A 56,628-nucleotide genomic window follows, 5' to 3' on the forward strand; every position below is an offset into this window, starting at 1 on the left:
TCTGCAGGGAGCGGGGGAAATTGTTCAGGGTGATCGCCCCGGGATGGGCGATGCCCAGGGAGTACAGCGTGTCCGCCAGCCCGATCTTGCGGATGAGCGGCTCCGTGGCGGCGCCCTGGACGTCGTTGAACGTCAGGGTGTCGAGGCGGTGGCCGAACCGGTGGTCGACGATCTCGTAGTCGTCCGGGATGAGCGGGTGCAGCCGGTAGACGGTGGTGAACTCCTCCGTGAGGGAGTACGGCGCACCGTGGTGGTCGGGCAGAGTGCGGGGAATGCCGCCGAGGTCGTGCGCCTCGAACAGCCAGGTGCCCAGCTGGTCGAGCCAGGTCTTGGGCGGGCCCTGCCAGTTGGTCTTCAGGGCGATGTCGATCGCCTTGGTGGCGAGGATCGCCGGCGTCCACTCGACCGTGTGGATCTTGGCGATCAGCGCGGCCACGACGAGGCGTGCCGTGTGGTAAATGCGGTCCTCGTCCATGTGCGGATACTCGTCGCGCAGCGCCCGGCAGACGGCGTTGTGCTCACGGGCGAACAGGGTCGTCATCGCGCTGAGGCCGAGCCACCAGCTGTCGCGGAAGCCGGTGACCGGAAGGCCGTTGCCGAGCGGGAGGTGTCCCTCCTCCTCCAGCCGCAGTTCGGCACGGCCGTCGGGCTCACGCAGGGACTTCGCGACCGAGGCGGTGCCGCCGTAAATCTCCGAGCCGTCCCACCAGTGCGAGACGGCACTGGCGAAGGTCGGCGGCTGTCCGCCGCCGGGCTGGCACAGGACCTCGTTCTCGGCGAAGCGCATCACCTTCTCCGGCGGACCGCCGGGGATGTTGTGCCAGGTCATGCCGGGAGGCAGGGGCACCTCGACCGACTTCTCGCCGACGGGGTGGCGCTTGTGGTCGACCCAGTCGTGCACCTGGAACTGGATCCACGCGGCCGCGAGGATGTTCAGGGACGTCGCGGGAATGAACCCGTCGCGGTGCAGCAGCCTTTTGCTGACGGTGACCGGGTTGGGCGTGTCGAACAGGTCCGGCCGGTGGACCGGCGGCATGTTGCGGCCGAAGGTGGCGCCGACCGCGCCCATCGCCGGTGCGGAGAGGTCGTTCCAGGAGCCGTCGTAGCTGCGCCGGGTCCGCAGGTCCTCGTCGACCGGGACCGGTGCGGGCCGGGCTGCGGGCGGGGCCTCGTGAAGTTCGGTGTCGATGAGGTTGTGACGGCGCAGCGTCTGCCGGAACGCCATGAGATTGAGCAGCCCTGGCCCGGTGGGCAGCCGGTGCCACGGGACGATGCGGTTGACGGCGCGGAAGAGGGCTCGCAGCGGGTAGCCGAGCAGGGTGTTGCGCCGTGGTTCGACCGTGACGAAGCGCAGGCCCAGGCGGTGGGCGCTGCTCGCCTCGTACGCCGCCTTGCGTGCCCGGTTGAGGTTGCCCAGGGGGCGGAAGGCGCCGGTGGTGTTCCACGGGTTGAACGCCAGCTGGTCGATGCGTGAGCCGACGGCCCGTGCCGCGGCGGTGTCCAGCTCCTGGCGCGGGATCGTCAGAGTGGCGACCGGCACGGCGGGCGCATCCTCTTCCCGCCACTCGACGGCGCCGTCCTCGATGGGCGTGCGCCTGCCGTCCACGTAACGCTGTACGCACACGTCGAAGACGACGTCCGCCCGATGCAGCCGGCGCGCGAGTTCACGCCGCAGGTAGTCGGGGTCGGTGCGGGACGGGTCCGGGGCCTCGGGGGCGCCGGCGGCGGGGCGCAGCTGATAGCGCACCGGTCCGGCCTCGCCCCACAGGATCGCGCCACGGCTCCAGTACGTCTCCAGTGCAAGGCTCCGCACCGGACGCCGGGCCCCAGCCGAGACGTTGCGTCGCATACGCGTCGCCGTGGACCAGCCGACGGACAGGGGCAGCTTCACGAAGAACGCGAACGCCTTGCGGAGTCGGGTGTCAGCGCCTGCCATGGCCTTCGCGAAGAGGACGAACTCGCGCGCGTTGCGGGCATGCGAGACCGGGAAGCTCGTCATCAGCAGATCGTGGATCTCGTCGGGACCGACTTCGACGCGCAGCGCCGCACCCCGCAGGTCGGGGGCGTGGTCGGGCTGGCGGACACCGCCGGCGTTGGACAGCCGGACCGTGACCGGGTACTCGGCTCCGGGCCTGGCGAAACCCGAGCTAAGTTCGGCGGGCAGATCGTCGTGGAACCTCAGCCGGGCGTTCTCCACGCCGAGGACCGCCTTGGCGTGGAACGTCCGGTGGAGGGCTGCGGAGCCGCTGCGCTTCTTCGCCTTCAGCTGCACGCGCAGCAGGTCGGTTGCGAGTCGCTCGAAGATCAGGCGCTCGGCCTCCGGGCTGCCCCCGATGTACCGCTCGTACTGCTGGTTCTCGGGCATGGCTGAAACGCTCGCGGACACCGGAGGCGCTGTCGCGTGGAGCGGGCCATATGGGTGATGCCGAGCCGGTCAGCTGTCGGAGGTCAGGAAGATCGTGAGATCGGCCTCGAATCCGGGGTCCCCGACGCTGAACGTCCACTTGGTCGGCTGCGCCTCGTCGTCGGGGGTCATCTTCTGCACCCCCGAGCTCTGGTCGGCCGCGGCGGCGGCGAACTGCTCGGGGGTGACATCCGGGTTCAGATACCTTTCGCCGGTGTGGCGGTAGAGCGACGGTCCGGCGGGGGTCGGCACGTATTGCACGTAGTACTGCTTGCGGAAGACGACGTTGTCGGAGAATCCCACCCCGAAGGTGTCGCGCTCGCCGACGTAGAAGTCCAGTCGGAAGACGAGGGTCGCATCGCTCCTCGCCCCGGCCGGTTTGACCGAGGCGTCCATCCAGCCCTCCCAGATCAATCGGTCCGGGCCCGCCCAGCCCGAGGTGGCGTCGCCGGACTGCGCGAGCGGTTGGCGCAACTCCGTCGCGAGGTTGGGCAGTGGATCCGTGAAGTCGTCCTTGTGGAAGGGGCCGTAGCAGTTCTCCGCCTCGCTGCTCTGGTGGAACAGGTCGAAGTCGACGAAGCGGGGCTTGATGCTCACTCCGAAGTAGAACTCGCTTCTGCCGAAGATGTCATGGCCTCGCTTCACCTTCGCGTTGGTGAGATGGAGGCGGACGTGGTGGCTGCCGTGGAAGAAGCGCATGGCGATCTCGTATGCCTCGCGCGAGGTGACGAGGGAGTCCCGGCCGCCGTGGCACTTGTGGACGAAGGTGCGAGGCGCTCCGGGAAGCTGCGCGGACGCCTGTTTGACCAGGCCGTCGCTGCGGTTGTAGGCCAGGATGCCCTCGCTGAGGAGGGTGGAGAGCCGGTTGCCCAGGCTGGCGAACTTGTTGCCGTACGTTCCATAGTCGGTGCCGACGACGGTAAGGATTCTCTGATGGGGAAACCCGACGTCCTCGGCATTCGAGTGATGCGGGTCAAAGGCGGCGATCTCGTCCCCGGCGGCGAGCGGCAGACGCTTGACCAGTTCGGCCGGAAGATATTCGAACGCGATCCCGCGGTGCGGCGTGCCCAGGGTGACAATGCGGTGGATGAGCTCCCCGCCCGTTTTTCCTGATTTTCCCAGCTCTTTCAGTGCGGAACGCACCACCAGGCCGCCCATGCTGTGCGCCACGATGTCCACACCGGCGAATTCCTCTTCGGCGTGTTCCGTGCCGCGCTTGATGATCTCGATGAGTCGTACCAGCCCTTTTCCGAAGCACTCGAGCGTGCGGGGGAGGAGGTCGTAGTAGCGGTAGATCCACAACGTCCCCGATGCGCCCCGCCGACGGGCGAAGACGTCCTCCGCCAGAGCGGCGTCGACGACCACCGTGCCGCTCACCAGGCCTACGAGCCACTCGGGGACGTCGTCCGGAGCGGGCATGTCCTGCTTGTAGTAACCGACGACATTGGTGGCGTCCCGATAGGGATACAGTCCCGATTTGAGGCACCGGAGCACGAAGCCCTCGTAGAGGTAATTCTCGCCCCTGCGCCCCGGATAGACGGTGCCGTCGTTGAATCCTTGGTAGGCGTCACGCTGCTCGTCCTGTACATCCGGGCCTCCGAACCCGCGGATCAGGATCAGCGGGCGAGGACGGTCGGTCATGGAGATCACCCCTGGACACAGTCGTGCAATTCGGCCAGGCACCACTGTGCGGACGATCACGCCGGGGCCCGCGCAGTATCGTTTCGACCGGCGTGTCCCGGGCAGGCCGCCGGAAGCCCCCTCACCCCCCGCCGGCCGCCCGCCGCTCCCGCAGCAGGGGTCTTTGCGTGATCAGGGTCCGTCCGGAGCGCCAGGCTGGTTGGGAGCCGCGAGCCGCCTGGCGACCTCGCCCGCCCTGCGATCCGTGCGTCTTTTAGGGACAGTTAGCCGCTTGGGGGTGCGTCGCACCAGTACGCCTCGGCTCGTTCGGCCCGAGTTTTCTTCCCAGGGGTATCGCCCCTGTCCGGAATCGGGGTCCAATGGTGTGAGTCAGGCTCTTCCGCGCCCGTATCGGTCAGAAGAGGCACCCTATGAATCCATGGCTGATCTGGTTGATCGTCGCAGCCGTGTTGGCTGTGGCGGAGATCGTCACGCTTACCGCTGCGCTCGGAATGCTGAGTGTGTCCGCGCTGGTCACCGCTGGATCCGCCGCGGTCGGACTGCCCCTGCCCTTCCAGTTCCTCGTTTTCACCCTGGTCGCCATGGGCACCGTGGTGTTCCTGCGCCCTGTTGCGCTGCGCCACGTGCTCCGGCCCCAAGTGGAGCGATTCGGCATTGACGCTCTGGTCGGCAGGCCTGCCTATGTCCTCTCGGAGGTGACAGGCATCGGCGGCAGGGTCCGTATCGACGGCGAGGAATGGACGGCGCGCGCCTACGACGAGACGCTGGTTATTCCGCCTGGAAAGACCGTCGACGTCATGGAGATCAGCGGCGCCACCGCGCTCGTCTACCCCCGGGACTGAAACCATGGAAACTTCGGCGTTCCTCGTTGCCGGCCTGATTTTTGCGCTGATCGCGGTTTTCACCGTGATGCGGGCGGTTCGTATCGTGCCCCAGGCGCGCGCTCGCAATGTCGAGCGACTCGGGCGCTACCACCGGACCCTGAATCCCGGCCTCAGCCTCGTCATCCCGTACATCGACCGGGTTCATCCGGTGATCGATCTGCGGGAACAGGTCGTCTCCTTCAAGCCGCAGCCGGTCATCACCGAGGACAATCTGGTCGTCGAGATCGACACCGTCCTGTACTTCCAGGTCACCGACCCGCGAGCGGCTTTCTACGAGATCGCGAATTTCCTTCAGGCGGTCGAGCAGCTCACTGTGACCACCCTGCGCAACGTCGTGGGATCCATGGACCTGGAAAAGACGCTCACCTCACGGGACACCATCAACAGCCAGCTCCGTGGGGTGCTGGACGAGGCCACCGGCAAGTGGGGGCTGAGGGTCAACCGCGTGGAGATCAAGGCCATCGACCCGCCGCAGTCGATCAAGGACGCGATGCAGAAGCAGATGCGAGCCGAGAGGGACAAGCGGGCCGCGATTCTCGGGGCCGAGGGACAACGCCAATCGCAGATCCTCACCGCCGAGGGCGACAAGCAGGCCGCCGTCCTGCGCGCGGAGGGAAACCGTACCGCGGCGATCCTCCAGGCCGAGGGCCAGTCCCGGGCCATCGACGAGGTCTTCCAGGCCGTGCACCGCAACGACCCCGACCCCAAACTGCTGGCCTACCAGTACCTCCAGACGCTGCCCCAACTCGCGCAAGGTTCGGGCAACAACTTCTGGGTGATCCCCAGCGAGATCACCTCCGCACTCCAGGGCGTCTCCCGCGCCTTCACCGAGGTGCTGCCCCAGTCCCCGGCCACCCGCGAGAAACCCTCGGACGACAGCGCTGAGCGGGCCGCCGACGACGCGGCACAGGCCGCGGAAGCCGCCGCCGCGGCCCTCGCCGACGCGGCAAAGGCCGACCAAACCACCCCTGACGCCCTCTCGTCCCATGCCCCCGCTGACAGCGAGTGACAACGGCCGGACATGACGGGCAGCGGTGGGAGACCGCGGACCGTTCTGTCTCGTGGAAGCGGCGTCCGGTGGCGCTGTCCGTGCCAGCCGCGACCGCAGCGTCGCGGCCTCGAGCAAAAACTACCGGCACTCGACCAACCTCCAAGTGGTCATCGACGCCAACAGCCGCCTGGTGGTGGCAATCGGCCTGCCACTGCCCGGGAGCCGCAACGACTGCCGGGCCTTCACCGAGTCCGGCGTCGACCGGGCCTGCCGTGGAGCCCCCACCATCGCCGACGGCGGATATCAGGGCACCGGCCTGCTCATCCCGCACCGCAAACGGCGAGGCCAGACGCACCTCAGCCCACAGCAGGAAGCGGAGAACGCCGTCCACCGCCGGGCGAGAGCCCGGGTGGAACACGCCCTGTCGCGGCTGAAGATCTGGAAGATCCTGCGCGACTGCCGGCTCAAGGGCAACGGCGTTCACCAAGCCATGCTCGGCATCGCCCGACTCCACAACCTGGCCCTCACCGGGTAACTCACGTTCCATACGGGACAACCTCTAGGTCCTGTCTGATAATTGATCTTGTGGTGGGTCGTGGTGAGCTGACGGATGCGGCGTGGGAGCGGATGGCGCCGCTGTTGCCGGGTGTTGACGGGCGGGGTCGTCCGTGGCGGGATCACCGGCAGGTGATCAACGGGGTGTTGTGGCGGTTGCGGACGGGTGCTCCGTGGCGTGACCTGCCGGAACGCTTTGGGCCGTGGCAGACGGCGTATGAGCGGTTCGCCCGGTGGGAGGCGGACGGGACCTGGGCCCGCCTGCTCGAGGAGGTCCAGGTCCGCGACGACTCGGTCGGGGCGGTGGAGTGGACCGTGTCGGTCGACTCCACGATCAACCGTGCCCACCAGCACGCCGCTGGCGCCCGCAAAAAGGGGCGGCGTCGAGGGACGAACTGGAAGATCCGGAACGCGCGGCGGATTGTCAGGCGCTCGGCCGGTCCCGCGGCGGGCTGACCACGAAGGTCCACCTCGCCTGTGACGGCCGGGGCCTGCCCCTGGCCGTCTTCGTCACGCCGGGCAACGTCAACGACTCCACTGCCTTCGACGCGGTCCTGGACGCGGTGAGAGTGCCCCGGACCGGCGTCGGTCGGCCGCGCCGCAGGCCCGACGCGGTCATCGCCGACAAAGCGTATTCGTCACGGGCGATCCGCCAGACGCTGCGGCGCCGCGGCATCCGGGCGGTGATCCCGGAGAGAGCGGACCAGAAAGCCAACCGGATACGGCGCGGCCGGGCCGGCGGCAGACCACCGGCCTTCGACCGCGATCTCTACAAGGCCCGCAACGTCGTCGAACGCTGCTTCAACCGGCTCAAGCAGTTCCGCGCCATCGCGACCCGCTTCGACAAACTCGCCGCCCGCTACCGGACCGGACTCCACCTCGCGGCACTCATCCTCTGGCTCCGCGAACCCCAACAAGATCATTTGTCAGACAGGTCCTAGGGCCCGGATTCAAGGGGATCCGTATGGATGGCTGACCAGAGCCGCGCAAGGCCGTTGGTCGGAGCGCGTGTGCACCTCTCCGCGGAAGCAGGCCAGGCCGACGCCGGTGGCTGTTCATCCTGGCGAGGTGCCCTGCCCAAACTTGCCACCGGCGGGCGACTCAGCTCGGATCCACCGGCTTGATGTCTGTGGACAGTTTCTCGGGGAACGAAGAAGTACCTTGTGGCGTGCGATGAGGGGGTGTCTCGAGGACCACATCAGGCACGATCAGCAAGGCACTTACGAGATGCAATCTTCCCATGCTGCGACGGCCCGTGCGTTGATCATCCGGATGCCGAGCTTCACGTTCCTTCGCCCAGGACGGCACCAGCCCCCAGCGCAGCGACCGCAGCTCCCGCAGGACTCCTGTGCGTTCGTCGCTGTCGCGGGGTGCTCGCTCGAGGACGGCCCACACGTTGTCGGTGGGGGCGACGTTCTAGCTCGGTGCGAGCGTCTCATCGGTCAGACGGGCAGCAGCTGCCACTGCCGCTCCCGGTGGTCGCCCTCACGGCGGCGTCCGACGGCATGAACAAGGCGAGTGAGACGGTGACGGGCCGCGACGACCGTGATGCCCAGCGCCAGCTGTGCGTTGAGCGAGGTCGCCCGGGAGGAAGCTCCGTGGATCGCGTTGCTGAACAGGCTGGTGCTCTTGTCGTCGTATGCGTCCTACTCGACGACCTCCTCGAAGTCATCCACACCCGGCCGCGCATCGGCTTTGTCGGTCTTCACCGAAAGAGTCCCGCGCTGTTCTTCGCGGAACCGAAACCGACGAGCTGGGCCGGGCGCAGCGCCGGTGGGCGGGGGTGATGCGGGCGGCGGGGGCGGCCGGTGTGGCGCCGAGTGAGGTGTTCGCGCTGGCGCGTGCGGTGGTGTGCGGATGGTGGGAACAGGAGGAATTCTGGGCGCGGGATACGGTGTGGGGGCCGCGTCTGGAGCAGGTGATGGCGGCCACGCGCGGGCGCGGTGCCGGCCCGGCGGGCTGGGGCGAGCGGCAGTGGCGGCTGCTGGTCAGGGATGCGGTGGTCTTCCCCGACGTCGTCGCGGTGGCCTGGGCCCTGGTTGATCCGGGGCTGCGGGAACGGGCCGGCAGCAGGGCGGGCGGGTTGTTGCGTGACCGGGCAGGCGCGGAAGCCTTCACGGCCGCGCTGGGCGGGCGGCTGGGGCGGCCCTGGCTGGCCGAGGTGGAAGCGGCCGGTCCCGCGGGGCCGTTGACCCGGTGGGTGTCGGTGATGGCCCGTGAGCGGCGCCGGCCCGATGGGGCGCCGCCGCTGCGCGGGGCGCAGGGGGTGTGGTGGGTACGCGGCCCGCACCGGCCGCTCGAGGTGGGGGCGGGCCTGCGCCTGGCGGCCCGGTCCCCGCAGAGCGGGACGAGCGGGGTGCCGCAGACCGCCGCAGGCGGGGATGCGGGTGCGGCCGGGCATGCGATGGCGGTGGCGTGGGAGGAGCGCAGCACAGAGCCAGCGGCGCTGGCGGTGCCGCGGCGGGCCTGGCACGGCCAGGGGCTGACGCGGTGGCATGCGCAGCTGTTCGCCGAGGGCCTCGAGCATGCCCGCCGTCACGCGCAGCGGTCCGGGCATCCGGCCCTCGCGCACACCGAGCGAGGGATCGTTCAGGGCTTCGACCTGGGACGGTGGCTGGCCAAACGCCGTGCGGACGTTTCACGCCGTCCTGTTCACCGTCCGCTGCACCGTGACCGTCACCGTCGCGATGGTGTCGTTCCTCCTGATCGAACTTCCCATCCAGCACGGCGCTCCGCGATTGCTCCGCCGACCGCTTCCGGCGCTGGTGACAACCGGCCTTGGCCTGGCAGCGGTGGCGACCGCGGCGGTGGTCGCTCTCCCGGCAGGGGCGGGACTCGGTCCCTCCACGGCCACGGCACGGCAGGAGACGACGACCGCGCCCACGGACCCCTACGACTCCACCGGTCAGGCTCCACATTCCGCCACGCGCCGGCACCACAAGCCGGGAACACCCGTGTCGGCCGTGATCGCGGGCGACTCCATCGCCTGGAGCCTGCTGCACTACCTGCCCCCCACTCCAGGCGTCGCCATCCACGACGTCACCCGACAGGGTTGCGGGTTGGCGCTGGGCAGTCCCTACCGCTACTTCGGAACCCTCCACAACGTGTCGCGGCGGTGCGAGCAGTGGCCGAGCGACCTCCGCCAGGCGATCGACCGCCACGATCCTGACGTCGTTGTGATCCTCTTCGGCCGCTGGGAGACCATGGACCGCGTGCGCGACGAACAGTGGACCCATATCGGGGTGAAGGCGTTCGACCAGTAACTGCCCGCGCAACTCAACCGGGCAGTGGACATCGGCGCTGCGCGCGGTGCCCGCGTCCTGCTGGCCACGGAGCCTTGCAACCATCGCGGAGAACGCCTCGACGGCGGCCTGTGGCCGGAGGACCAACCCAGCCGTGTCGACCGTTGGAACCAGTTGCTCCGCGAGGTCGCCGCCCGCCACCGTGGCACGGTCGCCACCCTGGACCTGGCCCGTCGCCTGTGCCCGGGCGGAGCTTTCACCTGGCAGGTTGACGACGTGCAGGTCCGCAGCGACGGTGTCCACCTGACCCCGCAGGGATCACGCTGGCTGGAACCGTGGCTGGCTCTCCAACTGAAGGCCGCCGCCAACTGAACCACGTGGCGGGCATTGCTGCTCGGGTCTGTCCGGCCGCTGGGCGGAGAGGTCCTTTCTGAAAGACGGCCGCGCGCCGGCACCGTGGCTTCAGTACCCCGATGCGCGCCGCGCTCGACGAACACGCTTCGTGGACTTGCCGCCCGGCCCGGCGTGTGGTTCGCCGTCTGGTTCAGCGCGTTCCTCGGCGCCAGTCTCCAGATAGCCGGGATCATCGCTGGCGACCCGTCCGACGAAGGTCTCGACCGAGGCCGGCGCGGAACTGCGGGACAAGGCCCGCAGCGTCCCGGTGGCCATCGGCGAGGCCATGGGCCTGCCCCCCGAGCAACACACGACCTCCCAACAGCTGCTCCGCCTGCTCACCGCGAACGTCACCTGCAAGTGATCCCCAGCCGGCGGGTCAGTGCCCGGTGTCGCCGGAAGCGGGAGGGCGGTTGATCCAGCGGAGGTCTCGCCGATCGGCCAGGCCTGTACGAGGCGGGCGTGGCGCTCAACGACTGGGCGGACCGCGAGGAGGACGCCGCCGCCGAGCGCCCGCACCGCCCGCTGCCCTCCGGCAGGATCGCCCCCGCGCAGGCACTGGCGCCGCGGTCGCTCTGACCGCCGCCGCGGCGGGCAGCAGCGCCCGGCGCACCGCTTGCAGCCGGGGCGGACGGACCCCCTGTCGGAGATCAGGGTGCCGCGTTCGGCGGCGGCGGCGTCCACCACAATCCGTACCGGCTCGGCACCGTGGGCAGCCAGCGCCCGCTCGGCGAGCAGCGTCAGCGTGTCCTCGTCGTAGCCCTACGGAACCACCACCGGCCACCTGCCGACGGCGGCGTGCCTGCGCGGCGCGTCGCCAGGTCACCCAGTAGCGTCAGGAGTCGACGACCGAGTCCTCCTGCCAGCGCTCGCGCCAGGAGAGCAGCGCGGGCAGCACCGTGTCCAGGGCGCCCGCGTCGAGCCCCAGGGCCCGCGAGAGCACCGGCAAACCGGCGTGGTCCACCACCGTGCAGAACGTGGTGTCGCCGTCCGGGACGCGCCGGGCCGGCGGCTCGACCCAGGGCCGGCGCCGCTGGAGGCCGTAGGGTTACGGCACGACCGGCCCGACCGACCTGCGGCTCGACGGTGTCGGCGCTGGACCACATGCACCTCGACCCGCTCGTCCCCGTCTGGCCGCCCGGAGCGTGGTGGGGCACTCCTATGGTGAGGTCGCGGCGTCCCAAGTGGCCGGCGGGCTGTCTCTGCAGGACGGCACCCGGGTCGTGGCTATGCGCAGCGGGCTGTGGTGGCGGCTGGCCGAGCAGGGCGCGATGCCGTCGGTGATGGCGCCCGCCGAGCGCGGCGAGCGGCGCGAGGCTCGTCGAGGTCGTGGTTATCGACATGGGAGCGGTGGTTATGAAGGCCGTCGCCACGCCGGTGACGAACCGGGCCACGACCAGCATCCAGCCGTCGGTCGCGAAGCCGCCCAGCATGGAGAAGACCAGGAAATCGCCAGCCAGGTGAGGAACATCCGCCGCTTGCCCGGAATTCTAGCGTTCGGGCCGATCAGCACTCAGACTCAGGATGACCGGCAGCACGCGCCAGGCGAGGCGCCCGCTTGGCCGAGTCCCGCCCCCCAGATTTGCTTACGGCAGCACCGGTCCCGTTCTCGGATCCCCTATGAGCAGTGCGGTGCCACGCCCCAGGCCGCCACCGGCGCCGGGTCAAGGAAGCGTGTCGGGGCGCTCAGCGGCCCAAGTGGCGTATCACGGCATGCAGGTGAGGGCGGACGCTGGTGGAATCTGCTGTGTCCCTAACCTCCACTTCTTGGAGATACATCATGCTGTCCTTCCGTACGACCTTCGCGGGCGTTGCTCTTGCTGCTGCCGCGGTGATGGCCGGTCCCGGCATCGCCTCGGCCAACGACCACTCCGAGCGGGGCGAAGGGCCCGCGCCCTACGGGCAGTGCAACGACTTCACCACGCAGCTCGGAGCGGTGAATGTCAACCAGGGCCCGGTCTGCATCAACTTCGGCCCTCTCGACGAAGCAGGTGAGAACAAGGGCGGTGGCGACGACACGAACTTCGACTGCAACGCCGCCGTCACCCAGGTCGGCCTGGTCAACGTCAACGAGGGCCCGGTCTGCGTCGACTTCTGAACCGCACCCTGAAGAGCGGGCTGCCGCCAACCGTTGTTGACACACTCGTCTCTGCATGTCGACAACGGTTGGGGCAGCCGCATGTGGCCGAGGCCGATGAAGACCGGCATGCCAAGGTCCACCAGTTGCGGCCGACCATCGGCCGGAGCTGTTTGCAGCTTTTGAGCTTGGACCTTGCAGCGTCGGGCCGGGCCGGCTGCTGGGCGGGCCCGGCCGGGCGGTTGGCGGGTCAGACGTTGACGCCGAAGTCGGCGACGATGCCGGCCAGTCCGAAAGCGTAGCCTTGTCCGACAGCGCGGAACTTCCGCTCGACGCCGTTTGGGTAGACCTCGCCGAAGACCATCGTGGTTTCGGTTGAGGCGTCCTCGGACAGGTCATAGCGGCGATCTAGAGGCTGTCTCCTTGAAGTGGCGGTGAGCTGGTGTCACCGGCACGGGGGTGAAGCAGCTCGTGGGTGCACCACGAGAACGACCAGCACGCGGAAGCGCGACTCTGCGGCAGCGCCGAGTCTCGTCCGGCCAGTTACTCTCGATCAGCCGTGTGTCGACCCATCGAGCGTGGACGAGTCGGAGTGCTCGATTTGGTGTCGAGTTCGAGGACGAAAAGCCTGATCGCACCTACCTGACCCACGACGCATCCGAGTTCTGGTTGCCGATCATTGAGTTCGCCCGGGACGTCGGGAAAGAGACCCTGATCGCAACGCTGACTGGCTTGGTCTCCTCCTACGCGACGATAAAAATCCTCAGGAGGGGCGATTCGTCCGGCGAAGAGGTGACTGTTCCGTCCCCCGTTCTGCAAAGCAGCGTGGCTGAGGCCGGTGGGGGTGAGGCATATGCGTGCGTGCTCGGTCGGCGCACTCGCCATCCTGGCTGACTGTCGTCCGCTGAGGTTTGTGCCACTGCCGTGCCAGATGCAGGAGTCAGCCACGGTCAACGGGGGTGTCCTGCGGTCAAGTTTCCAGCCTTTCAGCAGGTGTCGAAGCCGCAGATCACCGGCACGATCCACCAGCCGCTGTCCTAAAGCGGGTGTCGCAGGTTCGAATCCCTGCCGGGGCGCCAGAAAAAGGCCCCTAGAAACCGCCATCATGGTCCGGGGCCCTTGACACTTCCGACATCAACGCAGGCGGTCACGCACAACTAGGCCGCTCTTCCTGAGCAGCCGATCCATGTGGCCCACAATCTCCGTCACGACTCCGCGGACGACTGCGGCCGGGCTTCATTTCAGGAGTTCCTGCACCATTTTCTGCGTTCGTCCGCTCGGTGAGTGGTCAAGGCCGTACGCGGCGGTCTGTTGTTGCGGTTCAGCGGGCGCGGGTCTGCTGTCGACCTTGTCTTCCGGGCTGACTTTGGCTACAAGGTACGGCCCGATCCAAGACTTCTTCGGCTCTTCAAGAACCCACCAGAGGGTGACGCACGGACCGCCAGCGTCACCCTTCCGTTCGTGACGTCGGCCTTCCCCAGCTCAACTGCGGTGGAGACGGATGCTGGAGTGCTGTACGGCTGGTAGATCTGCACGTATCCGAAATTTGCGGCTGCGGCCAGAGTGGTAATGAGCGCTCCGACAGCAAGCGATTTAGGCTTGGGGAGGTCGACAGTCTGACGCTGGGTGTAGAGAAAAGCGACGGACAAGAGTGACGCAATGCCCAGAAACAGCCAGACCCACACACAGCGCGTGTAACTCCAGTTCTCGGCCTGCATAGAGAGCAATGTGAAGTTGACAAGCATAGACACAACCATGGCGACTACCACCGTAATTCCGGCGTACCCCGCAAGTCTGGCACCGGTGGCAAGGTGGTGACAGTATGCAGCGAGCGCCGCCAACTCGATCAACGCCACCAACAGCAGGAGAGCTCCGTTCAGGCGGCCGGCATAGGTGAGGGCGCCATTGACATCCTCGGAACCGAGCCAGATGAATTCAGCGGCGGTGAAAAACAGGGTCGCTATCAGAACCGCGGTCAGTGCTCTTCTCAGCATCATGCCTTCCATAAGAACGGCTGTCGGGTGGCGCACGCTCCTTGTGCTCGCCCATCTGCATGAACTCCTGTGCAAGCTCCGATGTTCGACCACTCGGATTACCGGCCTCGTCCGGGCCATCCTCTGCCTCCATCTGGCAGGCCAGCTCAGACTGAGGATGGAAAAGGCTCCGTACCCATGCTTGCCGGAAATGACTACTTGATCCGCTTGACAGCGCGCGAGGTCTTGGCCCGGCCGAATCCTGTGCCAACCACAGCAGGGCTCCGCGGGTGGGCTGTTCTTTACCCTGCACGTACGGATGCGCTGGACTCGTCTCGACCCTTCGTTGGGTGCAGCATTATTGCAACGCGCCACCGGGCCCAGATCGGGCGAAACCTGGTCGCCGAATGCGATACACGCCAAGGGTGTGATCCGCGCACACAAGGGAGATTCGACTGTCTTTTTTAGTGGGTAGCCGTTGGACCATCAAACGAAGCTCTGTAGGGACCGAGACCATCGAAATCACCGGTAGTCAAGGTGAGACCTTCACTGCGAAGTATGTCAGCACTACCGACCCGAGCACGTTCTCGGGTGAAGTAGGCAGTCGGCAACATGAGGTAATCACCCTCAAGCAGCACAACGTGGGTCCAAAGTATGTCGCATTCCACAGCGGACTGCGAGAGGCGTCGAGTGGTACCTACACGGGAAGTTGGTACGACGTAGCGGGCAACAAGGGAGACTTCAGCCTGGTCAAACAGTAGGCCTGCTACCACCGCAGCCCGTCGTCGAGGACGACCTCATGGGGCCGCGCCCGTACCCGATCGCGGCCCCATTGGGCGAAACGCCGGTAGACCGTTTGCCAGCACAGACCGAACACAGAAGGCAGCTGCCTCAAGGTGCAGCCGGACGCGACGACGAACACAATCGCCGCTAAAGCCTCGCGGACGCCGACCCCCGCCCTGCGGACGCTTCGCTATCTGGCCTGGCCGTCGCACCAGTCGAGAGCAGCAGCCGGAGCGGGCTCGCATCGAACTGTATCGCGGGGCTCAGCCAGCCGTGGACTATCCGTGGACTAGGGTCCGTCTTCAAAAGATCGTTCGATGGTGGATCATGTTTTCGTGATCCGTCGCCATGAACTGACCGATTCGAGTGGGAGTTGCTGGCTCCGCTGATACCGAGTGCTGGCAGGGGCCGGTCTCGGGCGGAGGAGCGGCGGGTGATCAACGGGATAGTCTACAAGATCCGGACCGGGGTTTCCTGGCGTGACCTGCCGGAACGTTACGGCCCGTGGAAGACGGTCTACACCCGCTTCCGCCGCTATGCCATCGACGGCGTGTTCACCCGGGCCCTCCAACAAGTCCAGTCCCGGGCGGATGCCGCCGGTGACATCGATTGGCTGGTCCAGATCGACTCCACCATCGTCCGTGCCCACCAGCACGCCGCCGCCACCGGCCGAAAAGGGGGAAACACCGGACGGACGAACCGGACGATCACGCCCTCGGCCGATCCCGAGGAGGCCTGACCACCCAAATCCACCTCGCCTGCGACGGCCGCGGCCGGCCCCTGGCCGTCCTGTTGACCCCGGGGCAACGGCACGACGGCGTCTGCGCGAGGCCTCTGCTCGAACGCATCCGAGTGCCCCGATGCGCCAGCACGGCCGTTCATGCATGAGCATCTAGTCTGCCGGGCGGTGTCCAGCGGCGGAAGGACACGATCGGCCGCTGGGCGCGGGCCTAGACGCGGGTGCGTACGATGCGAAGCGCCCTGTCCCCGGCAGCTGCAATGCCGGGGACAGGGCGCCTCTTGGTGTGAGGGTCAGGCGGTGACGCGCTCGATCTCGACGGCGAGGACGCCCAGAGCCTCCTTCTCGGGGCCGTAGATGCGTCGGATGTTCGTCAGCTGCTGCTCGCGCGGGGAGTCGGGGTTGACGTTCTCCGGGCCCTCGGTGTCGAGCATCTCCTCGAACGAGGCGTAGCGGGCGACGCGGACGACGCGGACCAGGCATTCGTCCTGTCCGCAGGCGAACTTGATGTGCTGGCCGGCGGTCAGGTTGCGCAGGTTGGCGTACTGGACGCGGACCTCGATCGTTTTGCGGCCGGAGGCCACGAGGTCGAAGTAGCGGCGGTAGAGGTTCATGTGCCGGGCGCGGGGCTGGGCTGGGGCTGCGGTGTGGCGGGTCATGAGGCGGTCGATCTCCTGGGTGGTGTAGGAGCGGTAGAAGTGCTTGGGGTCGGCGAGCATGACGCCGACCAGCCAGACCATGGCGTCGACGTAGTCGTCGACGCTGCCGTCCCAGGCGGTGGCGTCGAGCATCCACGGCCTGGCGCCGGGCGGGGGTGGCACGGTGCCCTCGCGGATCAGCGTTTTCGACAGCTTGGCGCCGGTGTCGGTGAGCACCATCGGGGTGAAGATGCGCGGCGGGGCGCCGGGGCCGGGCAGGGCGGCGAAGGCTTCGTCGACGAGCTGGCAGCCGTAGGCCCAGTCGCCGCCCTTGACCATGAGTTGAGGGTGCGCGGCGGTGAGGGCAGGCGTTCTTTGACGAGGTTGCGGTAGAGGGTGGCGAGGTCGAGGTACGGCTCGGGTCGGTCGGGGGTGACCAGGACCTCGTAGGGGCCGTGGTCGGTGCACACGGCTTTGAACACGGCGCCGCCGGAGCCGTGGATGTCCAACCGGGTGCGTTCGGCGCGTTTTTCGGCCCAGCCGCAGGTGGGGCAGGGCAGCCGGACGTGGACGATGCCGTGGGAGGGGGCCAGGGCCCAGCGGATCTGCTCGAGGCGCTCGAGCGTGGCGAGGAAGCCGAGCCGGTAGGCGGGGTCGGCCTGCTGCTGGGTGTAGGTGTGGACTTCGTAGTCGATGCCGGTGGCGTCGGCGAGGCTGTCGAAGAAGCCGCGGTAGTACTTGCCGATCATGTCGGCGACGCCTTCCGCGCCCAGGGCGTGGAAGTAGGTGATCTGGTAGGCGTGGTGGGTCTCGGGGTCCAGGCGGATCTCGTGCGGGGCGTTGTCCAGGGCGCCGAAGCGCACGGTGGCGTCGATCCCGAAGTTCCTGCGCACGGCCCGGGCGAGGAGGAACGCGGCGGTCTGCACCAGTGAGGTCCCCAGGTGCGGGGCGCCGTTGATCTGGGTGCCGACGCTGAAGATGACGTTCTCCGGCTTGGTGGCCTGGATCCTGGGGCGGATCAGGTCGACCGCGCGGGCCATGCAGTTGGCGGTGACGTTGTTGGGTGAGACGAGTAACGGCGTTGTCATCGTTCTTCCCCCAGAGGGTGAGGTCAGGTGTTTGAGGTGGCGGGCGGTGCGGAGATCTGGGCGAGGATGAAGTCGACGCGCGCCGGGGCGGAGTCGACGGGTACGAAGATCGGCCGGTAGCCGGCGTCGTAGTAGCCCTGGATGATCAGCTGGTGGACCCGGGCGATCTCGCGTTCGCGGGCCCACACCGTGTCGTCGGCGGTGGTGAAGTCGTCCAGGGCGTCCAGGACGAACACGGTGTCGTAGCGGTAGGTGCGCGCGGCCTCCTCCAGCTCGGGGTAGGGGCCAAGGCCGAAGAAGGCGTCCCAGCCGTAGCCGTCGGGGATGCCCCGGTTGTAGAACCGGTCGCCGGCCTTGTGGGCGCAGTACTCGGTGATGAAGCCCTCTAGGACCTCGCGTGAGTAGTCGCGGCGGTCGCTGACCTGAAGGTGGCGGCCGAGCCGGTCACGGTGCTTGCGGTAGATCTCGCGGGCGATCTCACCGGTGGAGGCGGGCAGACGGCGCTCGTGGAGCTCGTCGAAGACCGCCTCCTTCCCCGATGAGGGGCCGCCGGTGATGACGAAGCGGCGGGGCGGATGTGGTGTGCTCACGCGGTTCTCCTCGAGGTGGTGTCGGTCAGCTGCTCGGTCAGAGCGCGGTGCCAGGCGTCGCGGATCCGCGCGCCGTCGCCGGACTCACCGAGCTGGGCGATGAAGTCCTGCAGATCGGCCATCACGGGAAGGCGGGACAGCAGCGCCAGGTCGGTCGGGGGCAGCTGGGGAAGGGGCCCGGCCAGCTTCTCCAGGTCGGCCGGCGCGACCGGAGCGGGGTCGGCGGGCAGCAGGACCGGCCCGTAGGCGGCGCGGTAGCGGGCGATGGCCATCCGCAGCGCGGCGTACCGCCACAGCACCTCATCCGCGCTCTCCAGCGGTACGGCGGTGTCCATGCTGGCCAGCCGTGCCGTTCTCAGCAGCGCGGCACGCAGCGCGTACAGGCGGGACCACAACTCGCACAGTGCTTCCTCGTGTTCGGCGACCTCCCAGGCGAACACGTCCGGCGGCAGCCGCAGCGATCCCGCGTCGGGCGACAGGCGGGGAGCGGCCGCGTGGGCGGCCGTGAAGGCCTGGGCGTCGGCCAGCAGTTGTTCGGCGAGCAGGCTGCAGATGCGGGGTTCGATGTGCTTGCGGAAGTGGTGCACCTCGTAGCCGGAGGCCGTGGCGGCCTCCGCCCGGCGAGCTGTCAGCGTCATGCCCGTCGTGGCGGGGACGGCACCGAACAGCAGCCGGGCGGCCGGGGCGAGGGGGGCGTGCGGCAGGCGGGCCAGCTGCCCGCGGAGCACCCCGTCCAGGGCGTGGGCTCGCACGGCCAGATCGTTCGAACCGTGAGCCCGCGCCACGACGCCGGGCAGGTCCAGCAGCTCACCGCCGACGACGGCAGAATCGAGCGGCAGTCCCCGGCGCAACAGGCGCCGCAGCGCGGCCGCCAGCGTCTCGGCATCGGTGGGCATGAGACCTCCCTTCAAGGGGTCTACCCACAAAATACCCACTCTGATGCCCAAAAAATACCCACATGCTTAGGAAGGCATGAAGCGGACTCTCACGCCCTCACAGATCACCGCGTCTACCTGAGCAACGGGGTATGAGGCTCACAACTGGCCGGCCTGCCTCGCCGGCTCCATTCACGGACGCGGGAGAGCCGGGATGGGCCCGCCGGGAATGGAGACCCCTGCGGCGCATGGCCTGGTCGCGGCCGCGGCACCGGGCGGTGCAGAACTGTTGCGCGGACGAGGGTGGACTCGGGCAGCGGCTGGGCGCAGGTGTGGCAGTGGCCGGCCTCGATGACCGGGCCAGCTTCTGGAGCAGCCGCCGGACGCGCGAGCCCGGCCGGGCCGGACGGTGCCTGACTGCCCGGCCCGGCGGCCGCCGGGCATGCTGCGCGTTGCGAGGGAAGGGGAGTCCGACCCTCTGCGGATACGCGTTGAGGCCCCGCACCGGTGCGGCAGTGCAGTACGGGGCCTCAGGAGCACCCGGCGGTCAGGCCCGCGAGGCGGTTTAGTGCCGCGTCTCCCACCACAGGAGCAGCAGTGTCACGGCCCCCGCTGCCGAGTTTGTACGCGGCGCCGTGCAGGAACTGACCGGGGACGTTTCGCCCCTGTTGACCCGTCCATTTGCCCAGGTGGCGGATGGTTTCGACGCATCGTTTGCCCCAGCGGGACGGGTGCTTGGGCTGGCGTTTCGCGTTACTCTCGTCCATACGGAGTTCCTCTCGTTAACGGCGTGCTGGAACACCGCGCAAGGAGCCCTCCCAACTCAGAGCCTAGGTCCTGTCTGATAATTGATCTTGTGATGGGTCGTGGTGAGCTGACGGATGCGGCGTGGGAGCGGATGGCGCCGCTGTTGCCGGGTGTTGACGGGCGGGGTCGTCCGTGGCGGGATCACCGGCAGGTGATCAACGGGGTGTTGTGGCGGTTGCGGACGGGTGCTCCGTGGCGTGACCTGCCGGAACGCTTCGGGCCGTGGCAGACGGTCTATGAGCGGTTCGCCCGGTGGGAGGCGGACGGGACCTGGGCCCGCCTGCTCGAGGAGGTCCAGGTCCGCAACGACTCGGCCGGGGCGGTGGAGTGGACCGTGTCGGTCGACTCCACGATCAACCGTGCCCACCAGCACGCCGCCGGCGCCCGCAAAAAGGGGCGGCGTCGAGGGACGAACTGGAAGATCCGGAACGCGCGGCGGGTCGTCAGGCGCTCGGCCGGTCCCGCGGCGGGCTGACCACGAAGGTCCACCTCGCCTGTGACGGCCGGGGCCTGCCCCTGGCCGTCCTCGTCACGCCGGGCAACGTCAACGACTCCACCGCCTTCGACGCGGTCCTGGACGCGGTGAGAGTGCCCCGGACCGGCGTCGGTCGGTCGCGCCGCAGGCCCGACGCGGCCATCGCCGACAAAGCGTATTCGTCACGGGCGATCCGCCAGACGCTGCGGCGCCGCGGCATCCGGGCGGTGATCCCGGAGAGAGCGGACCAGAAGGCCAACCGGATACGGCGCGGCCGGGCCGGCGGCAGACCACCGGCCTTCGACCGCGATCTCTACAGTGTGGCGATCACTGGGTTCCCCTGCTGTGGTTTTCCGAGCCGCCGAAGCCATGTTCGAAGCCCCTGAGCATGGGGTCGAGTTCCGCTGCCGCGCTGCACAGGGAGCACAGCCGGGTCCCGGGGTGCTCTGCGGCGTCCAGCGCCTGGTCCAGTGTCAGCTTCGGTGCTCCGGTGGGTGCTTCGTCGCAGTCGACGGCATGGATGACGCCCCGGCCGGGACCGCGGTTGCCGTTCAGCTTCTGCAGGACCCAGCCCGAGGGCCGGCGTTCCCCGAGGATCTGCTGCTCCGTCGACGGGGGCGGCAGCCGGGTAGTGGGGACGTCGTCGTACGAGACGCCGGGCGCCTCCCGCGCGCCGCTCGATGAGGTTGGCTCAGGCGAGCTCGACACCACACGGTGCCGGCCGAGTCGTGGTCCACCTGTTTCTCTCGTCTCAGCAGGCCGTGCGCTGGCGATCGTCGATATGTCTCCTCGGCGCCGACCAGGGCGACGGGGCCGCCGCCCTTCCGGCAAGCCGGTCATCGGCTCGACCGGCCCTGACTCGGCACGCTGGCCGTGGCCGCGGTGGGGTTGATCTCGGGCGGCGGTTGGCGGGCGAGAGCGGTGGCGGTCAGGGCGGTGACCGCCATCGCGGCGATGCCGACCAGTGCTGCGGTGGTGTAGGCGTGGTCGTTCGGGAAGAGATGACCGGTGTCGGTGCCGGTGGCCAGGACCAGGCCGCCTATCGCGCTGCCCAGGGAGTACCCGACGCTGCGGACGACGTAGTTGAAGCTCATCGCGCTCGACGTCTCGCTCTTGGGCGTGACGGCCAGGATGACGCCGGGCATGGCGGCTGAGAAGCTGCCGACGCCGAAGCCCAGCACACCCATCGCGACGAGCAGTTCGGCCAGGTTCGACCGGGCCGCGGCGAAGAGGACGAACCCGCCGCCGACGATGACGGCGCTGCCGGCCAGGAGCAGGGGTGCGTCGATCAGCGTCCGAACCCGGGGCGTGAGTTTGCCGGCGACGAACCCCAGCACCGAGAACGGGACGAGGACCAGCCCGGCGGCGAAGGTGGTCAGCCCGAAGCCGTAGCCGGCGCTGTGCGGCGTCTGCGCGTACCGCGTGATGAGCGTGAGCAGGAGGTACATGCCGCTCCCGCCGACGAACATGGCGATGTTCGCTCCGGCGACCGCCGGGTGCCGTACCGCCCGGACATCGACCAGGGGCGCCTTGCTGCGCAGCTCGGAGGCGATCCAGACGCACAGCAGGAGCACGGCGACGACGGCGAGGATCACCGCCACGGCGAGGTGACGGCTCCACAGGCTCCGCTGGCCGGCCAGGAACAGGACGAGGAACAGTCCACCCGCGAGGACGAGCGCGCCCGCCACGTTCACGTGAGCGGAGCGGCCTTCGGGAGCCGCGGGTATGGAACGCCACGCGGTCAGGAAGGCGACAGCGGTGACGAACAGACCGAAGCCGTAGGCGGCCCGTACGCCGCCGATCTCGGCGAGCAGTGCGGTGAGCGGGTAGCCGACGCCGGCGCCGATGATCGAGACCACCGAGATCAGGGCGATCGTCGCCGTGCTGCGCTCCTCGGGAAGATGGTCCCGGGCCACGCCCATCATCAGCGCCGTCAGACCGAGCCCGACGCCTTGGGCCGCCCTGCCGATGAGCAGCCCCGCGAACGGCAGCGGCAGCACGGTCAGCGCACTGCCGACGACGACGATCGCCAGCGTGGCGAGGATCGTGGCCCGTCGGTGCGGTCCGGCTCCGAGCCGGCCGAGGACGGGCGTGGCGACGGCGCCGCTCAGCAGTGCGACGGTCAGCGTCCACTGCGCGCTGTCGAGCGAGACGTGGAACGTGGTCGCCACACTGGTGATCAGCGGCGTCCCGAGGCTGGCGACCGCCGCCACGACCAGGGCGATGAACATCAGGGCGGGGACCAGGAGCCGCGCCTCGGAGCGCTCCGGGGTGCGCCCCGTCACCGCTTCGGCCCTTCGCGGTCCTGGCTTTCGAGCTCTGCCAGGTGCGTCAGCGCCGGAAGCGCCGCCACCAGGGCCTCGACCTCGTCGTCGGCGAGTTCGTCGATCAGCCGCGCGAACGCATCGACGCCCGCCTGGCGCCGCGTCTGAACGTACGACGTGCCGGCCTCGGTCAGACACACCAGCGTGACCCGCTTGTCGGACGCGTCGCCCCTGCGCTCGACCAGTCCGGACTCCTCCATCACCCGGACCAGCACGGTCATCGCGGGCTGGGTGACACCCTCGATCACGGCCAGATCGGTGATGCGTCGAGGGCCGGTCCTGTGCAGGGTGGCCAGGGTGGCGGCGGACGTGATGCTCATATCGCGCGGAAGGCGTCTCACAGCCCTGGTGGCCAGCCCGTAGAGGGCCGACCCGATCGCAGTGGAAGCGTCACGAGTGGCGTCTTGACGGCTCATGCGTGAAGCATACAATATTTATATGAATGATTTATGCATCTCGCTCCCCGAACACCGTGACCCAGCCCCGCACCCGGCGCACCAGACGGCGGTCGCCGTCGGCGCCATGGCGGACGCTGTGCGCCGCGCCCTGGCCGAAGACCGCGCCGAGGACGACATCACCACCCGCTGGTCGGTGCCGGACGGCACCCGCGCCCATGCGCGCGCCGTCGCCCGCCAAGACGGCGTGATCGCCGGCACGGCGATCCCAGGCGAGGTGTATCGGCAGCTCGGCAGCGATGTCGTCGTCACCGAGCACGTTCAGGACGGCGACCGCGTTCACACCGGGCAGGACCTGCTCACGCTGGCCGGACCCGCACGAGAGATCATCACCGGCGAGCGGACAGCTTTGAACTTCCTGCAACGCATGTCTGGCATCGCCACCGCCGCCGCGGCCTTCGCGGAGGCGGTGACCGGGCTTCCGGCACGGATCCTGGACACCCGCAAAACAGCGCCCGGGCTTCGGGCGCTCGACAAGGCCGCGGTCGCCGCCGGCGGAGTGAGCAACCACCGGCTCGACCTCGCGGCGATGGTCCTGCTCAAGGAGAACCACATCGCCGCGGCGGGCGGCGTGAGCGCCGCGATCGCGGCAGTGCACGCGTGTAACACGCGGGGCGTCGCCGTCGAGGTGGAGGTCGAGTCGGCAGCCCAGGCCATCGAGGCGCTGAGCGCGGGAGTCGAGTGGATCATGCTGGACAACATGTCCATCGAAGACATGCGGCACATTGTGACACTGCGAGGGTCGGAAGGGCCCCGACTCGAGGCGTCTGGATCCATCACGCTGGACACGGTCAGGGCCGTCGCAGAGACCGGAGTCGACGCGATATCCGTCGGTGCCATCACCCACAGCGCGCCGGCGTTCGACCTCAGTCTGCTGCTGACGCCGACGGCACCAGCGGGTGGCGGACACCCGGCGAGGTTCGGATGAGGCAGTGTCTCCTCCTGCGCGGACGGGCTGGAATGCCCGCCATGGCCGACCCCCTCGACCGGGAGGCCTTCGTTTCCGTCTCCGGCACGTTCCCCCGCCGCCGAAGGCGCCCGGGGCGCTGAGGAAGACTTCGCCGGGACGCGAACCGGCAGCCGCGGGTGGCAGAGACGAACCAGACCGGATCAGCACGTCCTCACACATGCCCGGTGCTCCGTCGCCGGGATCGAGCAATCTGAGCGTCAATTGGAAGGGCGCTTGCGGCCCGCGATCTTCTTACCCGCGTCGATGCCCTGACCGGCGGCCGGGACGTTCGCTGTGTCTTGACGCTCTGTCCGTCCAGCACACACGCACTCGGCTCGGCATCCCGGCCTTCGGCTTCCTCACCTGCGTGAGGCGGGACGCTCGCCTCACGCGGCGTCTGCCAACAGGACGGAATCCAGCTTCGTCACCTGCACCACCCGTGCGACCAGCGGCCGGAGCGGGCCTATCACGCACAGGGACCCGCCCGCAGCCAGGGCCAGCGCACGAACGCCGAGCAGCACGCCCAGGCCCGAGCAGTCGCACACCGGAAGTCGACCCGCCCCCGTCCCAGTGCTGAGACAAGGCGCTGTGCACCCCGACGGGGATGCACAGAAGGCGAAAGAGGAAGACAACGAACAGTCCACTCCTCGCAGAGCTTTGCACAACGCCGCCTGTCTGGCGGCTAGCTCGCGAGAAGACCGTCCGAACCATGGACCGATACGGCGCGGACCGTCTGGGTCACGACCAGCTGGCAGGGCTACGGGCACGCATCGCGCGGTGCCGGGCGGGGGCGAGCAGTCCGTCAGACGGCGGCGGTGGTGGTACCGCCGAGGTGTCGTGCAGGGGGAGGCGCGGGCCGTAATGCGTTTGCCGACCGGCTCCTGCTCGACGAACAGTTCATCGGTGATGGCCTTGACGATCTCCAGCCCGTGTTGGCCGATACGGTCGGGATCGGCGGCTCGGGCCGCGGGCACGGTGGGGTCGCTGTCCCACACGACGACGTCCACGGCGCGGGTGTTGATGCGCAGTTCCACCAGGACCGGGCCGGGGACGTGCTTGCAGGCATTGGTGACCAGCTCACTGATCACCAGCTGGGTCAGGTCCCTCGTACGGGCGGATACCGACAGGAGGTAGTCGGCTTCGGCCTGGTCGAGGAAGGCGAGGGCGTGCTGGCGGGCGTCGGCGATGCAGCCGTCGTCTCGGCCGAGGGTGTATCCGGCGCGGATCAGGTGCTCGTCCGGCTCGGTACGGCCGTCACCGTCGTCATGGGATGCCTCGGGCGTCGCCCTCATTGACCGTTCACAAGCGCGCCACTACCCCCGAGCCCGTCATACATGTCACAGGCATGTTATTCAACGTGATCAGCTGCCTCATGGGGTCTTGGCGGTGGGGCAGAATCGTCCGTGCACGCCCTGTCCCAGGGCTGGCACAAGCGCAGGCGAGGAGACGGTGAGCGACATCGAGAACGCGGACCGGCCAGACCGGTTCTCCGCCGTACACCGCATGGTCGGCGGCGTGCGGGTCGTGACCGTGCAGGGCAAGATCGACAACGACGTCCAAGAACTGCTCAGCAAAGCGCTGCTGTCCGGAGACGACGCGGCGCCGCCGTCGCGGATCGTAGTAGACCTCGGCGGCGTGACCTTCATGGACTCCAGCGGCATCAACGTCTTCATCACCGCCCACCAGGCCGTAAGCGGCACGCAAGGGTGGGTGCGGATCGCCGCCGCCCAGAACCCCGTCCTGCGCGTCCTGCAGCTGGTCGGCCTCGACGCCATCATCACCTGCCACCCCACCCTCGAGCAGGCCCTGAACCCCTGAGCCCTACTGCGGGCGCGGGGTGTCCTCCTGGCCCGAGTACCACTGCACGGCCTCATACGTGAAAGACGCCATCGCTGTCGGTCAGCGCGGTCGCCGTTTCGGGTCCTCGACCTTCCCGAGCTCATCGGGGCGCGAGAGGGGTCCACTCCTCGTAGTTGCGCCCTATCGAGGGATCCGAGCAGCACTCGACGGCCCTCGTGCGGGGCGAGGTATACAAACCCGGATTTTGTTGACATCGCAACGGGTTTGCGTTTGCGTGGGGCTGTCGACTCCGTGGGCACTTCCTCGGGGGAAGAACGAGGTGGTCCCATGGACGCATCCCTTCTGACTGTCTCCCAGCACACCACTGCTCAGGGAGTGCACGTCCTGACGCCGCACGGCGAGATCGACCACAGCAGCGTGGCATTTGCGGGCTGGGCGTTCGACAGCGGCGCGGGCGACCGATGCGCGCCGTGCACGGTCGTCGACTTCGAGCACGTCACGTTCATGGACTCCAGCGGCCTCCACTTCCTCCTCTACGCCTACCTTGCCGCACAGGAGAGTGACGGCTGGATCCGCCTGGCGAACGTTCCCCCAGCCGTGCAGCGCCTACTGCGCATCGTCGGCCTCGATGAGCTCCTGCCGACCTATGCCACGCTCCAAGCCGCCCTCCCGCCTGAAATCGTTGCGCCGTGAAAGCAGAAGCGGGGCGGGCGGCCATGCGGACAGGGTGGCCGCCCATGCGCGCTGTCACAAGCTGAGGTAGAAGCGCACGGTCGTGCCGTCTTCGCCGGTGTGTACGCGCACCAGGTCGGCCACGTAGTGGACCAGCATCAGGCCCCGGCCGCCGAGCTGGTCGCGCCCTGGCGGGCGGCGGCCGGCCAGCGGATCGGCCAGCCGGCCCGCATCGCGGACTCACACACCAGCTGCCCCTGCTCGGCCCAGATGGCGAGTGTCCCGCGGCCTCCGCCGTGGACCACGCTGTTGGTCGCCAGCTCCGCGACCGCCAGCTCCACATCCATCAGCCGCTCCCCGGCCATTCCCAGCCGCATCGCCTGAGCGAGGGCGAACCGGCGAACCGCCCGGAAGGTCCTCACCACCGTAGGAGAAGGCCGCAGCGTCCGGTGCGGGCGCAAGCGCCTGGTTGTACCGATCGACGACCGCCTGCCAGTTGTAGACGTCGCTGACCGACTCGTGTCCGTCCCCGCTGATGAGGGTCGGGTGGGTGACCTTCGCATCGGCGATCACCTGCGGATCAGCCGCACCTCGTCGTAGGGGCTCAGGATCGTCACCGCCCGGTCCTCGAACGCGGCGTTGATCAGCGCCTCGTGCTGCGCGCACGCCGGGTACTCCACCGCGCTGCGCCCGGCCCAGATCGGCTCGCCGATGATCCGCACACGCCCCTTCGGGTGGGCGTCGGCGAATCCGCGCAGCACCTTGGGGATGATCCGCCCCGGGTTGCGGCCGGCCTCGGCCATGTCCAGGAACAAGATGCCTTCCGCGTCCCGCCCAGGCCTGCATCAGCTCCAGGTTGGGGCGGGCGCCGCGACGGCCATCGGCTCGCCGTTGGTCAGGCCCTCGCGCAGGAAGGCCACCGTCTGCCGCGTGTACTCCTGCTCGGTGCGGTAGAAGAGGGCAGGATGCACGAACGCCTCGTGTGGGTGGTGGTCACCGTGCTCATCACAGAGCCACCTCGACCCGGTCCACCCGCGGCAGCTGCGGCGGGGGATTCTCGACCACGACCCTCCCGTCGTGCAGGTTCATGGCGGTGACCGCCAGCGCGGTCACCCCCGCCACGTCGACGAACGCCACATCCGCAAGCTCCACGTACGACACGTCCGCGTGCCGCCGGGCCAGCTCGGAGCGGGTGACTCCCCGAATCCAAGGGGACCTCGTCCGGTGCGGGGCCGTCAGAAAGGCGTGGGTGCCAGTGGATTGGTCCGGCCGCTGCGCCCGGTACGTGTGTGCTCGATCTGCCGGAATTCCCGGGTGGCGGTGGTCCCGGCCGATGTACGGCGTCCTTCACGCCTTCCGCTCGCGTCGCACCAGTCGCAGAGACTCCCGTTCGGTGCACGGTCACCGTGACCGTGCACCGAACGCACGCACCCAGTCGGTGCCTTCCCCGAACGCCAGGGCCATGAGTGACGCTGCCTCCGCCTCTGCCGTTTCCCAAGCATGACCACGTGAAAGTCAGTCACCGTTCTGTCTCTCACCGTAGCGGTCGCGGGGGTGAGACTCGGCACAGCCGCCCCCGCCTCCGCCGGCGGCATCGGTGATTTCCTCTCCCCCGCCTTCGGCGTCAGCTGTGCCAACCTCAACAACGGGGCCCATGCCAACGGCACCACCACGCAGGGCACCGGCGCGGCCAACGGCAACCTCGCCGGACTGCCCCTTGGCGGCGCCCTCAACCAGTGCGGCGGAGCCGACCTGTCCCTCAGCACGGAGAAGTTCGCGCAACTCCCGCTCTGCGCTATCGCGCCATGCGTGGTGGGAACGTGAGCAGTCGGCCAGTCCCGTACTTGGCCCAGAGCAAGGCGGCAGGCCCCAGCAGGGCGGTGAGGTCCTGCGGCGGGGGACTAGAGGAGCGCTTCTAGGGCGCTGGCGTGCAGGGGGCCGTAGCGGTCGTCGGAGTGCTGGAGGATCCGTGCGGCAAGGATCTCCGCGTCCTCGGTATCGGCCCGGAAGGTGCCCAGGGTCCGGCCGTCGGGCCGGGAGACGGTGATCAGCGCGGCCGTCGGGCGCACCGTGCCGCCGGAGGAGCGTTCGTTCAGGCCGTACAGGGCCAGGGCCAGGGCGAGGTCGTCGGCGGGCTGGCCCTGGCCCTGGGCACCTTCCGCATCGGTCCAGCGACCGTAGGGGGAGGCGTCATTAGTAGTCATGGGTCGCATCCTCGCGCGGGCCGGACGCGGTGGCATCCATCGTGGAGCATCCGGAGGCGCTGGCCCACTCCGACGGTCACCACCGCACCGGCGGAACGGCTTCCTTCACCGTGGTCGCCCTGCGCGGTGAGGGCATGCGCGGCTGGACGATGCAGGGCCCCCGCACGTCCTGACGCCGCACGGCGAGATCGACCACAGCAGCGTGCCATTTGCGGGCTAGGCGTTCGACAGCGGCGCAAGCGATCGATGCGCGCCGTACACGGTCATCGACGTCAGCACGTCACGTTCATGGACACCAGCGGCATCCACTTCCTCGTCACGCCCACCGCGCCGCACAGGAGAGCGCCGGCTGGCTCCGCCTGGCGAACGTTCCCCCAGCCGTGCAGCGCCTCCTGCACATCGTCGGCCTCGACGACCTCTTGCCGACCTATGTCACGCTCCAAGCCGCCCCTGAAAAGTCGTTTCGGCATGCGAGCAGAGGCGGGGCGGGCGGCCGCCTTTTCAGCAGCAGCTCGGCACCGTTCCTCCGACAAGCCTTCCAGCCGCCACCGAAAACGCGAGGCCCGGAGACGACGTCTGGCCCAGCGCTGGTGGCCGGGCCTGCCGCGACCCGCAGCTACCGGCGGCGTCCGATACCGAACCGGCTGCGTGACTTCACGGCCGGCGCTTCGACGGCCGCGCGTTCGGCTTCCTCCGCCTGGCGGCGCGCGGCGAGACCTCATACCTCCGGCGGCCGTCGGTGTGCTGTCGACGTCCACAGGGGTGACCTGGGACAGCCCTCCCCGGAAGGATGACAGTCACCCGTGGCGCCATTCGGACATGCCCGATATAGCTCCGCCGTGGTCGGGCTCATCCCAGCGCGCGCCGTGCGTCCAGGGGTGTCAGCGTGGTCAGCGGGAGCACAGTGCGAGGGGGTAGATGGGAGTGGTCGGTCATGGCGCGCGCGATCTGGACCGGTGTAATCACGTTCGGGCTGGTCAGCGTGCCGGTCGGTCTGTTCTCCGCGACCGAGGACCACACGGTCCACTTCCACCAGCTGCAGCGCGGCACCTCGGACCGGATCCGCAACCGGAGGGTCAACGAGCGCACCGGTGACGAAGTGGACGGCGACGACATCGTCAAGGGCTTCGAGCTGGACGAGGGAGAGTACGTCGTCGTGGAGCCCGACGAGCTGGACGAGATCGCGCCGGGCCGCTCCCAGACCATCGACATCACCGACTTCGTCGATCTGGAGGCGATCGAGCCCGTCTACTTCGACCGCACCTACTACATCGCCCCGCGCGGCGAGGAGTACGCCAAGGTGTACGAGCTGCTGCGCGCCGCCCTGGCCAAAACCAACAAGGTCGGCATCGCCAGCTTCGTGATGCGCAATAAGCAGTACCTGACCGCGCTGCGCGCGGAGGAGCAGGTCCTGGTGCTGCAGACCCTGCACTGGGCTGATGAGGTCCGCGACCCACACCAGGAACTGCCCGCACTGCCCTCCGGCCGGGCGGGCAAGGGCAAGGAGCTGGACATGGCGCTCCAGCTGGTCGGCGCGCTCAGCGGGTCGTGGGAACCTGCCCGGTATCACGACACCTATCAGGAGAAGGTGCACGAGCTGGTGCAGGCGAAGGCCGAGGGCCAGGAGATCGCTCCTGCCGAAAAGGCGCCGGCGGCCACCAACGTCATCGACCTGATGGCGGTCTTGCAGGGCAGCATCGACCAGACCCGCGGCGGACGTAAGACAGAAGAGGAACCGCGGGAGAAGCCCGCCCCTGCCCGCAAGACCACACGGAAGACGACCGGGAAGGCGGCGAAGAAGACCGCCGCCCGGAAGGCGCCGCCGAAGACGGCCCGCGCCTCGGGCACGGCCCGCAGCCAGCGCGGCACCAGCAAGAGCGAACTGCGGCAGCTCAGCAAGGCGCAGCTGTATGAGCGGGCCACCGAGTACGGCATCACCGGCCGCTCCAAGATGAGCCGCGAAGAACTCATCGACGCACTCGCCCGCGCCGGACGCCGCCGCAAGAAGAGCGCCGCCTGACGGCAACCGTGCCGCGCCCCGTCGCGGGGGCTTCGGACCCGCCCTCGGCAACCACCTTGACGATCTCCAGACCGTGCAGAAGGGGTGCAGTCGAACAATCGGCGTATGCGACCTTTTACCGGGTCATAGCGGGCTGGTGATGCGTGACAGGGAGGGAGGCGTCATGGCGGCAGTGACCGCGGCCGACAGGAGCACGTGCACAGCAGGCCTACCTGTGGTTTCCGGTCCCTCCAAGGTTGCGCCTAAGGACGCCCGGGATCTGTCCCGGCTCTTCTTCTCCCAGCTGACGGTGCTGGACGAGGGCACGTCCGAGCACAGCTCCGCCCGCAGCACGCTGATCGAGATGAACATGTCCCTGGTCCTCTTCGCCGCCGGTCGCTACCGCAGCCGCTAGCCACAAGAAATGCAGGACATCGTCCAGGCCGGCATGGTCGGACTGATCACGGCCATCGACCGGTTCGAGCTGTCGCGGGAGGTGGAGTTCACCTCCTTCGCCATCCCATGCATCGTGGGCGAGATCAAACGGTTCTTCCGCGACACCACCTGAGCCGTGCACGTTCCTCGGCGGCTGCAGGAAGCCCGCGTCCGCCTCGCCCGCGCCACGGAGGAGCTGCGCACCGGACTCGGCCGGACCCCCACCGTCAAGGAACTGTCGCAGCTGATGAGGCTGCCCGAAGACGAGGTCGTGGAGGCCAGGCTCGCGGCGAACGGCTACGACTCCACTACCTCCGGGCCGTGAAGGCTCGTGCACTGAGGGGGCTGCCGGGTTCGCCGACGCCATTCCGCGGATGCCTGCACTGCTCGCGGACGCCGCTGAGTGGATCGTGGTCCGGTCACCGCGCTGTGTGGCATTACCCAGAACCCTGCGACGACTCCTTCACCCTGGGGGCCGTCGAGGGGAGGAGACCCGCACGGCGGGAGCGGATTGAGCCGCTTGTTCAGCCAGCGGCTGGGGCAAACGCTTCTCATCGCCGGAGTTTGTCGGCGTCCTCGGTGCGGCGGTCGATCTCCAGTAGCATCACCGGTCCCCCGGCCGCCGACGCCCGCATCACCAGGTCCGCCCGCTGGACATAGCCGTTGCCGAGCCGGTGAGTTACCTCGGTCTGGAATGGCCTGCAGGATCCCGTTGAGGCGCGCGGGTGACAGCTCATGCGACCGAGTCGTGGCCTTCCCCCAGTGGCGCCAGGCTGACTCACGGATGGAGGGACGGTAAGCTCTCCCCCTCCCTCCTCAGGGGCGGAACTCAGATCGGCCCAGACCGTTTTGCCCGGGTGACGTGGGGTGACGCCCCAGCGTTGCGCGAGCTGTTCGAGAAGCTGCATGCCGAAGCCGCCGGGCTCGGACCTCTCAGTGGCACGCATGCGCGGCCAGCGGTCGCTGTCATCGCTGACAGCGATGCGCAGCAGGCGGCCGTTCCAGGTGAGCCGGATCAGGGGTGGGCCGGCGCCGTGGCGGATGGCATTGGTGATCAGTTCGGAGACGAGCAGTTCGGTGGTCTGGCTGATCGGTCGCCCGCGCAGCGGGTCGCCGAAACCTTCCACGCAGTCGCGGACCCAGTGCCGGGCGGCCGCGATGCTCGCCGTGACAGCGGGGAAACTCGACTCGCAGGATGGGATGGTCGGTTCGCTGTTCACGAGGTTCCTCCAGCGTGGGTGGCCCTGCGCCGCCGACTGGCGCTGTGCACATCCGGCGGCTGCCTCTGTCGGGTTACCCCGGCCTGCGTGGTGAACCATCTGGGTCCGCCGGCTGACCGGCAGATCCTGTGAAGAGTCGTCCGCCGGGCTCGACTGGTCGCGGTCATGGCGGGCGGTCAACCCCGACGGCAAGCGCCTCTACGTGACCGGGGACAGCGGCGCCGCCGTCGCGGATCGTAGTGGACCTCGGCGGCGTGACCTTCATGGACTCCAGCGGCATCAATGTCTTCGTCGCCTGCCCTCAGCAGGTGAGCGGGACGCAAGGGTGGATGCGGATCGCCGGTGCCCCGGAGTCCCTCCTGCGGGTTTGGAGCTGGTCGGCATCGACGCCATCATCACCTGCCACCCCACCGTCGAGCAGGCCCTGAACTCCTAAGCTCCCTGCTACGGCTGGCCCTGGGTGTCCTCCTGGCCCGAGCTCCGCTGCACGGCCTCGCCCAGCTCCCGGCCCACCGGCTCCGGCAGGGGCTGCCCCAGCGCCCAGCCGATCACCATCTCGGCGATCGCGCGCAGTTTGATGTTGGTGTGCTGAGAGACCTCCCGCAGCACCTCGAACCCGGCGGCCGGCGCAAGACGGTGTACTGCGATGAGGACACCGATGGCCTGGTCGACCACCGCGTGGGAGCCGACCGCCTGCCGCATCTGGGCGATCTCCTGCTCCAGGCGGGCCACCGTGGCGTTACGTGTGCCGTCGGGCAGGGGCCGCGGTAAGCGGCAGGAGGTCGTCATCACCAGGTCTCCATACACGGGCGGACGTTTCAAATACGCCTGCCCCAACCGCAACCACAAGACACACCCCACGCGACACGAAGATCACATGAAACGGGGAACGGGGGGAGGAGTTCTTCACCGACCGCGGCCGGTGAAGAACCCGAGAGGCTGTCCCCCCAACCGCTCTCCCCGCCGAGTGGCCCACACCACCGCCGTCACACCCGCTCCGTGCCGCTAACAACGGCATACGGACGCCAAGACGCCATCGCTGTCGATCAGCGCGGTCGCCGTTTCGGGTCCGTGCGGATCAGCGGTGGGGGCAGGGGTATCAACATGCGTGCACTGTGCCGTGACCTTACTGGATTCTGGGGCGCAGGGCTCGTTCGAGGGTCTCTCTGCTCTGGAAGTGTAGGGCGGTCCAGCCTGCGGCGCGTGCTGCGTCGGTGTTGGTTGCGCTGTCATCTATGAAGAGGATGTCGTCCGGGTAAGCGCCCAGTTGTTTCGCAGCGGCGTCGAAGGCTGCCAGGGTGGGCTTTCGGTGTCCGAGGCGGTGGCTGAACAGTAGGTGGTCGAAGCCGTAGAACATCGTGGGGTACAGCCGCAGTAGCGCCTCCTGCTCCAGCGGGCCGTTGTTGGTGAACAGCGCCAACGACCGGGAACCACGGTGGCGTTCCAATGTCTCCCGGACGGCATGGTCGGGCCGGAAGGCGCTGCACCAGGCAGCGTCGAGGTCATCCTCGCTGCCGGTGAAGTCGGTGGCGGCCCGGATACGTTCCCGGACTTCCGCCGCGTGCGGGTACTTGCCCGAATCGCAGTCGGCGCTGAACCCGGATCCCCACAGCAACACGTCCAGTCGGTCTGCGGGGAGCGCGAAGGCGTCGGCCAGGCGTTGCAGGCGATGGGCGTGGTCGAAGTGGAACAGCACGCCGCCGAGGTCGAGGACCAGGTGTTGGGGGCTCATGTGGTTACCTCGCGCGCCGCGGCCCGGATTTCGTCGAGCAGGACGATGAGGTCGTCCTTGGTGGTGGCCGGGTGAAGGATGCAGGCGCGTAGGGCCGCTGCGCCGGAGAGCCGTGTGCCAGTGAGGAAGGCGTGCCCACGGCGCTGCACGGCAGCCGGGATCGCCTCGTTCAGTGCTTCCGCGCGGTCTGTGTCGAGGGTCGGAGGCCGGTGGCGGAATGCGGTGATGGAGGTGACGGCCGGGGCGAGCAGTTCGAAGTCGTCTGAGGCTTCGACCAGCTCGGCGAGCGTGCGTGCGAGCCTGGTGGTGTGCTGTACCAGGCGAACGATGCCGTCCCGTCCGAGGTTGGCGATCGTGGCCCACACGCGCAGTGCGCGGAAAGGGCGGGTCTGCTCGGTGCCGTACTCGGAAAACCAGCCGAGCTCCCCGGCGTCCTCGTCGCGCAGGTAGGGCGGGACCAGGCTGAAGGCGGCGTGCGGGCCAGCCGGTTCGCGGAAGAGGATGCAGCCGGCGTCAACGGGGACGCCGAGCCACTTGTGCGGGTCCAGGGCCAGAGAGTCTGCCCGTTCCAGCCCGGCGTACTGGGGGACGGCGTCGTTGGCGAGGATGCCGAGCGCGCCGTAGGCACCGTCGATGTGGAACCACAGTTCGTGCTCGCGGGCGATCGCGGCGATGTCATCCAGCGGGTCGACGGCTCCGGTGTTGACCGTTCCGGCGCTGGCGGCCACGAAGAACGGCCGCACCCCGGCTCGCCGGTCGGCCGCGATCAGACGGCGCAGCTCGTCGATGTCCATGCGAAATGCCGCGTCGACCGGGACGATGCGGAGGTATCGGGTGCCCAGGCCGAGGAGTTCCGCCGCCTTGCGCAGGCAGCTGTGTGCCTCGGCGGACACGTAGAGCGCCAGCGGGCGGTGCCCGTACAGCCCGGTCTCGCGCACATCGTGGCCCTGGTCGCGGAACGCCTGGTGGCGGGCGGTGGCTAGCGCCACGACGGTGGCCATGGAGGATCCGCTGGTCAGCAGCCCGGCCCCGGGGCGGTGGGGGAATCCCACCAGCTCCGCCAGCCACCGCACGGCGGTGCGTTCCAGCAGCACGCCAGCGTGGTCTCCGCCCGCGCAGCTGGGGTTCATAGCCGCCGCCAGAGGGGCCATGAAGACGCCGGCAGGCGAGGGTGGGGAGTTGACCCAGCCGAAGAACCGAGGATGCCCGTTGCCCATCGGATACGGCAGGATGCGGTCGCGCACCTCGTCCAGCAGGTCCGTCAGCGGGCGGCCGTCGGCGGGCAGTGGCTGCCGGGTGAGCCATGTGCGGTCCGCCTCGGGCACCGGCCGCCACACCGGCCCTCCTGCCACGCACGCTAGATGATCGGCTGCGAGGTCCGCCGCCGACTGGGCTGCTCCACGCAGGTCATGCATCGTGCCCTCCCCACACGCGCTGGAGCCGGGAGTCGGCTGCCGGGGCCAGTGCCATAGCCAGGTAGTACACACACACGTCGATGGAGTCGTTGGCGAAGGCATGCAGGCGGTTGCCGGGGAAATAGGCCGCGTCTCCGGCCTCAAGCCGGTGGGGCAGACCGTCGATGGTCAGGCGCAGACACCCTTGTTCCACTGCCACGTACTCGTGCGAACCCGGCGCGTGCGCAGAGAACTCCCCTGCGTCCACGCCAGGTTCCAGGGTCGTGCGCATGAACTCGAACTCGATGTCCGGCAGGACCGGGGAAAGGATCCGCCGTTCCCACCCGGCGGGGTCCCGCACCACCTGCTGCCGGTCACCGGCCAGGACTACGACGTCGGGGCGCACCGGTTCGTCCAGAAGTCGAGCGATCGAGGTGCCCAGTGCGGTCGCCAGGCGATCGAGAACCAGCACGCTCGGTGTCTTTGTGCCGCGTTCCACCTCGGACACCATGCTCCGGCTCACGCCGCTCAGCTCGGCGAGCCGCTCCAGGCTGATACCCCGAGCCCGTCGCTCGGCTCGGATCCTGGCCCCCAGTTCGGACATGGACAGACCACTGGCCAAAGTGTTGCCGTCACTCATGCCGTCCACCATAGCGAAGGGAATCCACTATTGAGAAGGCACCTGCTGGTCGTCCAGTGGGCTCCGGGGGCCCGGCACGATGGCCGCGGCGAGGTTGAGGCGTGCATCCATGTCGAGGTTGACCTCCCCGTACGGGCGGACGTGGGACCAGAACAGCGGAGTCAGGCCGCGCCGGTCGGCGGGCGTGAGGAGGTCGGCCCACTCCGGTTTGCCCAGGATGTCCTGGAGCATCAGAGTGTTCTCGTAGACCAGAGCGGATTGCAGGATGCGCAGGAACAGAACGAACATTTCCTGCTCGTCGCGCCGGTTCGAGGCGATCTCCCCGCCCTTGCCGTAGGCGATCAGGGAGTTGGCGCCCTTGGAGGACTCCATCACGTTCAGGCCCTCCTCGACCTCCCGCTGGAGGTCCCGAAGCCACAGGTACCGGGCTACGAAGATGGTCTTCTACACGCGGCCGACCTCCAGCATCGCCGCGTAGGTGGGGTGGGAGGCTTTGCGGGTGAAGCGCCGCAGGATCGCCTCGGTGGAGGCGGTATGGGTCCGGATCGCCGTGGCCTTGATCATGATCATCTGGTCGTACTGCTGGGCGATGAGCTCCCAGCGGATCGGGTTGGTCAGCGCGGGCTCAGCTGCGGGTAGGCGTCCGGCTCGCCGGCCACCGGCCGGTACAGCCCTACCTTGTTGATCCGCTTGATACGCGGCAGCAGGTCGAAGTTCAGCAGCCTCGTGATGCCAAACCCGATGTCCGACTGGTCATGCGAGTCCGTGTAGTTGGCCTCCACGTCCATCGCGGTGCCGTGCCGCATCGCGCCCTCGATCATCGCGGCGACCTCGGAGGCGGTGCAGTTGATCAGCCGGGAGTGGATGGCCAGGGACTTCTTCTCCACATGCCAGTAGATGAGCATCCCACGGCCGCCGTACCGCGAGTGCCACTCCGTGAAGTTCTGGTCATAGGCGCGCACGTGCGTGGAGTTGGAGGCGACCGCGGTCGAGCCCTGGCCCCACAACTCGGTGCTGCGGGCGGCGAAGGTGGCGTTCGCGATCTGGATGGCGATGGCGCGCGCGGCCTCCGCCGAGAAGTAGCGGCGGCGTACGTAGCGCAGTTCGTCCTCGGTGTGGCCGTGGCCGCCGGACGCCACGGCCTTGATCCCGGTGTTCGTGCCGTACGCGTAGATGACCGGCAGCAGGAGTTCGGCCAACACCTCCGGCGAGCGGCTGCCGCCGCCGGAGACGGAGGTGACCGCGTCCAGGCAACCGGTCCGCAGCGTCGGAGAGATGCCAGTGGTGGTGCTCGGCAGGCCGGTCCCCGGCCCGCTCCTCCCCCGGGTGGGACACACCGGTCGTCCCGCGGTGCAGCAGCCGCTGGCCCACGGTGCGTTCGAGCCTGCGGAGCTGGTTGCTGAGAGCGGGCTGGCTGTGACCGAGGGCCGCGGCGGCCCGGCTGATGCTTCCGGACCGCACGGAGCTGTCGAATGCGCGCAGCAGTGCCGTTTCGAGATCGGGAGCCATAACGACATGCTATGCCCCCTCTGTTCAGGGAGAGGGTTCCGCTCGTTTCGTCCCATCGGTAGCGTCGGTCCTATGCACTATTTTCATGTCGATGTCTTCAGCGGAACGCCTTTCAGCGGGAACAGCCTTGCTGTTTTTCCCGGTGCAGCAGGCCTGACCGGATCCCAAATGCAGCGGATCACCGAGGAAATGCGCCACTTCGAATCCATCTTCCTCGATCAGAAGAATGAGGCGGGCGACGCCTGGCGAGCACGGGTATTCGATCTGAGTGAGGAGCTAGATTTCGCCGGGCATCCGGTCATCGGGGCGGCAAGCGTTCTGCATGCGGTGGCGGGCGGCGACACCAGCCGTACATGGTCGCTCGAGCTGAAGGCGCGCACGGTGGAGGTGGTCACGGAGCGCCGTGGCCACGGGAGGTACGCGAGTGTTCTCGACCAGGGCCCTCCGCAATTCCTCGGACGGCCCGTGCTGAACGACCTGGCCTCCTGGTTCTGCCTGGACGAGGAGGACCTCCACGCCGAACTCCGTCCCGAGATCGTCTCGACCGGGCTGCGCTATTTGATCGTTCCGGTGCGGACGGGAGCGCTGAAGCGGGCCAGGATCAGGTCCGACATCGCAGGACCGCTGGCCCAGGTCGGAGCGCAGTTCGGCTACCTTCTGGACGCCGACGCCCTGGAGGGGCGGCACTGGAACAACGACGGCGTCGTCGAGGATGTGGCCACCGGCAGCGCAGCAGGGTGTGTGGCCGCCTACCTCCGCCGACACGGACGGCTCGGGGACGGCGACCAGCAGGTGCTGCGCCAGGGCCAGTTCTGTGGTCGCCCCAGCGAGATGACGATCAGCGCCCACGGCGGTCCGCAGGACATCGCTTCCGTGCGAGTCGGCGGAGAAGTCGCCGTCGTCGCCCGAGGCCGCCTCGAAGGGCTGCCACAGTGATCGGCGGGCCCGCCTACTTCGGGCCGCAGGAGATCCGCAGCACGGTCGGCTACCGGGACGTGCTGGAGCCCGTCGCTGCCGCCCTGCGTGACTACAGCCGCGGGCTCGGGGACTCACCCGTGGCCGTGTTCGCTCCTGCCGGCCCCGAGGGCGACGTCCACGTGAAGTCGGCGTGGCTGCCGGGCCGGCAGGTCTTCACCGTCAAGGTCGCCTCGTGGTTCCAGGAGCGTGCACGTCGCGGAGGAACGCCCGCGAGCGGCGTCATCGCCGTTTTCGACGCGACGACCGGTGACCTACGGGCGCTCCTGGACGACGAGCACCACCTCTCGGACGTGCGGACGGCCGCCGCGGGAGCTCTTGGGGCGCGGATGATGGCGCGGCCCGACTCCCGCGTCCTAGGGGTCATCGGCGCCGGCACTCAGGCTTACCTCCAGACGCGCTCGCTGTGGCCGACGAACTCCCGCTGCGCGAGGTACGCGTGTGGGGACGGCGCGCGTCCCATGCCCAATCGCTCGCGGCCGCGTTGCATGCCAGGCGGCCGGATTTGCGCGTCATCGGCGTGGACAGCGCCCAGGCCGCGTTCGACGGCGCCGACGTAGTGGTGACGGCGACCTCCAGCACCGAACCGCTGGTGCACGCGTCATGGCTGACACCCGGAGTGCACATCAACGCGGTGGGAGCCGACGATCCGACGAAGGCGGAGCTGACATGCGAAAGCCTGAGGCGGGCGGACCGGATCGTGGTCGACAGCCGTGAACTCACCGCCGTCCACGGCGATCTGTCACGGCTTGTGGAAGTGGACCGCCGGCTCAACGCGGAACTCGGTGAGGTCCTCGCCGGCTCGGCACCCGGCCGGAAGAACGATGAGGAAATCACCATCTGCAAACTCATCGGCCTCGGCGTCCAGGATCTGGCAGCTGCGGAGGTTGCTCTCAACATGCTCGGGGCGCCGCGCGATCCCGCGGCCATTCCGGCACACGCATGGGAGGTTCACCGGTAGGCGGTGAAGACTGGGGCATCGAGGACCGAGCAACGATTACTCATCGGCGGATTCCAGACGCTGCTGAATGAAGACATGACGTCGGAATCGACCTCCCGAGGGAGCTTTCATGACATTTCTCGGCTTTGATGAGATCTGCGCACTCCCCTCCTGGCATGCAGAGTCACTGCTCATCCGAACCAAGCCTTGAAGGACAGCACGTGCCGTCGCGGGAGAAGCACAGCGTCAGGCGACCTTGGACACTGCGGACATAGGGGCGTGTTCTTCCATGGGCGTGACATGAACTGAAGAACTGCTGGATGACGGATGTTGAGCATGCACTACTCACATCTTCTCGCCACCAGTTTGATATCGATGAACACATGCGACGAGTAATGCAGAGCAAGTTGGGTGGCCCGGACGTTCTCGAGGTTGTCGAGGTTGAGGTGCCGCAACCAGGACCAACAGAGGTCCTGGTCGAAGTGAAGGCCGCCGGCGTGAATCCCGTCGACTGGAAGATGCGCACCGGCGGAGGCTTGGGTGACCTGCCCTTCTCGGTCGGCTGGGACGTCTCTGGAGCGGTGGCTGCCGTAGGAGCCGGTGTGACGCGCTTCAGCCCGGGAGTCGAGGTCTTCGGAATGCCACGGTTTCCCGCCGAGGCGGGAGCCTACGCGGAGTTCGTGACCGCTCCATCGAGACACCTTGCTCTCAAGCCGCCGGGCATGAGCCATCTCCAGGCGGCGGGCCTGCCCCTGGCAGGTCTTACCGCTTGGCAGGCACTGGTGACTGTGGCCTGGGTAGCTGCCGGAGAGCGGGTACTCATTCCGGCCGCGGCCGGAGGCGTGGGCCACCTCGCCGTTCAGATCGCCAAGGCTCACGGCGCCTATGTGATCGCAACGGCTAGGGCGTGTTGTGAAAGTGCTGGTCACAGCCACTCGTTGATGGCCGCGACCAGCACGGTTGCCTCGTAGCGGACGGCAAGTTTGTCGTACCGCGTGGCGACGGCCCGGTGGCGCTTGAGGCGATTGATCCCGCACTCGACCGCGTGCCGCCGCTTGTAGTCGTCCTTGTCGAACGTCGGCGGTCGCCCGCCACGCGATCCGCGCTTGAGCCGGTTGCGGACACGGTCTGCCGGGACTGGGATCGTGGCCTTGATCCCGCGTCTGCGCAGGTAAGAGCGGTTACTGCGAGAGTCGTACGCCTTGTCGGCGCGCACCCGGTCCGGGCGTCTGCGCGGCCTGCCAAGGCCCAGCCTCGGCACCCGGATGGCTTCCAGGACCGCTTCGAACTGCGGGGAGTCGCCCCGCTGCCCGGCCGTGATCACGACGGACAAGGGCTTCTGGCCTTGCTCGACCGCGAGGTGGATCTTGCTGGTCAGTCCGCCGCGGGAGCGTCCGAGGCCGTGGTCGGCCGGCTCGACGAAGACGCCGCCGGGCGGTTCCTGTCCCGCTGCCAGCGCCGGAACAGGTCGTAGACCCGGTCCCACGGCCCGTAACGTTCCGGCACGTCACGCCAGGGGGCACCTGTCCGGGTCCGCCACCGTATGCCGTCTATCAGCTGCCGCCGCGTCCACACCTGCGGACGGCCTGGCTTAATGCCCTGCGGCAGCAGCGGCTCAAGCCGGGCCCACTGGCCGTTCGTCAGATCCCCACGTCCCACGACAGCTGATCATCGACGAACAAGATCCACTTTCGCAGCAGGCCCTAGCGGGGCAAAGCACGAATTCGTCAGAGGTCTCGGCGCCGACGAGGTCATCGACTACACGAGCTCCGAAGTGAGCTCCCAGGTGAGAGACGTCGATGTCCTTCTGGCTACCGTCGCTGGACAGATTCGGGGACTGGTGGAGGTCTTGGTGCCCGGCAGCCGGGTCGTACCGACCAGCGTCATCACCGATGCAACCGCGGCCGCCGCGGAGGCCGGCCACTCTCTGACTCCGGCGGCTTGGGACGCCGGCGCCGCCCGTACTCGACTTCTGCCTGCCGCTGGTACCGACCGCCCCGTTCACCAGCACCCACGCCTGACCGTCAGCAAGCCCGGCGCCGCGTGCCGGGCCATCGCGGAGTACGCGCGAATGCCACGGCCCTCCGGTTGATGAGTTCTCCGACTGATCGCCCCGACCGCCGACCCCGACCTGTCGCCCGGCTGGGCCGGGAGCCGAAGTGGGACGGCTACCGCGCGCAGCTCGCCCGCTACGCAGACGGCCGCATCCTGTTGCGCTCCCGCCGCGGCACCGACGTAACGCTGTCGTTTGCTGCCCCGGCGGACAGCGCAGCGGTGGCGGCCGCCGGCGATGGCCCGCTCCGGTCCTGTGGCTCGACAGCTGCACACGGAGGAAGCAGAAACGGATCCTCGCAGCTCGTCCACCTCGGCTCGCCGAGACCAGACGCCTGATCAGCCGTCTCACCGACCGCGTTCCGCCTCGGCCGCCGCGGCTACAGGCGGTGGCGGCGCGTGGCCTGCCGGGGCGGCAGGGTGAGTGTGATCTGCCGGACAAGCTGCTGGAAACACGCGAGTGACGCAACGGCGGGCAGGGCAGCTCCAGCGATTCCGGTGATGGTCTTGTCTGCCTGTGCCACGCACAGCATCACCGCGACGGAAGAAAAGAGCAGGACGATGAACCATGAGTGCACGGCTCGGCGTCGATGCAGGGCAGCACGCAGGATGGACAGCGAGGCCGCCACCCAGGGGCCGTACACGAGTAGAGGCCATGACGGGGCGATGCCGACACCCGTTCCCGAGGTGATGCTCTGCAGCGGCCTGTAGGTCACCATGCCTCCGAAGACGCTGACCATCGCCACGGTGGCAGTGACAAGGGCAACGAGAGCGAAACTGCCGGCCTGCAACCACTTGAGCCGGGCTTCTCGGACTTGCAGCTTGCGATGCCCGACAGTGTGGCGTCGGGCGGGCGGTGGGTGAGCCAGGCCGTCCAGCGGGTCGGTGAAGCCGACGCCGGATGAAGGCTCGCTGCGAGGCGGCGGCACCCTGGCCGGCTGCTCCGCCGGAACAGCTTCCTGCAGGAGATAGGCAAGTTCTTCGACCGCATCCCAGCCCGTGTCGGGTGCAGTCAGAGGAACCCCCGTATGGACGCCGTCGCCAGGCCCCCCGTTCCAGTCGGTTCCCGTCCCGTAGGAGTGCGCGTCGGAGTAATACTCACGCTGCGCAAACGAAGGACTTACATAGTCATGGTTCATGTCCTTTTTGCCGTCATGCGCTGTTCTCGTGCCGGCCGAAGCGATCCTGGCCGTCCCACCGAGAATTGAGTTCCTCCTGGATTGCCTCCAAGAGCCCGAGGAACTCGCGTAACAGCGGCTCGGTGATCCGATGTTCGGTCCACATACTGTCTCCCATGGCGGCGCCCTGCGCCGTAAGTACTGAGTATGTCGCACCCATCGGCCAGCCAGGAGTCGCGGGTAGATCTTCTGTCCTCGTCGCGTTGCGCCTCACGTTGCGTTGAGGAAGGCCAGGGGACGTCGCTTTCGCCATATCCCGCTAACGCCGCCCCGTCTCTTCCGGAAGCGCGGCAGAACGAGTGACCGCGCCCCCGGTATGGGTGAACTTTCCTTTATCAAGTCCTACATATCTTCCTTCACATTTGTAAGCGAGCGGGTTTTGCTCTGGTTCACCGGAGCGGCGCATAGGGATCGTCGCCGGTATCAAACCCGACGGTCAGACCAGACGCGACCGCATCCGCCGACGTGGCCCAATTGCTGGCTGTGGCCAGTACTGAGCCTTTTTCAACCTCAGGCTGAGGCAAGTTGTAGGACGAGGGCAGCCTTCACGATCTCGGTGATCCGGCTTCTGCTCCAGCACACGGAGGCGCGGGATTGGCGCTGTGGCGCACGCTCTCCGTCCAACGTTCCGGCGACTCTCACGGACGCGGTGTGTGCGCGACGTCCGTGATCGACAAAGCCGCCGCTCGCTGTCGACGAATCTCCGACTCAGGTCACGGAGATTATGTAGATCGAAGACCCCAGAGAGGCCAATCCCAGGCAGAGCCACAGAGCGACGACTTCATACCGTCGCCTTTCCCGAGGGACGTCGAAGGAGCCGAGAGTGAAGAAGAAGAACAAGCCCGCGAGCATCATGAGGCCCACAGCGACAAAGAAGAGCTTGACGTTCACAGTCCCCCACCTTCAAGATTTTCTGACGATGAGCCCTTTGCAACCTAAGCTCGACGCCCCGGAGTTGGGCTGCTGTGCAACACGACGAAGCTCCTGGTAGACGGGTTCTCGACCAAGATCACCCGTGTCCGTCAGGAGCCTCGCGTGCTTGTCTACCCGTCGTCGATCGATCTGTCCAGCCGCACTCTGTGCTTCCTGGCCCGGCACCTTCGTTCCCGGCGGCTGGAGATCGGGACCCGGTGGCGACGCCTCACGACGGGGCGACACGCACTGCTCGCCCTGGCTCACCTGCGGTGCGGTGATACCTACGCCCAGCTCGCCGCCGGGTTCCGCATCGGCATCGCGACGGTGTACCGCTACATACGTGAGGCCGTCGACATCCTGGCAGTCCTCGCCCCGTCACTCACCGAGGCGATGAGGTCGGCGCGGACGAAGGCGTTCGTGCTGCTGGACGGCACCCTGCTACCGATCGACCGGATCGCCGCCGACACCCCGTACTACTCGGGCAAGCACAAGCGTCACGGCATGAACGTCCAGGTCCTCACCGACCCGTCCGGCCGACTGCTGTGGGCATCCCCGGCGCTGCCCGGATCCACCCACGACCTCACCGCCGCGAGAACTCACGGAATCATCGACGCCCTCGCCGGTGCAGGGCTGAAGTGCTGGGCGGACAAGGCATACCAGGGCGCCGGCAGTCACGTCCGCGTGCCGTTTCGAGGTCGCCGTCTCGAGCGATGGAAGCGACGCCACAACAACAGCCACGCCAAGATCCGCTGCCTCGTCGAGCAGGCCATGGCCGTCCTCAAGGGCTGGCGCCTACTCCAAAGCTCCGGTGCAGCACGAACCGCATCACCGAGATCGTGAAGGCCGTCCTCGTCCTGCAACTCGCCTCAACCTGAGGTTGGAAAAGCCTCACTGTGCGGGAACGAAGCCCCGCCACAGCCGCCCCGTGGCCCTGGTGGCTCGTCGAAGGGACCTCCAACCTCTTGTGTGAGTAGGAACGGGCCCGCAGGCAGCCGGAGGGTGAACCACAGGTTGTCACCGTGAATCCTGCGCTAACTGTCCCTAACAAAGCCGTTGGACGTGGCGGTGGGTGATCAGGCAGACGGCGAGCCCGAGGAATGCTTCGTGGATGTCGTCGCGTCGTTCCCAGCGGATGCGCAGGCGGCGGAAGCCGTGGAGCCATGCGATCGTGCGCTCCACGACATAGCGGAAGACGCCCAGGCCACTGCCGTGCGGCTCGCCTCGCTTCGCGATCACGGGGCGGATCCCCCGCTGCCAGAGCAGGCGCCGGTACTTGTCGTGGTCGTAGCCGCGGTCGGCCAGCAGCGCGTCGGGCCGTCGGCGAGGTCTGCCGGCCCGGCCCGCGACGGCCGGGATCTTGTCCAGCAGAGGCTCGAGTTGGGTGACGTCGCCCTCGGTTTCCGCCGGTCAGCGACACCGCGAGCGGGATGCCCTGTCCGTCGACGATGAGGTGGTGTTTGCTGCCCGGACGTGCGCGGTCGACCGGGCTGGGTCCGCTTTTGGGCCCCGTCGGGCCGCGCGGACGTGCGAGGAGTCGATCACCGCCCTCGACCAGTCGAGCTGGTTTTCGACCGCAGCTTCTCCAGCAGCAGCACGTGCAGCTGGTCCCAGACGCCGGCCTCGTTCCAGGCTGCCAGGCGCCGCCAGCAGGTCATCCCCGAGCCGAAGCCCAGCTCCTGGGGCAGGTACTCCCACTGGATCCCGGTATGCAGGACGAAGAGGATCCCGCACAGGGCCTGGCGGTCCGGCACTCGAGGTCTGCCCTCGACCAGCTTCGGGCCCGGCTCGGGCAGCAACGGCTCGATGAGCGACCAGAGTTCATCCGACACGATCCACGGTCGCGACTGGCGTTTCCCCACGACCAGACCAACGAGCGGACAAGCCAACAGTCACATGATCAACAGCTTTTGTTAGAGCCAGTAAAGCGCGTTGCAAATCGACCAGGAAGATCGCTTAGGACTTCATCCCGGTGGTCAACCGGCACGCCAGCCACTACAACCAGATACAGGCAACCGCCCGACAGGGTCGATCATGACGGGAAGCCGTCGGCGGAACCCCTCTGTAAACCCGCTGCACTGGCTCTCCCAAAGCTGTTGATCATGTGGCTGTTGGCTTGTCCGCTCGTTGGTCTGATCGTGTGAAGCGTCAGCCGGGACCGTGGATCGTGTCAAATGAACTGAGGTCGCGCATTGAGCCGTTGCTGACCGATCCGGCACCGAAGTTTGGTCGGGGCAACCTCGGGTGCGGGGACCGGCAGCCCGTGCGCGGGATCCTGTTTGTCCTACACACCGGCATCCGGTGGGAGTATCTGCCCCAGGAGCTGGTCGTTGGTTCGGGCATGATCTGCTGGCGGCGCTTGGCGGCCTGGAACGAGGCCGGCGTCCGGGCCCAGCTCAGCTGCACGCGCTGCTGGAGAAGTTGCGGTCGAAGAACCAGCTCGACTGGTCGAGGGCGGTGATCGACTCCTCGCGCGTCCGCGCGGCCCGACTGGGCCCGAAAGCGGGCCCAGACCTGTCGTCGGCAGTAAGCACCACCCCGGGCGTCTCCTGGCCCTGGTGCTCGGGATAATCGCCTCAGCCGGATTCACGTTGTATGTCGTGCGCTTCGCCTACAACAAGACGTCCGACACCATGGCTGGCGTCATCGTGTTCCTGATCTGTCTATGGATCACCCACCTAGCAATTCTGCTAGCCCCGGAGTTCGGCCGAGACTCAATGCCAACGGGCAGTAGTAGGCGGATGACGAGCCCTACAGCCAGCCTCGCGACACCATAGCCGTCGTACCGTCAATCAGAACGCGTAGAGATGTCATCGGACGGAGGACTCGCGTCATCTGCCGGTGTCGAGCGAGGGAAGAGACGCTCCTCAAAAGCGCCCATGGCAACGAGCAACGCCATCATCAGGGCGGGTGCGAGCAGAGCGAGCACGATCACACGACCTCCCGGAGGTGGTCGGACTGTGCAGCCGATGGGGCAGCCTCCCCAGGATGGGCCCACATGGCATAACACGCATGTCATGCTCGATGGCGCAGCATCTGTTAGCGCTTGCGCCTGAACCTGGAGCCGCGCGAGGGCCTGAGCCGTAGGGCTGACCCGACATCCGTCCCCTGACGCCCGGAGCGTCACCGGGCAAGGACCTGCATAACTGCAACGCGGCCAGAACGGTATCGCCGACACCTGCACCACCCCTGCGGCCCAGCCCGCTCGTCGGACCAGACGATGAGCCTCCGAAGACGCCAACGGCATGACATCCCGCCGCCGTCGCAACCAACGCGAGGTCCGCAGGGCTCCTCCCTGACAACCGCACACCGCCGGTGAGGAGATCACGTGACCACCACTGCCTTCGAACACCAGGGGCCCCGCGCGTTCGGCCCCTACCAGGACGCCGACTTCCTGCTGGCACCGCCCAACCCCGCCGAACGCTTCAGCTACACCATCGACCCACGCGACCGGCGCCGCCTCGACCTGCAGGCAGCACTGACCACAGCCGGCATCCCGCCCTGCCCCGAAGACCGGGACGCCCTAAACCAGCTCAGCAACCTGCCCGCCAGCGTCAACGACGCCCTGCAACGCTGGCTGACCCACACCCTGTGAACGCACCGCCAAGGCTTCGAGCCCGGCATGCCGCAGCACAGAGCGGATCTTGTCAGCACCGCCATGCACGGGGCACGCCGTCGATGCCAACGGCACACCGCCGGCTGCGGCAGCGCACTGGCGCGCTGTCGGCGGCATCAGTGCGCTGCACGTCATGGGCTGCAAAAGCGCCACCGTGCGCCACCCTTCCTCTTGGCCTCGAACATCACCCAACATGATCAGGCAGCTGACCTGGCCGTATCTACACAACGTCCAGCCGTAGGGGTGGCGTATGCCCCTGCACAGCAGATGACGACACTTTTAGGAGGGGACATGTGGAACACGGCGTGGATGCGCAGTGTCGAGTGGCTCGCGGCAGCCGCAACGAACCCTCGGGACTGCAAACGGCAGTGGGATTACGGAACAGGCACCGCCTTGCTGGAAGCCGGACGCTACTGGAACGTCCTCAGCGTCCCCGAGGAGCTTGGGCTACTCGCCCTGAACGTCCTGTGGCACGATCCGCTCCGCACCCCCGGCCCTGTCCTGCGGCACAGCAAAGCCCGTCGAGTTGGCTTCTTCCTGCCCCCCGGACCCGACCAGCAGTGGATCGGTGCCGGAATCCGCCACGTCGGCAAAGGCTGCTGGATCCCCGTCCCCCCGCCCTACCGCGATACCGGACACCTCGAATGGATCATCCCACCCGACGGAAGGGGAACCCTGCACTCCCCCGACCGGCTGGAAGCCGCCCTCCACGCAGCCACCAGCACACTCGCCCTCCAGGGAACCGACCTCCAAAAAGCAACGACACGCTCGACCAACACCAGCCCGATCACCCAACCGCACGACTGACCGGCACATTGAGACCGAGTCGGGACTGTCCAAATAATGGTTTGTAACGAGGGTTGCTGGGGTCAGCGGTGTGTTGCGGTCAAATTAACCCGGCCTTGGGGGGCCGGGCTTGGAGGTAGTGTCCAGCTGGCCGCTGGCGTGGGACGCGTAACGGAAATCGAGACCGCAGGATGGCTGCTCGTCGCACGCCGCCGTCGCCTTGGCCAGCGCCCGCACCATCGACCAACTTGAGCACGCCATGGAAACTCGCCACGCCATCGGTGAGGCCATGGGCATCCTGATGGAACGCCACCGACTCGACGCAGACGACGCCTTTAACATGCTGCGCCGCATCTCCCAGCACCACAACATCAAACCCCGTGACGTCGCCCAGCGAGTCCGGGCCGAAGCAGCTGGCCCCACCTGACATCCACCCCGCCCCTGCCCGCATCGCCAGCCCGGAAAAGCGGGCAGAAGCCCAAGCGCCGCAAGTCCGCATGAGCGCATCGGGCCCCGCTATCCGAACGCCCTCTCTAGTTCGTGGCTCAGCCGGGATGCGGTCTGGTCAATGCACCACGGAAGGTCGAAGACTTCCACGACGACCCGGTGACACGGCTCCCCGACACAGCGCAGCGGACCAGCGAGACATCGCTGGCCTTCAGTTCGGCGAAGTCACAGGTGTCGAGGACTGAGTGGGAGAACTGGCTTTGCCGAATCATGGCCCCGGAGAAGCGGACTCCCTCGAACCGGCAGCCCTCAGTCTCAAACGCCTCTGCATGTACACCGGCGAACGAGGTGCCGACGTACGCGACGCGCTTGACGATCGCGTCGTCCTCCAGGGCGTCCCGCCACAGTTCCGCCGGGTCGAGCCGGGACGGCAGTCGAGGCGCCGAGGGGTTCTTCACCGGTCCGCCCTGCCGCATGGCTCGGGGCATCCGTACCGTGCCTTCCTCAGTCGTCAAGAATATTCCGGAACGATCACTGCAGCCTAACTCGCCTTCATGGAGCGGGCTGTCCGACGGGTGGGCAGGTAAGCGAAAAAGTGCCTCTGACCAGCAAGAATGAGGATTGTCGAGGTCCTTGTTCCTGCTCAAGCCGGAGGCACTTCTCAGGTGAAGAAGAGTATCGGGTCCTACCCGCGTGTCCGCGTCGAGGGTGGTGGCCGGGCGGTGGTCTCTCAGGCCGGGGGGTGCTGCTGGTCGAGACCGTCCGCAAGGCCGGCTTGGACACCGCGATATCAGCGGCGCTGATGCCGTGGCGGAAGGCTCTGGCGGTGCACGATCCGGGCAATATCCTGCTGGACGTGGCTCTGGCGGTCGCGCTGGGCGGGGACTGCCTGCGGATGTCGGGATGCTGCGAGCCGAGCCGGCGGTGTTCGGGCCGGTGACCTCCGATCCGACGGTCTCCCGCCTTCATCGACTCCCTCGCCGCCTCCGGGGAGAAGGCCCTGCGGGCCATCCGTTCCGCGCGGGCCGAAGCGCGTGAGCGTGTCTGGCGGTTGGCCGGCGGGGAAGCGCCTGATGCGGGCGGGACGGTGACCGTCGATCTGGACGGGGTGCTGGTGATCGCGCACTCGGCCAAGGAGGACGCGGCCCCGACCTGGAAACGGACCTACGGACATCACCCGCTGGTGGGGTTCGTCGACCACGGACCGGGCGGCACCGGTGAACCGGTCGCGACCCTGCTCAGACCGGGCAACGCAGGCTCGAACACAGCGGCCGACCACATCACCGCCACCCAACTGGCCCTGGCCCAGCTGCCGAAGCAGTACCGGCGCGGGCGCTGGACCCTGATCCGCACCGACTCCGCGGGCGGCAACCCACGACTTCGTCGCCTGGCCCGCCCAAAGGGGGCGGTGGCTGTCCTACTCGGTCGGCATGACGGTCACCGAGCAGGTCCACCAGCACGTGCTGAAGGTTCCGGCATCGGCCTGGACTCCGGCCGTCGAAAGCGGCGGCGAGATCCGCGACGGCGCCTGGGTCGCCGAACTCACCGGCGACGTCATGACCGGCTGGCCCAAGGGGATGCGGTTGATCGTCCGCAAGGAACGACCGCATCCCGGGCACAGTTGCGGCTCACGGATGCGGACGGCATGCGGCTGACGTGTTTCGCGACCAACACCTCGGGGCGGCCGATCGCCGAGCTCGAGCTCCGTCACCGATTGCGGGCCCGGGCCGAGGAGCGGATCCGAAACGCGCGGGCCACCGGCCTGCGAAACCTGCCCCTGCACCGCACCGCCCAGAACCTGATCTGGCTGGAGATCGTGCAGATCGCCCTCGACCTGCTGGCCTGGATGCCGATGCTCGCCCTGACCGGCAAGGCCAGACTCTGGGAACCCCGCCGCCTACGGCTCCGCCTGTTCACCGCGGCGGGACAGCTCGTCACCACCGGCCGCCGGCGAATCCTCCGCCTGGCCCGGCACTGGCCCTGGACCAGCCACATCACCGCCGCACTCGACCAGCTCGCACTCCTGCCAAACCCCGACTGACCAGCAACTCTCTCGTCCCTACGACAGCAGACCGACCCCGGAGCAGTGGAACCCGGCGCCCACCCGAGACGACACTCGGGCCCTCAACTGCCCACTCTCAACCCACTCAACGAAAACGGTCCACCGACTCCGTCGGCGGACCGTCACGAAACTTCGAGGCTAGCGGAGGCGAGCTGCCCATCACGGCGGAGGAACAAAGGCCGACCTCCAGCGCACAGCCCCGGCCCGCCACGCTGCCCTACGCCGAGTGAAGCCGAAAGAGCATCCGTCAGCCGTGGGAGCGCTCTGGGACTTTTCTGGGACTTCTGGCCGGGCACGGGGAGGTCTCGACTTCACGTGCTCCGTCATCGGAAACATGTCGGCCTGAGTGAGCCACGGAAAGACCAGGTCAGAGCCACTTTTTCTGCTCCCCACACCCTGTAAGTACGCCCAGAGCGTCAAACGAGCGTCACGGTCGATAGACCATCCCGCCCACTCGGGCCAGACGAGACTGGCACGACCAGTAGCCTCCGCAGGCTCCATTCCGCTAACTCCAGAGGCCAGCTGGCTCCTCGTGCCCCGCGCCACAAATCCGACCCCAGAGGGGAGGCGTGCCTCCAGCCCAGCTCAGAATTCGTGAACCCACTGAACCCCTTCCAACCGCACGAGTGCTTGGGCTGACAGCCCCGGCCGCGGGCACGAAGAAAGCTCCTGGTAGACAGGTTCGCGACCAAGATCCGCAGCCTCGGCGAACGCGCCATGGCCATGCCGAACCCTGCGGCGAGCTGCGCGTAGGCGTCACCGCATCGCAGATGGGCCAGGGTCAGCAGGGCCTGGTGGCTCGTCGGCAGGCGCCGCCACCGTGTCCCGATATCCCGCTGCCGAGCGGCGAGTTGCCTGCTCAGGTACCGCAGGGTGCGGCTGGACAGATCAATCGCCGGCGGGTAGACAGGCACTCGAAGCCGCTGGCGGACATGGGTGATCTCGGTCGAGAAACCGTCTACCAGGAGCTTCGTCGTTTCGCAGTGACGTCCAACTTGCGGTCAGCGCTGCGAGGTTGAAAAACGCTCACTGTGCGGGATCCAGACCGTCGAACATTTCGGCCCTACCGACGCCTCACGACTCCGGTTCAGCGTCGCGGCGATGCAGGCGGTAGCGCTCTCGGCGAGCACCGCCTCCTCCGCCCGGACCCTGCCGACACCGTGAGGCTTCGACGCCGTCAGCGTGTTGGCACGTACCGGTACCCGGGGCGTGGCGGCATCCCACATTCCACGACGAGCCCTGCCCCGGGACGGCACCTGCAGCCCACCATCGCGCGGGCTCGTCAAAGGTCGCTTGACGTCTGCATCTCCGAAGCGACACGCACGGCCGTTTCCCTCAGCCAGACATGGGCCGCGTCATGGGTGTGCACGGGGTGCCACCACATCGCCTCGCGCAGCGGCACCGCGTCGTAGGGCGGCTGCATGACCCGAACCTGCGCCGTGCCGCGAAGGCGTTCGGCCAGGAGTGCGGGGATGAGGGCCACGCGCCGCGTTCCGGCGATCAGGAAGGGCAAAGCCGTGAAGCTGTCGACGCCTACGGTGACCTGGGGTTCGATGCCGAGCATGCCGAGCTGGCGCACCGCCGGTGAGTCGTAGGCGCGCTGGTAGGTCACCCAGGGCAGCCGGGACAGGTCCTCACGAGTGAGCCGCTCGCCGACTTCGGGGTTGTCCTCGGCCACGAGGAAGACCCACTCGTCCTCGTAGAGCTCGGTCGCGGGGAATCCGCTGATGATGCCGTGCGGCATGAGCACTCCGTCGATCGTGCCTAGCAGGCTGCCCGCCACATCGGTGACGGCCGCCGGGATCTGGACGAAGCGCAGGCGAATGCCGGGTGCCTCACGGTCGAGGGTCCGGGCCAGCTCCGCCCCGAACACAGTGACCGAGTAGTCGGTCACCCCGAGGGTGAACTCGCGGGTCTCCCCTGCCGGATCAAAAGAAGCCCTGGTGGCGAAGAGGCGTTCCGCCAGGTCGTAGACGATTGAGGCACGGTCTAGCAGGACCTGGCCGAGCGGGGTCAGCTCGTAGCGGCCGCCGACGCGGGTCAGCAGCTCATCGTCGAAGTAGCGGCGCAATCGGGCCAGTGAGCCGCTCATCGCGGGCTGGCTCACACCGATGCGTGCACCGGCTCGCGTGACGTTGCGCTCCTCCAGCAGGGCACGCAAGGCGACGATCAGATTGAGATCAAGGCTGGTCAGGTTCACGACGCGCGCTCCATCCTGCGGGGATTGCGGACACATCATAAGTCACGCCAATACTCGGCATACAAATAATCGATTTCCCCTATCACGGAGGTTCCGGCGAGATTGGTCCCATCGCAACGAGGAGGACACGTCCGTGAAACGCGCAGTCACGTCCGCCCCTGTCGACGGGCCCTTCGCACTCGGCGCTCTCTCCGCCTCAGACGGAGTCCCTTACCCCGCTCCGGTCACTCCGGACGAGCGGGCCCGCCACCTTCGTGAGGCCTTCGGCGCTCCTGGACTGACGACCCGTTCGCTCCTGGAGCAATGGGCAGACGCGGCGCCCCGCCGGCAGCACGTCATCGCCCGCGTGGCGGAGGCGGCCCAGTGACTCTCGACCGCACCAACCCCGAGGGTGCCATCGCCGAGGCCGCCAAGGCGTACTCCAACTGGGGGCGTTGGGGCTCCGACGACCGGCTCGGCACGCTCAACTTCCTCGACGAGGGCAAGCGGCGTGAGGGCGCGGCACTGGTGCGGCGCGGGGTCAGCTTCTCGCTCGCGCAGCGCTTCGACATGGACGGCCCGCAGAAGGGCTGGCGGCGCCGTACCAACCCAGTGCACACCATGCTCGACACCGGCACCGATGCCGCCCTCGCCAACCAGGGCTTCCCGCACGGGATGGGCGGCGCCGACGACGTCATCGCGATGCCCTTGCAGTGCTCCACCCAGTGGGACGGCCTCGGCCACATCTTCGACCACGGCAAGGCGTGGAACGGCCGGGACGCCGCGAAGACCGTCACCTCCGACGGTGATCTCGTCACCGGCATCGAGCACATGGCCCCGTACGTCGCCGGACGCGGCGTGCTGCTCGATGTGGGGCAGGTGGTGGGAGAGGGCGGTGAGTTGCCCGACGGATTCGCCATCACCGAGGAACACCTGTCGGCCACCGCCGAAGCGCACGGCGTCGCCGTCGGCCGCGGCGACCTCGTCCTCGTACGGACCGGACGCCTCGCCAGGGCACGACGCGAGGGCTGGGGCGAGTACGCGGGCGGCCCCGCGCCCGGCCTCTCGTTCAGCACGGCCGGTTGGCTGCACCGCACCGAGATCGCCGCAATCGCCACCGACACCTGGGGCTTCGAGGTGCGGCCCAACGAGTTCGAGCACGCCTTCCAGCCGCTGCATCAGGTGGCCATCCCCAACATGGGCCTGCTCATCGGCGAGATGTGGGACCTGGACGCGCTCGCCGCCGACTGCGCGGCCGATGGCGTCCATGACTTCTGGCTCACCGCCGCGCCGCTGCCGATCACCGGCGCCGTCGGCTCACCCATCAATCCGATCGCCGTCAAGTAACCGCCGTCAACCATCCGCAGGAACAAAGGGGTTCCCCGCATGAGCACAGTCCGCACCGTTCTCGTCATCGGGGGCGGCTCGGCCGGCAACGCCATGACCATTCTGCTGCGCCGGGCGGGAATGGCCGTGGATCTCGTCGAGGCGAAGGAGGACTGGAACGCCACCGCAGGCTCCGGCATCACCGTCCAGGGCAACGCCCTGCGTGTGCTGCACGAACTCGGAGTGTGGGAGCAGGTACGGGCATCCGGCTTCCCCTTCGACTCGTTCGGTGTCACCGCGCAGGACGGCACGGTCCTGCAGGTGGTCGAGGACATCCGCACCGGGGGCGACGAGCTGCCCGCCACGGTCGGTATGCAACGCCCGCAGCTGCAGCAGATCCTCATCGACGCCGTCCGGGCGAGCGGCGCCCGCGTCCGGCTCGGTACCCGCGCCGAGATCCTGAGCCAGGACGCCCATGGCGTGGACGTCCGCCTCAGCGACGGCACCACGGGCCGCTACGACCTGGTGATCGCCGCCGACGGCATGGGCTCCGCCACCCGTGCCGGGATCGGGATCGAGGACCGCCCGGTGCCGACAGGAATGGCCATCTGGCGTGTCGCCGCCCCACGTCCCCAGGGGCTCGATCGCACCGATCTCACCTACGGCGGCAGCGCCTTCATCGCCGGGTACTGCCCCACGAGCGAGCACACCCTCTACGCGTACGTGGTCGAGGCCAACCGTGACCGCTCCTCCCTGCACCCCTCGTCCTACGCGGACGAGATGCGCCGCCTCCTGAAGGGCTACGGCGGTCACTGGCCCGAGATTCTCCCGCACATCGACGATCCGTCGAAGGTCAACTACACATGGTTCGACCGGATGCTGGTCGAAGGCTCCTGGCACCGCGGCCGGGTGGTGCTCATCGGTGACGCGGCGCACTGCTGTCCGCCCACACTGGCGCAGGGAGCGGCCATCTCCCTGGAGGACGCCCTCGTCCTGGCCGAGCTGCTCACCGCCGCCGACGTATGGGACGGCGCGCTGTTGCAGGCGTTCCACGACCGCAGAATCCACCGCGTACGCGCGGTGGTGGAGGCGTCCGTGCAGATCGGGCAATGGCAGCTGGACGGGGCCGGGGGGGCGGACGTGCCAGGGCTGATGAGCCGGACGCTCGGCACGCTCCGCGACCTGCCGTGAGCCCTTCGACACCCACGAGTGCGGCGCCGCGCACCGTGCGGCCGCCCGACACCGGCCTCCACGCCGTACGCGGCGGAGGACACTGCGGCCCTGCTGCTCCCTACTTGATCTGTTCCAGGAGGAACTCCTCATGAATGCCCACCTGTTGACCCATCTGCGCCACGTCGACCTGGCCGTACCCGACTACGACAAGCAGCTCGACTTCTATTCGGGCATCTGGGGCCTGACCAAGACCGCCGAGGACTCCGGGATCTCGTTCCTCGCCGCCGAAGGTTCCCCCGAGCAGTACGTCGTCCGGCTGCGCAAGGCGGACGAGAAGCGACTCGACCTCGTCTCCTACGGCGCCGCGAGCCCCGCGGACGTGGACACGCTCGCCGAACGACTCCTTGCAGGCGGTGTCGAGCTGATCACGCGCCCGGGTCAGGTGGCCACCCCCGGAGGCGGATACGGCTTCCGGTTCTTCGACGTGGACGGTCGCACCATCGAGGTCAGCGCCGACGTCGCCGTACGACAGCACCGCAAGGTCGAGGAGAGGGAGTCCATCCCGGTCAAGCTCTCCCACGTCGTCCTCAACTCCCCCGACCTCCACAAAACCCGTGCCTGGTATGAGCGTCACCTCGGGTTCCGCCTGACCGACACCCTCAGCCACCCGAAGATGGGTGAGGCGATGCACTTCATGCGGATCTCCAGCCAGCACCACTCGATGGCGATCGCCCAGGGCCCACACACCGCGCTCCACCACATCTCGTTCGAAATGCGGGGCATCGACGAGTACATGCGCGGTTCCGGACGGCTGCTGCGCGCCGGAATACGCAAGCTCTGGGGGCCGGGCCGGCACATGGCAGGTGACAACACCTTCACCTACTTCCTCGATCCCCACGGCAACACCGTCGAGTACACCACTGAGCTGGAGATCCTCGACGAGGACACCTGGCACCCGCATGTCTACGACTTCTCGCAGCCCGAGGTGTCCGACCAGTGGGGGACTGCGAACCCGATGAACGAACTCATCGTCAAGGAATCGTTCAACGACGTCGACCGCGGTGTTTTCGTCGCACCACCGGTCTGATCCCTCCCCCCTGATCGCGGGGGCGCGGTGGCCCTGTCCATGCCTTGACTCCACCGCGTCCCCGGCCCCGGCCTGTGTCACCCCGATCCTCCGAGCCAGGAGCCGTTCATGCGTTTCGCCGCATACGAGCACCAAGACCAACGGCAGTGCGCCGCCGTCGCCGCCGACGGCCGACTGCACCCGATCACCGGCGGACACACCCTCACCGAACTGATCGCGCTCGGCGCACTCACCGACGCGGGCGCCGCCGCCCTCGCCACATCGGCAGGCCCCCACGTCAGCCAGGTGCGACTCCTGCCGCCCCTCCAGCCCGCCTCCATCCGGGACTTCGTCACCTTCGAGGAACACGTCGAAGGGGTACGCCAGTCCGTCGACGGCGTCGCGGGCGTCCCCGAGCAGTGGTACGC

General features: G+C 68.2%; 48 protein-coding genes and 22 pseudogenes (2 of these 70 only partly in view). 36 read left to right on the forward strand and 34 right to left on the reverse strand.

The genetic code is table 11. The annotated features are described in order from the left end of the window. Together QF030_RS00560 and QF030_RS00565 are read right to left on the reverse strand one after the other, a co-directional pair. Positions 1-2,365 carry the 5' portion of a peroxidase family protein gene (locus QF030_RS00560; RefSeq protein ID WP_307160669.1) on the reverse strand. 500 nt of this gene lie to the left of the window's left edge, so 2,365 of the gene's 2,865 nt are visible here — the first part of the coding sequence; it begins with the start codon at positions 2,363-2,365; its stop codon lies off the left edge, out of view. Between the two features lie 69 nt (positions 2,366-2,434). After that, a complete protein-coding gene (locus QF030_RS00565; protein WP_307160670.1) occupies positions 2,435-4,045 on the reverse strand; it encodes an esterase/lipase family protein in 1,611 nt (536 codons plus the stop codon). A 410-nt stretch (positions 4,046-4,455) separates the two neighbouring features. Between QF030_RS00565 and QF030_RS00570 the strand changes: the two genes are divergently transcribed. The 4 genes and pseudogenes from QF030_RS00570 (at position 4,456) to QF030_RS00585 (ending at position 7,416) form a co-directional block, all read left to right on the forward strand. Next, complete coding sequence (locus QF030_RS00570) at positions 4,456-4,887, forward strand: NfeD family protein (protein WP_307160671.1); 432 nt, start codon at positions 4,456-4,458, stop codon at positions 4,885-4,887. A 4-nt stretch (positions 4,888-4,891) separates the two neighbouring features. Continuing rightward, positions 4,892-5,938 carry an SPFH domain-containing protein gene (locus QF030_RS00575; RefSeq protein ID WP_307160672.1) on the forward strand — a complete coding sequence of 349 codons (1,047 nt, stop codon included), beginning with the start codon at positions 4,892-4,894 and terminating at the stop codon, positions 5,936-5,938. 70 nt (positions 5,939-6,008) lie between these two features. Next, positions 6,009-6,455: pseudogene (locus tag QF030_RS00580) on the forward strand (transposase); the annotation flags it as partial. A 53-nt stretch (positions 6,456-6,508) separates the two neighbouring features. Beyond that, positions 6,509-7,416, forward strand: a protein-coding gene (locus QF030_RS00585; RefSeq protein ID WP_373428715.1) for an IS5 family transposase whose coding sequence is annotated in 2 segments (ribosomal slippage) — positions 6,509-6,854 and positions 6,854-7,416 — 909 coding nt in all. Because the reading frame shifts where the segments join, the coding sequence is not laid out codon by codon here. 309 nt (positions 7,417-7,725) lie between these two features. Here QF030_RS00585 and QF030_RS00590 read toward each other — a convergent pair. Further along, positions 7,726-7,939: pseudogene (locus tag QF030_RS00590) on the reverse strand (SOS response-associated peptidase family protein); the annotation flags it as partial. A 1,163-nt stretch (positions 7,940-9,102) separates the two neighbouring features. Here QF030_RS00590 and QF030_RS00595 point away from each other — a divergent pair. From QF030_RS00595 to QF030_RS00605, 3 genes are all read left to right on the forward strand, one after another. Beyond that, positions 9,103-9,738, forward strand: coding sequence for an SGNH hydrolase domain-containing protein (locus tag QF030_RS00595; RefSeq protein WP_307160674.1), 636 nt, complete (start codon positions 9,103-9,105; stop codon positions 9,736-9,738). Positions 9,739-9,762: 24 nt separating this feature from the next. Next, on the forward strand, positions 9,763-10,089 hold the full coding sequence (locus QF030_RS00600) for an SGNH hydrolase domain-containing protein (RefSeq protein ID WP_307160675.1): 327 nt from the start codon (positions 9,763-9,765) through the stop codon (positions 10,087-10,089). Positions 10,090-10,572: 483 nt separating this feature from the next. Beyond that, on the forward strand, positions 10,573-10,689 hold the full coding sequence (locus QF030_RS00605) for a UbiA family prenyltransferase (RefSeq protein ID WP_307160676.1): 117 nt from the start codon (positions 10,573-10,575) through the stop codon (positions 10,687-10,689). Between the two features lie 256 nt (positions 10,690-10,945). Here the strand turns inward: QF030_RS00605 and QF030_RS00610 are convergent. Next, positions 10,946-11,083 (reverse strand): annotated as a pseudogene (locus QF030_RS00610) (hypothetical protein); the annotation flags it as partial. Between the two features lie 211 nt (positions 11,084-11,294). On the opposite strand from QF030_RS00610, the gene QF030_RS40380 reads away from it, so the two are divergent. Both QF030_RS40380 and QF030_RS00620 read left to right on the forward strand, forming a co-directional pair. Beyond that, positions 11,295-11,867: a hypothetical protein gene (locus QF030_RS40380; protein WP_373428716.1), complete on the forward strand. Its 573-nt coding sequence runs from the start codon at positions 11,295-11,297 to the stop codon at positions 11,865-11,867. Between the two features lie 23 nt (positions 11,868-11,890). Beyond that, entirely contained in the window at positions 11,891-12,208 is a 318-nt protein-coding gene (locus QF030_RS00620; protein ID WP_307160677.1) for a hypothetical protein, read from the forward strand. A gap of 229 nt (positions 12,209-12,437) precedes the next feature. Here the strand turns inward: QF030_RS00620 and QF030_RS00625 are convergent. From QF030_RS00625 to QF030_RS40385, 3 genes and pseudogenes are all read right to left on the reverse strand, one after another. Next, positions 12,438-12,590 (reverse strand): annotated as a pseudogene (locus tag QF030_RS00625) (TerD family protein); the annotation flags it as partial. Between the two features lie 967 nt (positions 12,591-13,557). Next, positions 13,558-14,193 (reverse strand): hypothetical protein, encoded by a 636-nt coding sequence (locus QF030_RS00630; protein ID WP_307160678.1) that lies wholly within the window; start codon positions 14,191-14,193, stop codon positions 13,558-13,560. Between the two features lie 733 nt (positions 14,194-14,926). Next, positions 14,927-15,109, reverse strand: a pseudogene (locus QF030_RS40385) (transposase); the annotation flags it as partial. A 207-nt stretch (positions 15,110-15,316) separates the two neighbouring features. Between QF030_RS40385 and QF030_RS00635 the strand changes: the two are divergent. Beyond that, a complete protein-coding gene (locus tag QF030_RS00635) occupies positions 15,317-15,682 on the forward strand; it encodes a transposase (RefSeq protein ID WP_373428707.1) in 366 nt (121 codons plus the stop codon). A gap of 8 nt (positions 15,683-15,690) precedes the next feature. Beyond that, complete coding sequence (locus QF030_RS40390) at positions 15,691-15,831, forward strand: transposase (protein WP_373428717.1); 141 nt, start codon at positions 15,691-15,693, stop codon at positions 15,829-15,831. A gap of 144 nt (positions 15,832-15,975) precedes the next feature. Here QF030_RS40390 and QF030_RS00640 read toward each other — a convergent pair whose 3' ends face one another. Genes QF030_RS00640 through QF030_RS00655 form a run of 4 tightly spaced genes read right to left on the reverse strand, consistent with a single transcriptional unit; the run spans position 15,976 to position 18,894 of the window. After that, positions 15,976-16,560: an ASCH domain-containing protein gene (locus QF030_RS00640; protein ID WP_307160679.1), complete on the reverse strand. Its 585-nt coding sequence runs from the start codon at positions 16,558-16,560 to the stop codon at positions 15,976-15,978. Continuing rightward, a complete protein-coding gene (locus QF030_RS00645; RefSeq protein WP_307160680.1) occupies positions 16,518-17,408 on the reverse strand; it encodes a hypothetical protein in 891 nt (296 codons plus the stop codon). Before QF030_RS00645 ends, QF030_RS00640 begins: the two co-directional genes overlap by 43 nt. Positions 17,409-17,431: 23 nt before the next feature. Then, positions 17,432-17,998, reverse strand: a complete 567-nt coding sequence (locus QF030_RS00650) for an ATP-binding protein (protein WP_307160681.1) — start codon at positions 17,996-17,998, stop codon at positions 17,432-17,434. Further along, a complete protein-coding gene (locus QF030_RS00655; protein ID WP_307160682.1) occupies positions 17,995-18,894 on the reverse strand; it encodes a hypothetical protein in 900 nt (299 codons plus the stop codon). Before QF030_RS00655 ends, QF030_RS00650 begins: the two co-directional genes overlap by 4 nt. Before the next feature lie 835 nt (positions 18,895-19,729). On the opposite strand from QF030_RS00655, the pseudogene QF030_RS00660 reads away from it, so the two are divergent. Next, a pseudogene (locus QF030_RS00660) lies at positions 19,730-20,472 on the forward strand (IS5 family transposase); the annotation flags it as partial. 10 nt (positions 20,473-20,482) lie between these two features. On the opposite strand, the gene QF030_RS40395 reads toward QF030_RS00660, so the two are convergent. From QF030_RS40395 to QF030_RS00675, 3 genes are read right to left on the reverse strand one after another with little or no spacing between them, the layout of a single operon-like run. After that, entirely contained in the window at positions 20,483-20,995 is a 513-nt protein-coding gene (locus QF030_RS40395) for a DUF6233 domain-containing protein (protein WP_373428708.1), read from the reverse strand. Next, a complete protein-coding gene (locus tag QF030_RS00670) occupies positions 20,992-22,386 on the reverse strand; it encodes an MFS transporter (protein ID WP_307160937.1) in 1,395 nt (464 codons plus the stop codon). Before QF030_RS00670 ends, QF030_RS40395 begins: the two co-directional genes overlap by 4 nt. A 50-nt stretch (positions 22,387-22,436) precedes the next feature. Further along, a complete protein-coding gene (locus QF030_RS00675; RefSeq protein ID WP_307160683.1) occupies positions 22,437-22,799 on the reverse strand; it encodes a MarR family winged helix-turn-helix transcriptional regulator in 363 nt (120 codons plus the stop codon). Positions 22,800-22,893: 94 nt separating this feature from the next. Between QF030_RS00675 and nadC the strand changes: the two genes are divergently transcribed. Further along, a complete protein-coding gene (gene nadC / locus QF030_RS00680; protein WP_307160684.1) occupies positions 22,894-23,862 on the forward strand; it encodes a carboxylating nicotinate-nucleotide diphosphorylase in 969 nt (322 codons plus the stop codon). Positions 23,863-24,113: 251 nt separating this feature from the next. Here nadC and QF030_RS00685 read toward each other — a convergent pair. Both QF030_RS00685 and QF030_RS00690 read right to left on the reverse strand, forming a co-directional pair. Next, positions 24,114-24,241 (reverse strand): annotated as a pseudogene (locus tag QF030_RS00685) (IS5 family transposase); the annotation flags it as partial. Between the two features lie 493 nt (positions 24,242-24,734). Continuing rightward, positions 24,735-25,175: pseudogene (locus QF030_RS00690) on the reverse strand (ATP-binding protein); the annotation flags it as partial. A gap of 157 nt (positions 25,176-25,332) precedes the next feature. Here QF030_RS00690 and QF030_RS00695 point away from each other — a divergent pair. Both QF030_RS00695 and QF030_RS00700 read left to right on the forward strand, forming a co-directional pair. Then, the gene (locus tag QF030_RS00695; protein WP_307160685.1) at positions 25,333-25,701 is read left to right on the forward strand and encodes an STAS domain-containing protein; all 369 of its coding nucleotides are present in this window, start codon (positions 25,333-25,335) and stop codon (positions 25,699-25,701) included. A 309-nt stretch (positions 25,702-26,010) separates the two neighbouring features. Continuing rightward, positions 26,011-26,376, forward strand: coding sequence for an STAS domain-containing protein (locus QF030_RS00700; RefSeq protein WP_307160686.1), 366 nt, complete (start codon positions 26,011-26,013; stop codon positions 26,374-26,376). 54 nt (positions 26,377-26,430) lie between these two features. Here the strand turns inward: QF030_RS00700 and QF030_RS00705 are convergent. After that, a pseudogene (locus QF030_RS00705) lies at positions 26,431-27,326 on the reverse strand (anti-sigma factor RsbA family regulatory protein). Between the two features lie 34 nt (positions 27,327-27,360). Further along, on the reverse strand, positions 27,361-27,507 hold the full coding sequence (locus QF030_RS00710; protein WP_307160687.1) for a hypothetical protein: 147 nt from the start codon (positions 27,505-27,507) through the stop codon (positions 27,361-27,363). 402 nt (positions 27,508-27,909) lie between these two features. On the opposite strand from QF030_RS00710, the gene QF030_RS00715 reads away from it, so the two are divergent. Beyond that, the gene (locus QF030_RS00715) at positions 27,910-28,179 is read left to right on the forward strand and encodes a hypothetical protein (RefSeq protein WP_307160688.1); all 270 of its coding nucleotides are present in this window, start codon (positions 27,910-27,912) and stop codon (positions 28,177-28,179) included. 77 nt (positions 28,180-28,256) lie between these two features. Here the strand turns inward: QF030_RS00715 and QF030_RS00720 are convergent, their stop codons facing one another. Further along, positions 28,257-28,559: a hypothetical protein gene (locus QF030_RS00720; protein WP_307160689.1), complete on the reverse strand. Its 303-nt coding sequence runs from the start codon at positions 28,557-28,559 to the stop codon at positions 28,257-28,259. Positions 28,560-28,588: 29 nt separating this feature from the next. Here QF030_RS00720 and QF030_RS00725 point away from each other — a divergent pair, with 29 nt between their 5' ends. The 3 genes and pseudogenes from QF030_RS00725 to QF030_RS00735 form a co-directional block, all read left to right on the forward strand. Beyond that, positions 28,589-28,732 carry a hypothetical protein gene (locus tag QF030_RS00725; RefSeq protein WP_307160690.1) on the forward strand — a complete coding sequence of 48 codons (144 nt, stop codon included), beginning with the start codon at positions 28,589-28,591 and terminating at the stop codon, positions 28,730-28,732. Positions 28,733-29,493: 761 nt separating this feature from the next. Then, entirely contained in the window at positions 29,494-30,579 is a 1,086-nt protein-coding gene (gene ku, locus QF030_RS00730) for a non-homologous end joining protein Ku (RefSeq protein WP_307160691.1), read from the forward strand. A 163-nt stretch (positions 30,580-30,742) separates the two neighbouring features. Continuing rightward, a pseudogene (locus tag QF030_RS00735) lies at positions 30,743-31,306 on the forward strand (sigma-70 family RNA polymerase sigma factor); the annotation flags it as partial. A 238-nt stretch (positions 31,307-31,544) separates the two neighbouring features. On the opposite strand, the gene QF030_RS00740 reads toward QF030_RS00735, so the two are convergent. Continuing rightward, positions 31,545-32,213, reverse strand: coding sequence for an ATP-binding protein (locus QF030_RS00740; RefSeq protein WP_307160692.1), 669 nt, complete (start codon positions 32,211-32,213; stop codon positions 31,545-31,547). A gap of 215 nt (positions 32,214-32,428) precedes the next feature. Between QF030_RS00740 and QF030_RS00745 the strand changes: the two are divergent. Further along, positions 32,429-32,649 (forward strand): annotated as a pseudogene (locus QF030_RS00745) (STAS domain-containing protein); the annotation flags it as partial. Between the two features lie 8 nt (positions 32,650-32,657). Here QF030_RS00745 and QF030_RS00750 read toward each other — a convergent pair. The 6 genes and pseudogenes from QF030_RS00750 to QF030_RS00785 form a co-directional block, all read right to left on the reverse strand. Beyond that, on the reverse strand, positions 32,658-33,002 hold the full coding sequence (locus QF030_RS00750) for an ANTAR domain-containing protein (RefSeq protein ID WP_307160693.1): 345 nt from the start codon (positions 33,000-33,002) through the stop codon (positions 32,658-32,660). 337 nt (positions 33,003-33,339) lie between these two features. Further along, the gene (locus tag QF030_RS00755) at positions 33,340-33,945 is read right to left on the reverse strand and encodes an HAD family hydrolase (protein ID WP_307160694.1); all 606 of its coding nucleotides are present in this window, start codon (positions 33,943-33,945) and stop codon (positions 33,340-33,342) included. Beyond that, complete coding sequence (locus QF030_RS00760) at positions 33,942-35,297, reverse strand: pyridoxal phosphate-dependent decarboxylase family protein (RefSeq protein ID WP_307160695.1); 1,356 nt, start codon at positions 35,295-35,297, stop codon at positions 33,942-33,944. Before QF030_RS00760 ends, QF030_RS00755 begins: the two co-directional genes overlap by 4 nt. A gap of 55 nt (positions 35,298-35,352) precedes the next feature. After that, positions 35,353-35,979, reverse strand: coding sequence for a helix-turn-helix domain-containing protein (locus QF030_RS00765; protein ID WP_307160696.1), 627 nt, complete (start codon positions 35,977-35,979; stop codon positions 35,353-35,355). Between the two features lie 27 nt (positions 35,980-36,006). Continuing rightward, positions 36,007-37,316, reverse strand: a pseudogene (locus tag QF030_RS40400) (Tn3 family transposase). A 52-nt stretch (positions 37,317-37,368) separates the two neighbouring features. Next, positions 37,369-37,488 (reverse strand): annotated as a pseudogene (locus QF030_RS00785) (helix-turn-helix domain-containing protein); the annotation flags it as partial. A 72-nt stretch (positions 37,489-37,560) separates the two neighbouring features. Between QF030_RS00785 and QF030_RS00790 the strand changes: the two are divergent. The 4 genes and pseudogenes from QF030_RS00790 to QF030_RS00800 form a co-directional block, all read left to right on the forward strand. Further along, on the forward strand, positions 37,561-38,424 hold the full coding sequence (locus QF030_RS00790) for a PhzF family phenazine biosynthesis protein (RefSeq protein WP_307160940.1): 864 nt from the start codon (positions 37,561-37,563) through the stop codon (positions 38,422-38,424). Positions 38,425-38,483: 59 nt separating this feature from the next. Then, positions 38,484-38,798 (forward strand): annotated as a pseudogene (locus QF030_RS40405) (ornithine cyclodeaminase family protein); the annotation flags it as partial. 71 nt (positions 38,799-38,869) lie between these two features. Further along, positions 38,870-39,424, forward strand: a complete 555-nt coding sequence (locus QF030_RS00795; protein ID WP_307160698.1) for a hypothetical protein — start codon at positions 38,870-38,872, stop codon at positions 39,422-39,424. A gap of 362 nt (positions 39,425-39,786) precedes the next feature. Beyond that, positions 39,787-40,311 (forward strand): annotated as a pseudogene (locus tag QF030_RS00800) (NADP-dependent oxidoreductase); the annotation flags it as partial. Between the two features lie 17 nt (positions 40,312-40,328). On the opposite strand, the pseudogene QF030_RS00805 reads toward QF030_RS00800, so the two are convergent. The 3 genes and pseudogenes from QF030_RS00805 to QF030_RS00815 form a co-directional block, all read right to left on the reverse strand. Further along, a pseudogene (locus QF030_RS00805) lies at positions 40,329-41,062 on the reverse strand (IS5 family transposase). Between the two features lie 773 nt (positions 41,063-41,835). Then, complete coding sequence (locus QF030_RS00810; protein WP_307160699.1) at positions 41,836-42,594, reverse strand: DUF2637 domain-containing protein; 759 nt, start codon at positions 42,592-42,594, stop codon at positions 41,836-41,838. A 747-nt stretch (positions 42,595-43,341) separates the two neighbouring features. Further along, entirely contained in the window at positions 43,342-43,524 is a 183-nt protein-coding gene (locus QF030_RS00815) for a hypothetical protein (RefSeq protein ID WP_307160700.1), read from the reverse strand. Between the two features lie 144 nt (positions 43,525-43,668). Here QF030_RS00815 and QF030_RS00820 point away from each other — a divergent pair. Then, positions 43,669-44,423: pseudogene (locus tag QF030_RS00820) on the forward strand (transposase family protein). Positions 44,424-44,589: 166 nt separating this feature from the next. On the opposite strand, the pseudogene QF030_RS00825 reads toward QF030_RS00820, so the two are convergent. Continuing rightward, positions 44,590-45,407: pseudogene (locus tag QF030_RS00825) on the reverse strand (IS5 family transposase). A 305-nt stretch (positions 45,408-45,712) separates the two neighbouring features. Here QF030_RS00825 and QF030_RS40410 point away from each other — a divergent pair. Next, positions 45,713-46,006, forward strand: coding sequence for a transposase (locus QF030_RS40410; protein WP_373428709.1), 294 nt, complete (start codon positions 45,713-45,715; stop codon positions 46,004-46,006). Here QF030_RS40410 and QF030_RS00830 read toward each other — a convergent pair. Then, positions 45,942-46,082 (reverse strand): hypothetical protein, encoded by a 141-nt coding sequence (locus QF030_RS00830; protein ID WP_307160701.1) that lies wholly within the window; start codon positions 46,080-46,082, stop codon positions 45,942-45,944. The genes QF030_RS40410 and QF030_RS00830 overlap by 65 nt on opposite strands. Here QF030_RS00830 and QF030_RS00835 point away from each other — a divergent pair. The 4 genes and pseudogenes from QF030_RS00835 to QF030_RS00850 form a co-directional block, all read left to right on the forward strand. Further along, positions 46,083-46,318: pseudogene (locus tag QF030_RS00835) on the forward strand (YhjD/YihY/BrkB family envelope integrity protein); the annotation flags it as partial. 555 nt (positions 46,319-46,873) lie between these two features. Further along, complete coding sequence (locus QF030_RS00840) at positions 46,874-47,140, forward strand: hypothetical protein (protein WP_307160702.1); 267 nt, start codon at positions 46,874-46,876, stop codon at positions 47,138-47,140. 312 nt (positions 47,141-47,452) lie between these two features. Next, positions 47,453-47,968: a hypothetical protein gene (locus tag QF030_RS00845; protein WP_307160703.1), complete on the forward strand. Its 516-nt coding sequence runs from the start codon at positions 47,453-47,455 to the stop codon at positions 47,966-47,968. Between the two features lie 153 nt (positions 47,969-48,121). After that, a pseudogene (locus QF030_RS00850) lies at positions 48,122-48,374 on the forward strand (ANTAR domain-containing protein); the annotation flags it as partial. A gap of 118 nt (positions 48,375-48,492) precedes the next feature. On the opposite strand, the gene QF030_RS00855 reads toward QF030_RS00850, so the two are convergent. Continuing rightward, a complete protein-coding gene (locus QF030_RS00855) occupies positions 48,493-48,852 on the reverse strand; it encodes a pentapeptide repeat-containing protein (protein ID WP_307160704.1) in 360 nt (119 codons plus the stop codon). A 207-nt stretch (positions 48,853-49,059) separates the two neighbouring features. Here QF030_RS00855 and QF030_RS00860 point away from each other — a divergent pair. Then, positions 49,060-50,435: pseudogene (locus QF030_RS00860) on the forward strand (IS1380 family transposase). A 734-nt stretch (positions 50,436-51,169) separates the two neighbouring features. Here QF030_RS00860 and QF030_RS00865 read toward each other — a convergent pair. Next, positions 51,170-51,370, reverse strand: a pseudogene (locus tag QF030_RS00865) (transposase family protein); the annotation flags it as partial. Positions 51,371-51,738: 368 nt separating this feature from the next. Beyond that, on the reverse strand, positions 51,739-52,656 hold the full coding sequence (locus QF030_RS00870; RefSeq protein ID WP_307160705.1) for a LysR family transcriptional regulator: 918 nt from the start codon (positions 52,654-52,656) through the stop codon (positions 51,739-51,741). A 133-nt stretch (positions 52,657-52,789) separates the two neighbouring features. Here QF030_RS00870 and QF030_RS00875 point away from each other — a divergent pair, with 133 nt between their 5' ends. The 5 genes from QF030_RS00875 to QF030_RS00895 form a co-directional block, all read left to right on the forward strand. After that, a complete protein-coding gene (locus tag QF030_RS00875; RefSeq protein WP_307160706.1) occupies positions 52,790-53,023 on the forward strand; it encodes a hypothetical protein in 234 nt (77 codons plus the stop codon). Then, positions 53,020-53,982, forward strand: coding sequence for a cyclase family protein (locus QF030_RS00880; protein ID WP_307160707.1), 963 nt, complete (start codon positions 53,020-53,022; stop codon positions 53,980-53,982). The genes QF030_RS00875 and QF030_RS00880 overlap by 4 nt, the downstream gene beginning before the upstream one ends. A gap of 39 nt (positions 53,983-54,021) precedes the next feature. Then, a complete protein-coding gene (locus QF030_RS00885) occupies positions 54,022-55,152 on the forward strand; it encodes an FAD-dependent oxidoreductase (RefSeq protein WP_307160708.1) in 1,131 nt (376 codons plus the stop codon). Positions 55,153-55,282: 130 nt separating this feature from the next. After that, positions 55,283-56,221 carry a VOC family protein gene (locus QF030_RS00890; protein ID WP_307160709.1) on the forward strand — a complete coding sequence of 313 codons (939 nt, stop codon included), beginning with the start codon at positions 55,283-55,285 and terminating at the stop codon, positions 56,219-56,221. 108 nt (positions 56,222-56,329) lie between these two features. Beyond that, positions 56,330-56,628: the 5' end (the start) of a fumarylacetoacetate hydrolase family protein gene (locus QF030_RS00895; RefSeq protein ID WP_307160710.1), read on the forward strand. 661 nt of this gene lie beyond the right edge of the window; 299 of the gene's 960 nt are visible here — the first part of the coding sequence; its start codon is at positions 56,330-56,332; its stop codon lies off the right edge, out of view.

The sequence above is a fragment of the Streptomyces rishiriensis genome, from assembly GCF_030815485.1.
GTDB lineage: Bacteria > Actinomycetota > Actinomycetes > Streptomycetales > Streptomycetaceae > Streptomyces > Streptomyces rishiriensis_A.

Excerpts from the sequence above, each read along its gene's own strand:
- QF030_RS00565 (WP_307160670.1), bottom strand. The coding sequence starts at position 4,045 with ATGACCGACCGTCCTCGCCCGCTGATCCTGATCCGCGGGTTCGGAGGC.
- QF030_RS00570 (WP_307160671.1), top strand. The coding sequence starts at position 4,456 with ATGAATCCATGGCTGATCTGGTTGATCGTCGCAGCCGTGTTGGCTGTG.
- QF030_RS00575 (WP_307160672.1), top strand. The coding sequence starts at position 4,892 with ATGGAAACTTCGGCGTTCCTCGTTGCCGGCCTGATTTTTGCGCTGATC.
- QF030_RS00620 (WP_307160677.1), top strand. The coding sequence starts at position 11,891 with ATGCTGTCCTTCCGTACGACCTTCGCGGGCGTTGCTCTTGCTGCTGCC.
- QF030_RS00630 (WP_307160678.1), bottom strand. The coding sequence starts at position 14,193 with ATGGAAGGCATGATGCTGAGAAGAGCACTGACCGCGGTTCTGATAGCG.
- QF030_RS00640 (WP_307160679.1), bottom strand. The coding sequence starts at position 16,560 with ATGGTGCTCACCGACACCGGCGCCAAGCTGTCGAAAACGCTGATCCGC.
- QF030_RS00645 (WP_307160680.1), bottom strand. The coding sequence starts at position 17,408 with ATGACAACGCCGTTACTCGTCTCACCCAACAACGTCACCGCCAACTGC.
- QF030_RS00655 (WP_307160682.1), bottom strand. The coding sequence starts at position 18,894 with ATGCCCACCGATGCCGAGACGCTGGCGGCCGCGCTGCGGCGCCTGTTG.
- QF030_RS40395 (WP_373428708.1), bottom strand. The coding sequence starts at position 20,995 with ATGACCGGCTTGCCGGAAGGGCGGCGGCCCCGTCGCCCTGGTCGGCGC.
- QF030_RS00670 (WP_307160937.1), bottom strand. The coding sequence starts at position 22,386 with ATGTTCATCGCCCTGGTCGTGGCGGCGGTCGCCAGCCTCGGGACGCCG.
- QF030_RS00675 (WP_307160683.1), bottom strand. The coding sequence starts at position 22,799 with ATGAGCATCACGTCCGCCGCCACCCTGGCCACCCTGCACAGGACCGGC.
- nadC (WP_307160684.1), top strand. The coding sequence starts at position 22,894 with ATGCGTGAAGCATACAATATTTATATGAATGATTTATGCATCTCGCTC.
- QF030_RS00700 (WP_307160686.1), top strand. The coding sequence starts at position 26,011 with ATGGACGCATCCCTTCTGACTGTCTCCCAGCACACCACTGCTCAGGGA.
- QF030_RS00720 (WP_307160689.1), bottom strand. The coding sequence starts at position 28,559 with ATGACTACTAATGACGCCTCCCCCTACGGTCGCTGGACCGATGCGGAA.
- ku (WP_307160691.1), top strand. The coding sequence starts at position 29,494 with ATGGCGCGCGCGATCTGGACCGGTGTAATCACGTTCGGGCTGGTCAGC.
- QF030_RS00750 (WP_307160693.1), bottom strand. The coding sequence starts at position 33,002 with ATGACGACCTCCTGCCGCTTACCGCGGCCCCTGCCCGACGGCACACGT.
- QF030_RS00755 (WP_307160694.1), bottom strand. The coding sequence starts at position 33,945 with ATGAGCCCCCAACACCTGGTCCTCGACCTCGGCGGCGTGCTGTTCCAC.
- QF030_RS00765 (WP_307160696.1), bottom strand. The coding sequence starts at position 35,979 with ATGAGTGACGGCAACACTTTGGCCAGTGGTCTGTCCATGTCCGAACTG.
- QF030_RS00790 (WP_307160940.1), top strand. The coding sequence starts at position 37,561 with ATGCACTATTTTCATGTCGATGTCTTCAGCGGAACGCCTTTCAGCGGG.
- QF030_RS00810 (WP_307160699.1), bottom strand. The coding sequence starts at position 42,594 with ATGAACCATGACTATGTAAGTCCTTCGTTTGCGCAGCGTGAGTATTAC.
- QF030_RS00845 (WP_307160703.1), top strand. The coding sequence starts at position 47,453 with ATGTGGAACACGGCGTGGATGCGCAGTGTCGAGTGGCTCGCGGCAGCC.
- QF030_RS00885 (WP_307160708.1), top strand. The coding sequence starts at position 54,022 with ATGAGCACAGTCCGCACCGTTCTCGTCATCGGGGGCGGCTCGGCCGGC.
- QF030_RS00890 (WP_307160709.1), top strand. The coding sequence starts at position 55,283 with ATGAATGCCCACCTGTTGACCCATCTGCGCCACGTCGACCTGGCCGTA.